The sequence below is a fragment of the Microcoleus sp. w2-18bC1 genome, assembly GCF_036700365.1.
Taxonomy (GTDB): Bacteria; Cyanobacteriota; Cyanobacteriia; order Cyanobacteriales; family Microcoleaceae; genus Microcoleus.
On sequence record NZ_JAUBOS010000009.1, the window covers coordinates 1 to 57,671 of the forward strand.

The window sequence follows — 57,671 nt, forward strand, 5'->3', positions numbered from 1 at the left end:
TTTAGCAGGCATTCACTTTGTCTGAATATCATTATGTTATATTATACCACTATGCGTTTTAAATGCACAACAGCTTATCAAACAAACCTTTGATGTCATTGCATATTTGAGCTAGGAGTCGGCGCATTGAAGGTCGATCGTGGTTTCGTTTTGTTGCCCTAAATCTTGAAGCTTGACGGGAATTTTCTTAGGTTAAGCCATTGCTTGAATAATGACGAGTGGGGAAGGAAACACAGACAAGAAAGCTGCATATTGGTAGAGGCTTATTCCGTGAAATATGCAGCTTTATTTATCACACTTTACCAATCGTTTCTCTCTAAAATTGATTGGGCAAAATCTCTCGTTGCTTCACCTGAGTGGTACCACCAAGATATATTTAAGGGAAAAGCTGGCAAATGCCCTTTAGGAGCATATTGTAAGTTAAAGTTTAAATCATCATAGGATTTCCAACCAAAAACGCCACCGAATAAACCTGCTTTTCCTCGCCAGCCCATCTTTTCTCCAAAATCGCCTACTTTTTTTGACACATCCCAATAAATTTGTTTTTGCGCCTTAAAACCAAAATGTCCATTACTATTCTGTGACCAAAGTTGATTGATAGTCCGTAAATCCTCAATGGGCAAGATTCTCAAATTTTGCTCAAAACCACGGCTAGCTATCTTTACTATGATCTCACAGGTTTCTTGGTCTGCTTTTTTCCATTCTCCCACTTGTAGTAAACTACTGAGTCTAGTATAGTCTATGGTCAAAGCCATATTGATTTCGCTAGAAATCAGAGCAACGATTCCTTCTTCGGAAGTAGCGTTATCTAAATAATGTTGACTTTGTTCCCTAATTTTATTTATAACTGTTGGCGAAGTTAAGGGATTAATATGTTGATTAAGTTTGGCTTCATAGAACTTACAAGCAGCATTTCCTACTGCATAAATCATTAGGGCTTTAGCAGAAGCACTTATTATTTTACTGGGAATCATGCCATATTCTAGCCAGTCTATACCTGCATCAATAGCTCTTTCTCCCAAAAAAGCTGCACCAAAGGCTGTTAAAGCTTCAATTTTTCGTTCGGGATCTTGTAAGTTAAATCCATAAATATCGGCAATCTGATAAACCATTTCTGCCGATAGTTTGGTGATTTCTGGTAAATCGTACTTAGCTATCCCCCTGATAACAGCTTCGGCTCTTGGAATTCCTCTAACTAAATCCACTCCAGCCGCTTGTAAGGATTTGTGAACAATAAGAACATGAGCAATTTCATAGGGAGATTTGTCTCGGTAGCTGTGCTTTAGCCTTTTAACAGACGATTCAGATGCAGCAAAATTAATTTCACAAATAGATTCACCAATCCAATTAACTAGACTATTCCAAGCATTTGAATTAGATTCTTGCTTTAGTTGTCGTAGTTGAGGATTAGCATTGACTTCAGTATTTATTTGAAGAATTTGTTCGCTGGTTTGTGGCGATGATGTTGTATTGGTCGGCGATGGTGCGGGTGTTGGTGCGGGTGCGGGTGCGGGTGCGGGTGTTGGTGCGGGTGTTGGTGCGGGTGTTGGCGATATTCCTTCAAATGGAGGTTCAATAACTTCATCAATAATCTCTGGGTATGTCAGTTCGTCTGACATCTCGAAAATTGCTCGCATTACTGGCTTCATCTGGTGGTCATCCATACTGTCAAAATCCTCATACCGACGGCGCTTGGCACGGTTAGCAACTTGAACAGTAATGCGGTAGCGATTGGAAGATGCCGCCACCAACTCTTCAGCACGTCGGATGAGTTGAGTGGAATCAAATTGAGGACGTTTCACCATAATTGAGTACCTTCTGGTGCAAATTTACCAGTAATAGGAGGGTTACTTATTAAGATTAAATAAGAGCTAGGCGAACTTCTCAACAGGGTAGGCAAGCGACGCTTTTTTTCCTACCCTTATCGCTTAAAACCAGCGCTTTTTGAGTTTCTTCAAGTGCGATCGCCTCAAATTTTCCACCAACCCCCGCAACTGGTTCAAATTACCCGCTTCGCCCCCGTACTTCCACCGCACGTAAGCCTGCGAAACCTCATCAATCACCTCAGCTTCATCAGTTGCATGATTCCCGCGCATAGCCTCAGCATACTCCAAAGGCGTTTGAGCGCGAGGTTTCACAAATCCCCTACTCGCCAAATCTTTCAGCATTTCCTGATAAACTCCCTCCACGGGCGGCAACTTCGCCAGCCAGCGGCGGTGGCGCCACTTGCGCCACAGTTGCCAAATTAACCAGCCAATAAAGCCAAAGGCGATCGCAGCAATCAAACCAGTAAATAACCCCACCCAACCCTTAGCAAACTGTCCCAGAAACCAGCCTACAATCAAAGTTATCCAGCCAATTACAAAACCTATGACTGAATCCAGCCCGCTTCTGAGAGGAGTCGGTAGCCAACCCGCGATCCAATTCCAAAACGATTCCAGCGCACTAAAAGTCTGGTTGTCTTCCACCGAAGCCGGAATCAGCGGATAACCGGGAATCGGATTAAAAGCAAACCAGCCATTATTGGGAAAATATACCTCCGTCATCAAAAAAGCGTCGGTATTTTTCACAACATAGTAACCAGTAAACGGGTTGAATTCCCCCGTATCGAAACCGCCCACCAGCCGCGCCGGAATCCCGATCGACCTCAGCATAATTGTCAGTACCGTCGAAAAGTGGTCTGGATATCCACCTGTAACTTTTTTGCCGTCCTGGGTGTTTTTGTAGCCAAACAGAAAAGCCTGGACTAAATCTTCACCTTCTTCTAAGTAAGGCAAAGCTTTTTCTATTTTGTAATTCGGATTTTGCTTTAAATATTGAGCCAAATACAAAGCTTTTTCGTAAGGAGAATCGATCGCTCTATCAGACTTAGCTACTCTCGTCCTTGCTAGCAATATTTCCTCAGTTTTTGCCCGCACCTTTGCGGCAATTTCCGGCGGCACATCCAAATAGAAATTGCGAATATTTTTCGGGTAATTAGTACCAGTTTTACCCAACAAAGCTCGATCGCGAAAAGGCACATTAGAAATCACCGTATAAGTCACACCTTCTCCCAATTCTGCAGGCGCTCGCAAACCCCCCTCCGCATCAATCGCCGCCTCTGGACTAGGAAAATAAAGCTCCTTCGGCTTGTTTAAAGCCGGAATCAAATTCGGCATTGGAGCAACAATAGTATAACTTTGAATCACCTCTTGAGTCCGAGGCGCATTGGGAAACGGATTCAAATAAAATTGATAAGACCAGCTAGGTCGAGTCAGCTTTTGAGCTTGTTCGTTGCGAGAAATTTCCCAACCCTGACCAGTGTATTTGTCAAAGCCTAATACCCGCCAAAAACCCGCAGCCTGCGATCGCACCCGCATCACCACTTGAGGTTTCATTTCCCCCCGCAAATTTTGATTAATGCGCTGGTTGAAACCGTAATAAAAAGTAGAGTCTACCTCTCCTGGCCCAGAGTCTGGATTTCTCCCCGTTCCTCCGCCAGTTCCTTTTTCATTTCCCCCTCTAACATACCCCGGATTCAGAATGCTGCGCGAGTCAAACTCCCCCTGATATTCAATAGGAGCACTCACCGGAAAAGTCCGCAACTGATAGCCAGGGAGGCGTGGCAAAAACGCAAAAATAGTCAGCCCCAACCCGACAGTTATCAGTAGCAGCCAACCAAAATACTTTGGGGATAAAGTAGCAGCAAATAGCGACAGGCTTTCATTTTTCCCTTTACCTTGTGCTTTTTCGCCAATGGCTTCTGGCTTCAAAAATCCCAAGCGCGATCGATAATCCAACACTAAAGTCGGAAGTGCTAAAGCCAAAAACACCAACAACAGCGGCCCAAAAGTCAAGGTTTGGCTGAGAGTCGCTGCTACCCCTAACAAAATTAGCCCGATTACCATCGAATAGCCCAAATCCTTGCGGCGGGGCAAATCGAAACTGTGCAGCACTTGAAGTTGGATTAACAGTTGCGCCAAAACTAACCGCGTATCGTTCAATTCTCCCACCAAGCGGCTAAAAAAAGCGAACAGCGCCACCAGCATTCCAATAGCTATGCAGAACTTAGCAGCTACATTGCGATCGCGGCGGCGGTACCAACTCCAAGTTGCTCCCACAATACTAACAGGCACAGCCCACAGGTTTAGAGCTTCTTCAGCAGCAACGTCAGTAGCTACAATTCCCACAATTACCAACAACTGAACTAGGATTCGCAGCAGTAAAGAATCCTCAATCACCGGCGGAGGCATGGCCTCAATCTGCTCCCACAGCTTACCCAACACAGGTATATTTCGCAGGTTATCAGTTGTCATGTGCACCCATCCAACTATTTTAGATTTTAGATTTTAGATTTTAGATTGAATCCACAGATAAATCTGGATTTTAACTAATATCTAAATCTTATTTCCCTGTCAAACGATTTTAGATTTTAGATTTTAGATTGAACCCACAGATAAATCTGGATTTTAACTAATATCTAAATCTTATTTCCCTGTCGTTAGATTTTAGATTGAACCCACAGATGAATCTGGTGGCTTTAACTAATATCTAAACTTTTTCGCTTTCCACGACCGAAGTCGAGGGATTCCATCTGTTTTTGTGTGAGGTCAAACCACAGAGTAAACACCTACATTATTTACTCTAAATAGACCTTTCTAGTTGCTATATTGTCCTGCCCAAATTGGACGAATAGCAAACATCAAAGGTCTGGTCTCGAAGTTTTGGAATCGAACTTCTAGGGCATAAGTCTTGTTAGGTTGCGGGTCAAACAACTCCACACTTAAATGCCCCGAATTCGGACGGTGTGCAGTTGCTTCGGCATCTCCTCCCTTGAGTTCCAAACTTCCTGCCCCCGGAAATTGGCACTCAACTCTTAAACACGGCATTGGCTGTTCTCTGTTGGGGTTCGAGAGGTATTGAGCCTCCAGAGTCAGCGCACCCAAACCAGTCAGCCACTCCCGGGAAACCGGCGGCTGATTCACAGGACAATCGAGAGTTAGAGACTCAATGATTTCCTTGGCGGCCAACAGCGATAGCACCATTTGTTGATCGGTACTGGCTGCTTCGTAATTCGGGAAATCTTCTAAATCTAGAAGTCCCCGCAAAGAACCTCGGAGCACTAAACCAGCTAACTCGTTGAGTTCCTGAGACTGGCCCGGAAATAAGCTATCTACAGCGCGAACTAACTTTGAGCCTTGCCGCAGCGACGACATTACCAGTTCCTGACAAGGTTCTAGCAGTTGAGCAAAAACCCCTTGGGCGATCGGAATTGGCAGGCGGCCCCACCTGATATTTTGTAGTTGGGGAGTCCAGATGTGTAGGGGGGGAACCCATTGCGGGGCTACATCGTCTGGGTAGTCGTGGTCGTAGCTTTTGAATTCTGTTTCCCAGGGGAACAGCGGCGGGTTAGATTCAATTTCGGCTCTAAGCCTTTCTTTTAACAAGGTCTGAAAACGGTCTTGCACGGTCGGTATTTCTCCAATTGTCAGCGGTTGTGCGGGTGCATTGTTGTGCGCCCCCACTTGATAGTCCAGCGGGTCTGGTTCGTCCCATTCCCAGTATTCCACCCCGGAATTGTCTTCTGTGTCGCCCCACTCTTCTGAGCGAGGGGATGGATTGAGGTTTTCCTCATTTTCGTTAGAGGTATTCGCGATCGGCACCTGCAATATCCAGTCTAAAAAATGGCGATCGAAAGCCTCTGCATCCCTGTTCGTTTCGTTATTCATCACTAGATGCCCCTTCTCCGGAATCTGAACGATTTCGCAATTCCCACGCAAGTTCCAGCAATTTAAACCACCGCTTCTGTACCTGGGCTACCGTGCTACCCAGGGTTTGGGCGATCGCTGATTCTGACAGACCCTGTTGTTTCAACTTTAGCAAACGCTGTCCCTCTGGACCAATTTGCTCGCCAAACGCCTGCCACTGAGAAGGCAGCAAACCCAAATTGCGGTCTAAGTCTGCTTCCAGCCACTGGTGAACAAGTTCCCAGCGGTGCGACATGGCGAACCTGAGCAAATGGTACTTGAAGCGCTGCTGTAAATAGTCTCTTTGGCGGGGAGTTATGCCCAGAAGCGACTCTATTTCATTAGTCGGCAAGTCTTGCAAGCGCAGCACGAAGTAATCGGCGCAGTCTTGTTGATTGCGCTCTTTCAAGTAAGCCACTAATTCGTCAATCACGTTTAGCCGCAGAGATTCTGACTCGTCGCCTTGCGGGCGAATTGCAGCGGAACCCTGTCCTGCCATCGCTTCCCGCACGGAGTGCACCGAGGTGTCGTTCCAAGTTTGGTCGGAATCGGAAGCCCCTCCGTCAGCGGCTTGTTCCATATCTACGGAGGTTTCTTTGGGCTGCTGCTGGGAAAAGGTTTGGGCCCGTAAAATAATTAGTTGCTGACTGCGGTTCCGAGGTAAAGGAATGCGCCGCTTGCCGAAGCGCTCTACAAAGGCCATGTACTCTGCTAGTTCTAAGCGAGTGCGGGGACTGTAGGTAGGTGGCAGTTGGGTTTCGCGCCGGAATGCCTTTAAAGCTTCCAGATAAAATCCTTGCAAAAAATCTTTGATCAGTTCTACTCGCGCCTGATAGCTAGACTGCACCTGCGGAGGGGTGATGTAGCGATAGACGATCGCGCTGAGGGTACTGTGCAATTCTACTCGCCCGGGCCCGGAGCCTAAATTGTAATAGTGGAGGCATTGTTGCAGGCGGTGCTGAGCTAGGCTCTGGGCTGAACCTTCTATATCTCCAGAGGCCTGAATCCGCTGGCTTTCAGTGCATATCCTGTTGACTTCTGCTGCGAGTCGCCCTGCTACATCTTGGCAGTTCTGCTCAGACGCGCGAGTGGACTTTTTGAGTTCGTCTAACAGCAGTTGAAATATGGTTTCCACGCTCTGGCAGATTTCCCGCATGATGGTTTACAGCTAACAATGAAAGTAGCACAGTTAGTCAAAGTATGGATAAATATTTCCTACCGCTACTTTACCCCGGATTCCCCAGATAGGACAAACTGCAATGCCCTCTTTCTCCTCCTTCGCGCAAACACAGAGGATTGCTTTTTTTATCTCTCCTGGAGACGCCATCCGCCAAGAACCAGGTTTAAACAGTTGCCATAACGATGGTTCATCAGAGTGTCGGGTTGGACAAAGCATTCATGGGGGCCCAAAACGCTACACGGCCGTTGATACCTTCGGCTGAGTGCTGTGGTGGTCACAGCAGCGCAAGTCCTTCCCAAGGTGAAGCGAGCAAACAGGCTCTCTCTTTCGGTCTACTAGATGGGGTCAAGGGTTATATTTAATTGCAAGTTCCTTATGCCATCATTTAAACCCGCCCGCACAATTAAGTGTGTGTGATGTTCGTTAACTTCGGCATAAATTCCTTGATTTTTACTAACAATCAGAGTGCAGCCTTTTTATATAGCGGGATTGAGCGGGGGTTCCCCTGCTGCCCAATCGATGCGATCGGCAAACAAAAGCGCTTCGGAACAATAAGTTTGATTGCATCTATCTAAGGGTATCAATATTGCAATTACTTTAACCTGAAAAGCAGATATTTTACTAAAATGCGATCGTCTTCGATCGTCCTCTGGGTTGATGTAAGTGGTTGGGTAAATTTGTTCTAATAAATGTAAAGTTAGATTTGAAGGAACAATTTCAATGCGTAAGTTAAACATAGGTCTATCTGACGAGCAGCGTGCAGGCGTTATCGAACTATTGAATCACGACCTGGCAGATGCTTATCTGCTGTTAATCAAAACCAAAAAGTATCACTGGGATGTAGTTGGCCCACAGTTTAGATCGCTCCATCAGTTGTGGGAAGAACACTATCAGGCGTTAACACTAAATATCGATGCTATGGCTGAACGGGTGAGAACTTTAGGTGGTTATCCAATTGGTACTGCTGAGGGCTTTCTGAAGTATGGTTCGATAAAAGAACATATCGGCGATTTGCCTTTGGCTACGGAAATGGTATCGCGTTTAGTTGACGACCACGAACTGATTATTCGCAATCTCCGCAAACACGTTGAACAGTGCGGTGAAGAGTTTAAGGATGACGGAACCGCAGACTTTTTGACTGGTTTGATGGAACAGCACGAACAAATGGCTTGGATGTTGCGATCGTTTATTGAAGGGGAATCTATTTCGCCCGATGGTAAGCAGCCCCAAGCTCAAACTGCTACAGCTTCTCACGCTTAGAGATATTAAGTAGAGGGAATAAGGAAGTTCGGCAACGGATTCGCTCCACGGATGTAATGGATGTAACGGATGTCAGGAAGCAGGAAGCAGGTTTTTTTTATTTAACCCTCTTTCCTGATTCTCGATCGACCAACCAGGCAGAATTAAACGCCCTCTAGCTTCCTCAAAAACCCGGTTTCTTCAAAAAACCGGGTTTTTCAACGTAGGGTTTATGTAGATTTTCGATTTCCTAAACTATTGAATCGCATTCTTTCGTATAGCTGCGATGGCAACATTCTGTGAGCCTTGGTTCGCGCCTCAATCCTAGCAAGTGTCGTCCCTTCACTCGATTCTGATGCTTGTTTTAACTCTAACCCTGATTCTGTTGGCGGTGGGAGTATTATTTTTAATATACTTTCAATTGACAGCAGATACAAATTGTGGCGCAAAAGTGCCATTAATAAATCTTCTTTGAAAGCTCGATACAGCCAAGATAATGTACTGCGGTGATTGCCGCTGCGGTTGCTTTTAACAGCTAAGTAAATGTAAAAATTGCTGCTAGACCAGTGATAAATTCTGCTGGGAATTTCGGGATGTTGCTGTCGGACATCTGCCATAATTAAAGAGTGAGCTTTGGCCATTGCTGCATAGTTGCTAGACATACTGCTGGCAATCTGCCGATAGCCAACTAAGTATTCTGGTACGACTTTAAATTGATAATGTTCGGCTATGCGGAGGTGCAGTTCCCAGTCTTCGCAGCCTTGAGCGTTTTCTAGTTTAAGTTGGCTGTTGTAACCGCCGACTTTTGCAAAACAAACGCGGCGGATTAGAGATGAGCTGGCATTGCCTATAAAATATTTATAAATTAATGCTGTGTAAACTTCTCCTTCGATGGTGGAGTTATAAAATCCACCTGTGAGCAAGTCTTTTTCATTTATATCAACTGACCAGGAATAGACAACTCCGACAGATGGTGCTGAGGAATTCAGGCAGTTAACTTGTTTTTCTAGGTTTTGCGGATACCAAATATCGTCGGCATCGATGGGGGCAATATATTCGCCTTTTGATTTTTCAATTGCTAGGTTGCGGGCGACGGCGACGCCGGAATTTGGCTGGTGGAATAAGCTGACTCGGCTATCTTTTTGAGCAAAAGATTGGACGATTTTGGCTGTTGTATCTGTAGAGCCGTCATCAACTACTAAAACTTCTATGTTTTGATAAGTTTGAGATAAAACAGACTCTAAGGTTTTAGCAATAAAATTGTCAGCGTTGAAAGCTGGTATGATGACTGAAACTAATGGCTGATTTAAAGTGTTTTGGGAGTTGTTCATGTAATATAAAAAAGGGTTTATGTAAAAGTTTTGGTTCAAAGGGAGCTAGCTAAGGGTATGTTAGCAAATTACGAAAGCTCGATCGTACAGCGTCAGAAATTTTAAGACGTATATTTGACGTATATTTAAAATATATTGCCAAAAATAATAAAATGTGCATTGACTCCGCAGTCGCGATCGACACTTGGTGCAGGAGTCATTCGGAGATGAGGTCTGTAAAATAAATTGTACCGCGCAAGTCCTGACAGTTCCCGGATACCCGTAGAAAGTATGTTTTATTTTATACGGTGTACTTACTTATAAAATCACAGTCTTGTGCGGTGCAACACAGCCGCACAAAAATCCTGCCGGTGCTTTTTCGCAAGTTTACACAAACAATCCTATATTTAAAGATTTTGTAAAGCTGTTGTCTGCATCAGGTCAGTCTCAGCAAGATATGGCGTAGAATACAGGTATGAATTGGGGAAAATCCAATCGAGAATGCCAGCAAAAAATCTAGTTGAATACAAACAGCAATCGAGTTATAAATAAAAAAGTAGAGCTAATTTTACCCTTAGTAAAGTAGCAACAATAAAATCCCAGCAAATTTTAGCCCCTGCAACTTAAACAATTTAGGTAATGATTTCTACCGCCGACCCCACTGTATCCGTTATTATCCCAGTCCACAACGGGGGCTCTTACTTCCGCACCTGTTTGTCAAAACTGGCTCAAGCTGTGCCCAAACCGATCGAAATTATTGTAGTAGCAGATGGCGAAAGCGACGGTTCCTGGCGTCTGGCCAAGGAATTCGGCGCCAAACTGATCAGGATTCCCGAATGCGGGGGGCCAGCGCGGGCAAGGAATTTGGGTGCCCAAGCTGCAAAGGGAGATATTCTGTTTTTTGTGGATGCTGATGTCGCTGTTTGTCCAGAAGCTGTGGGCTATGCGATATCGGTGTTCAAAAATAATCCCTACTTAGCTGCTTTCATTGGCTCTTACGACGATGATCCTGGAGATCCTGATTTTCTATCGCAGTACAGGAACTTGCTGCACCACTACGTGCACCAAACAGGTAACGAAGAAGCTTCGACTTTTTGGGGCGCTTGCGGAGTGATTCGCCGGGAAATTTTTTTGCAAATGGGTGGCTTTAATGAGAGTTATCGCCAAGCTTCGATCGAAGATATTGAGTTCGGCTACCGTTTGAAACAAGCAGGTTATAACATTCGGCTGTGCAAAACATTGCAGGTTAAGCATTTAAAGCAGTGGAAACCTATGGGGATGGTGAAAGCTGACTTTTTCTACCGAGCACTGCCTTGGACAGAACTGATTTGGCGTGATCGCCAATTGAATAACGACCTCAACTTGCAAGTTTCAAATCGCATTAGCGTGATTTTAACTTATGCAGTGCTGCTGGCAGTTTTGGGAACGTGCTGGTCGCTGAGCTTTCTGTTACTGGCTAGTTTGCTGGCCATACCACTGGTAGCAATTAATGCACCGCTTTACCGATTTTTTCACCGTAAACACGGTATCCTATTTGCCCTGAAAACTATTCCGTGGCACTGGCTTTTCTACTTTTACAGCGGACTGGCATTCGCGATCGGCACTGGTCGCTACTTATACCAAAAAAAGCCTGTGACTGGCAAAGTTAGCTTGCCGGTATCCGCTCAATAAATCAAGGTAATTTGTGCTTAAACATCAGGTAGATCGATAGTTTCTCAGGGTATTCACGGGTGCATCTATCCCTTTGACAAGTTATAAATAACTGTATAGTTTCGATAAAAAAGCTGGAGGTAGGCTGAGTGAAACATTATCCTGTTGCGATCGTGGGTGCAGGCCCTGCGGGCTTGACTGCTGCCTATGAGCTCGTCAAGCAAGGCATCATCCCTGTTGTACTAGAAAAAGGTGATAAAGTTGGGGGAATAGCTCGCACAGAAACCTACAAAGGCTATCGTTTCGATATTGGCGGCCACCGCTTTTATACTAAAGTTGAAGCCGTGCAGCAGTTGTGGCAAGAGGTTCTGGGAAATGAGTTTATTAAAGTGCCACGATTGTCGCGAATCTTTTATCGAGGTAAATTTTTTAACTATCCGATCAGTGCCTTCAATACTCTCTTTAATTTGGGCATAATTGAGAGTACGCTAATTATTTTGAGTTATCTGAAAGTGAGAGTTTGGCCACTTACCGAAGAAAAAACTTTTGAACAATGGGTGATCAATCGTTTTGGCGAACGCTTGTATAAAACATTTTTTAAGACTTACACTGAAAAAGTTTGGGGCATTCCTTGTTCGGAAATTCAAGCAGATTGGGCGGCCCAGCGGATTAAAGGATTGTCGCTGACGACAGCAATTATTAATGCTTTGTTTGGTAGCAACGACACTAAAACATTAATCAAAGAGTTTGATTATCCAGCTTTGGGGCCGGGGATGATGTGGGAAAAGTTCGCGGAAGCTGTGGAGAATAAAGATGGCAAAGTTTATCTCGATACTAAAGTGATTAGCTTTGAGCGTGAAGGGAATAAAATTAAAAGTATTACTGCTGAGCAAAACGGAGAATTAATTCAATATTCCGCGGATAATTTCATTACCAGTATGCCGATATCGGCGCTGGTAGCAAGAATGAAACCGCAGCCGCCCGAAGAGGTATTGCACGCCGCGCGATCGCTCAAATATCGAGATTTTTTGATTGTATCGCTGATTGTCGATCGCAAGGATTTGTTTCCTGACAACTGGATTTACATTCACTCTCCCGAAGTCAAAGTTGGACGAATTCAAAACTTTAAGAATTGGAGCGCAGCTTTAGTTCCCGATGTCAGCAAAAGTTGTTTAGGAATGGAATATTTCTGTAGCGTAGGCGACGAGATTTGGGAAATGTCGGACGCTGAACTGATCGAATTAGCAACTCGCGAATTGGTTGGTTTAGGGTTAGCAACAACGGCTGATGTGGAAGATGGAGTGGTCATACGGCAACTTAAAGCTTATCCAGTTTATGATGGAGAATATCGAGGACACTTGCAGGTACTTGAAGGTTTTTTGAAGGGATTTGAGAATTTGCAGACGATCGGGCGCAACGGTATGCACCGATACAACAACCAAGACCATTCCATGCTGACGGGGATGCTGGCTGTGAGAAATATTCTCGGCGAAAAGCACGATTTGTGGGATGTGAATACTGAGCGATCGTACTATGAAGACTTTAGTGTCGATCGCTCAAAAGAAAAGAAGGATTCGGATTTGATTTCGCAGTCAATATAGGCAGCCGAGATAGGGATTGCCATGAAAAAAGCGAACCTGCCAAACTTAATCGGCTTGACAGCAAGCACCTTCGTACTCCTGCTTTCTGTGCAGTGGTTTGTCCCTATCCAACTCGACTTAATGGAAGCGATAGCCGCGATCGCTTCTGCTTGGAGCGTTTGGCTGCTTGCTAAAAACAATCCCCTAGGCTGGTGGATCGGCTTAATCGGAGTTATCGCCTACGCTGCGGTGTTTTATCAAGTTAAACTTTACGGCGAAGTTGCGATTCAATTTTTCTATTTAATCACGAGCTTGCGAGCAATTTATATTTGGCTGCAGGGCGGCGAAAACAGCACAGAAAAACCTGTATCTCGCATGGATCAACGCTGGCTCATCCTCACCGCAGTCTTAGTTACAGTTGGCGTATTTGCCTTGCGAACAGTATTAGTATATTTGGGCGGTGCGGCACCATTTTGGGACGCCCTGACCACCATCTTAAGCTCGATCGCCCAGTTGTACCTGATGGAACGCTATCTCGAAAGCTGGTATTTGTGGATTGTTGCAGACACGATTTACGTTCCCTTGTACGCCTCGCGCGGGCTATATCTGACGAGTATTTTGTACGCGATATTTTGGTTGATGGCAATTTACGGACTGCAAAATTTTCAGCGGATTTACTCGGAACAAAAGTTAAAACAGCAGCAATCTTTATGATACTGGGTGTTACTGTAGGCAAATTTTATCCCTTCCACAAAGGACACGACTACTTAATTCGAGAAGCTAAAAAAAAGGTTGACCGTTTAATCGTTCTCGCCTGTTACAAAACAAATCAAGCAGTTGCAGGAAGCGTTAGAGCCGACTGGATTCGGTTTTTGCATCCCGACGCAGAAGTTATCGAAGTCCTCGACGATTTGCCGGAAGCCCCCGAACCTTGGGCTCAGAGGACTCTTGAGGTGCTTTCCGGGCGAAAACCAGATATCGCTTTTACTTCAGAAGATTACGGGGAACCTTGGGCAAAACTGATGGGAACTCAACACTTTGCAGTCGATCGCGAACGGCTCAAATTCCCGATTTCTGGAACCCAATTGCGATCGCACCTAGCCGAACACTGGCAAATGCTGACTCCCCCAGCCAAAGCCTACTTTGCCAAACGAGTCTGCGTGCTGGGTGTAGAATCGAGCGGCACAACTACCCTGGCACGATCGCTCGCACAGCACTACCAAACTGTTTGGGTTCCCGAATACGGCAGGTGTTACTGGGAAGGTAGGCAATATTCGCCCGAACCTGAAATTTGGGACAGCTATGAATTTGTAGAAATTGCCAAAAAACAAGCTGCTATAGAAGACGATATTGCTACTCGCGCTAACAAAGTCGTTATCTGCGATACAGATTCTTTAGCTACTTGTATTTGGCACAAACGTTACCTTGCTTCGGAACACCCGACACTCGAGCAAATTGCAGACAGCCGCCGCTACGATTTGTATATCTTGACTCAGCCGGATTTCGGGTTTGTTCAGGATGGAACGCGAGAAAGCGAACATTTACGGATGACTATGCACCAACAGTTTGTTGAGGTCCTTCTGCAGAAAGGAAAGCGGTATATTACTGTGGGAGGAACGCACGAGTTGCGAATGTCGGAGGCAATTGGGGCGATCGATTCAGTGTTGGTGTTTGAACGATTAAAGGAGCTAGAGAATTAGGAATAAGTGGAGTGCGATCGCGCACCTTGTATTTGCGGGCGATCGCTCTTTTGAAATATCTCTTTATTCTGTAGATATCTATTAGAATAGTCGCACTAGGCGGTTAAAATGATTGCAGGGAAACGATTTATGAAACTCATGGATTTGCCCCAAGATGTTCTCGATGATTTATGTCAGGATCAACAGTGGCGATTAGATATCGATCCAGGATTTGACAGCAAACACGAATTTTGGATGGCGTGGCACCATTTTCTCAAGTTACCGGAGGAATCCTACTTTGAGATCGCCGAAGATAGTCTCGCAGATTTTCTCACAGTTGAAGAGTATAACCTGCTGCTGCCAGTGCCGCGATCGCACCATGCCAGCATCGATCCCATTCGATTGATTTCGAGTGCTGACCAACAGACACTTACCCTGTTTCTTCAGGACTCTTACCATCGTGATTGGTTCACAAAGCCCAGCGATGCCCGTTATGGATTTCTGGCGATCTGCGATCGCTATCAGAAGTTTGGTTGCGATTTCTATCTTGCCAGCTATTATCATTTCGCTTACCTCCTCGGAAAGGATTATGAAGTGGCTGTAGCGATTCTTACTCAAAAATTAGGTCAGCTACCGTAGTTGATGTCCGATTGAATGATATCGATTCAGATGAGTTTGTATTGAGGACTTTAGTCCTTCGATCCTGCGGACTAAAGTCCAAGGGCAAAGATTCTCCCAAGGTGAGGCAACGCTCTGCAAAAATTGTTGTTTGAGAATGCACGCAGGATTTGGCATAATGGAGAGAGATATTTTGGTTGGTCAGGCAATTATCTATGTATATATTGCCTTACAGATTTTTTGGGGCTCACTTTTTCAGTGCCATTAGACTAAAGTCCTCACTACAAACCAATGTGAATGTGGTTGTTTGACCGGAGATAATAGGACTTTACGATTCTTTAAAGAAGCGGATGATTTCGCGGACATGGTTGAGAAATTGTCCGTCATCGGTGAGTTGGGCGATCGCACTTTCTGCATCTCTTCTCAGGTGAGTGTGCTCTGCTTGATTTGTCGCTTGCAAAGATTGTAGAGATGCGGATAAAGTAGTTAGTTCTATTCTGATAGCTTCCCGTTCCCGATTTTGGACAGCCACCCATGAATTCGGATTGTCTGAACTTAATTGATTGCTCAAATCTCTAACTGTAGATTCTAAGTTTGCAAAGCGGCTGCGGAGTTCGACAATATCTTCGCGGGGGTGCAAAAATTGGCGGCGGATACTTGTCAGCCTTTGGGCTAAATACTGATAACCTCGAATAGCTGGACGCAGTACAGTTAACAGCAGTGCAGCAGCGGAACTGAGATAGCCAATCGCACTAATTCCGGCGGCGGCTAGGGCGTAAAGTGCGATCGCGCTAAACAGGTGAAGTGCGATCGCCACAAAGAGCGATCGGCTAACTAATACAGTAACGTATTTGACTTGTTCCTGATCGACAGCAATGTTTTTTTTAGTCGATTCTGCGGCTTGGGCTAAAACTTCTTTAGCTTCAAAATGGATATTCCAGGGAACTGTAACTATCAGCAACAGCCATTCAAAAATAGCAATGGCAATTATCCAATCAATAAAACTGCCGGCGGAGACGTGCAGCCATTGCAGAATGGCAAAAACTAGCAGCAAAAATATGCCTGTGGCGGCACCAAAACCTGCAAAACTGTAATACATAGCGATGCCTTGGTGGAATGTTGTTTTGATTGTGGGTAGGTGTTTTAGGTCTGGAGTAATAAACTGTGACAGTTAAGTGAGCGTCCTATTAATCCCGGTTCATTAGTTATGAGTAAAAGTGCAGGCCAAGGGTTGCGATCAACCTGTTTTTTCCCACAAATGCTCGCTCTACCTCAATCGTGCAAGTTAGTTGAGAATTGGGGTAGGTTGTTTAGGTATGGATTCATAAGGTGTGACAGTTAAGAAATCGTCCTATTGAACCCAGTTTATTAGTGATTAGTAAGACTCCGGGAGACAAGGGTTTCCAGACGCCTGGTTTGTTCCATGAACATACACGGGCTTGAACCCATCAATAATAGTTAAAGGAAACGGTTTGTTTTTTTGGGAGTGCGTAAGTCCTCAATAATGAGTCATTGGCGATTAATTAGAGCGACACAAACAAACTTGACAATGTAACAAAATGTAAACTAATTACAACCTCGGCGATTGCTTCATTTCACTGGCAATGACATACTTATGTTTTTCGCAGTTCATCTAGTTAGTAATCAGGATGAAGTCAATCGATTTTAGATTTTAGATTTTAGATTAAAGAATTGAAGCATTGACCCCACGGATGAATCCGGGGGCTTGTATCCTGGATGCTTTGGGTCACATTCTCCCCTACTCATACCATTTGAGATTTGAGATTTGAGATGGGGAATGGCTGATTATGTATGGGTTTGCAGATTCTATACAGTTGCATTCATTTTTTGAACTGGTATCACTAACGGCGTTACGCGGTGCTAGTCCTAGAAAAGCAGGAATCTCAAAACGCTCCCCTCTATCTATTTTTATTTTCCAGAGCTGCTAAATCACCTGTGGCTGAGATAAACTGATTTGGAAGTAGAGCGCGCGTTTTGCAAGTTGCCTCTGTGTAACCGAGACACTGCTACTGCAACCTGCCCTCAGCCACAGCAAAATAGATGCCTAAATTAACTCTACATTCTCGGATTTCCATTAACAGGGCGTCTACAATCTAAAATCAAAAGTGAGCAGCAAGGACAAACCGATGGCGAACTCAACTCTTGGCCTAGAACATCAACTTTACGATTATCTGTTATCTATTTCTCTGCGGGAGCCCGATATTCTCGCTTCACTACGGGAAGAAACTGCTAAGCATCCTATGGGGATGATGCAGATTGCTCCTGAACAAGGTCAGTTTATGGAGCTCATGGTGCAGCTTATGGGAGCGACCAAAACCTTAGAAATTGGCGTTTTTACTGGTTATAGCGCGCTGTGCGTAGCTTTAGCACTGCCTCCTAACGGTCAAATTATTGCCTGCGATGTCAGCGAGGAATATACTGCGATCGCACGACGCTATTGGGAAGCTGCGGGCGTGGCTAATAAGATTTCTTTGCAGTTGGGCCCCGCAATAAATACTCTCGACAAACTAATAGCCGAGGGACAAGCTGGAACCTTTGATTTTGCCTTCATCGACGCCGATAAAGAAAATTATGAGGCTTATTTTGAGCGATCGCTACAACTTGTACGCAATGGCGGTTTAATTGTAATTGACAATGTTCTGTGGTCTGGACGAGTTGCTGACCCTCAAGTACAAGACGAAAGTACCACCGCTATTCGTAGTTTCAACGACAAATTGCGTAACGATCCCAGAGTTACTCTCAGTGTTGTCCCCATTGCTGACGGACTGACTTTGGCATTGAAACGCCGTTGGGCTACTCTGATGGAACCTGAACAGCATAATTAAAGAGTTATTTGCGGTTTGTGGTGGATTTCTAAGGGACTCATACCACAGCTATGAAGAAACCGGATTGCTGAGTCAGTCGATTTTAGATTTTAGATTTTAGATTTTAGATTTACCCCACAGATAAATCTGGGATCTTGAACTTTGGTCTAAAATTTTTATCTTTCCACGACAGGAGTACGTGGCACGGTATCCGTTTTTGGGCTGGGTCAAGCTTCTGGGATAAAAGGGATAATTTTTTTTCATACACCCCGTTTATAGGTTCAGTACTGTTTTTAATTGTTGCAAACCGCGAAGAAATAACAATTTAAGAATATTATATATAAACAACGTAATTAATTGATTTGAGGCGTAACTTCGGGTGTCTAATTTACAACTAAAATTACCAATTCACGAAACTTTTCAGTGTACTGTTCAAGGCGAAGGTTACTGGACGGGGACTTTAGTTGATTTTATCAGATTGGCCGGTTGCCCTGTGCGGTGTCCTTGGTGTGACACAGGCTACGCAAATGGGGGCAAAGGTTTGCCGTCTGTGCCGCAGTCGATCGCACAATTGCTCGCTCAATTGCAGTCTCCGAGGGTAGTCATTACTGGCGGCGAACCTTTCATTCACCGCGATTTGCCTGAGTTAGTTGAAGCTTTGTTACAAGCTGACAAGCAGGTGAGTATTGAAACTTCGGGTGCTTGCTGGCAGGATGTTTCCCCCCAGGCTTGGATTACTCTTTCCCCGAAGGAACACGTCAATCCTAAATATCCGGTTCAAGAGCTTTTCTGGACTAGAGCTAATGAAATTAAGTTGGTGATTAGCACTGGCGAAGAAGTTAAATTTTATCACAAGCATTTAGAAAGTAATGTGAATATTCCGGTTTTTTTGCAACCAGAATGGAACTCAAAAAGTTCAGCAATTCCCATTATATTGGAGTTGCTAAAACAGAATCCTAGTTACAGGTTATCTTTGCAAACTCACAAGTTGATTGGCGTGCAATAATTTGATGATTTAGCCCTGGCTATTCGTCAGGTGGGCGGTGCAGAATGGGGAGTGCATTGCCTTAGAATCTGTGGAAATATGTGCGCTATAATTAAAGTAGCAATTTATGATAATTTGAACGTAATGGAAACAACTACGGAAACTCCACTGGGAAAAGTTATCACAACCCTAGTAATTACGAATCGGATTGATGAAGCTAAAGCAGAAGATGGTCTGATTCCAATGGAGCAAGTCAGGTCTGTTACTCTAGAAAATGTTTTGGTGGATACGGGCGCGACAACTTTGTGTTTGCCTAAAGATGTCATCGCCAGACTGGGTTTGAAAATTCTCAAGCAAGTAGTTGTGGAAACAGCCACGGGCATTAGTGAGGCGAGGATTTTTCGGGATGCTTCGATTTCTCTGTGCGGGCGCGAAGGGACTTTTGAGTGTTTGGAATTGCCAGAGGGGAAAACTTCACTTTTAGGGGTGATTCCGATGGAAGCGCTGGGAATTGAAGTCGATTTGAAAAATCAAAGATTGAAAGTTTTGCCCGACGGGCCGACGGAAACTTATTTGACAATTCTTTGATATTCTTGAGTTTGGATGCCAGCTATTCGATCTGCAGCGCTAAGATGGTTAAGCACTGTTTTGCACTACTCTCATGTCCCAACGCGCCGAAACCTCAAACAGCCAGCCAAGTGCATCCCGCAACGGGCATAATGTGACGAATTCTCACTCTAACAACCAAAATACGATTCGGGTTCGCGGTGCGAGACAGCACAACCTGAAAAATATCGATCTGGAACTGCCGCGCGATCGCCTGATCGTTTTTACGGGTGTCTCCGGTTCTGGTAAGTCTTCCCTCGCTTTCGATACAATTTTTGCCGAGGGCCAGCGCCGCTACGTGGAGTCTCTCAGCGCTTACGCGCGCCAGTTTTTGGGACAGTTGGACAAACCGGATGTGGACGCGATTGAGGGGTTGAGTCCGGCTATTTCGATCGACCAAAAGTCAACTTCTCATAACCCGCGATCGACTGTTGGCACTGTTACAGAAATTTACGATTATCTCAGATTACTCTACGGCAGAGCCGGTGAACCGCACTGTCCGATTTGCGATCGCTGCATTGCGCCGCAGACTATTGATGAAATGTGCGATCGAGTCATGGCACTTCCCGACGGCACTCGCTTTCACCTTCTGGCACCAGTTGTGCGCGGAAAAAAAGGCACTCACCGCAAATTATTGTCGAGTTTAGCTTCCGAAGGATTTATTCGTGTCAAAGTTAACGGAGAAATTTTAGAACTTTCGGAAAATATCGAATTAGATAAAAATCATACGCACAATATCGAGATAGTTGTCGATCGGTTAATTAAAAAACCCGGTTTAGAAGAACGTTTAGTTGATTCTCTGGCAACTTGTTTGCGCCATTCTGAGGGAATTGCGATTATTGAAGAGTTACCGACTGAAGAAAATTCCCAACCACAGGGGCCGATGGTATTTTCCGAAAACTTTGCTTGTCCCGAACACGGCGCGGTAATGGAAGAACTTTCACCCAGGTTATTTTCGTTTAATTCGCCCTACGGCGCGTGCCAAAACTGCCACGGTTTGGGGAGTTTGCGGACTTTTGCGCCGGAGTTGGTAATTCCCGACGAGAAAGCGCCTCTTTATTGTGCGATCGCGCCTTGGTCAGACAAAGACAATTCCTATTATCTCTCTTTGCTTTGCAGTATTGCTGATAGTTGTGGGTTTGATATCGACACTCCTTGGTATCGATTAAAGCCCGAACACCAGCGGGCGATTTTGTACGGCAATGAGCAAAAGCGCAGCGCAGAAGGTAAAAAGCGCGAGGGCAGCACTGATTTTAGGAGAGATTTTAATGGCGTGATTGCCATGTTGCAGCGCCAGTACGACGATACTGGTTCTGATTTGATCAAGCAGAAGTTGGAACAGTATCGGGTCGATCGCTCTTGCGAGGTTTGTCACGGCAAACGCTTGAAACCCGAAGCGCTTTCGGTGCGGTTGGGACAGTACGGAATTGTGGATTTAACCAGTATTTCGATTCGCGAATGCCGCGAACGAGTAAATAATTTGGGATTGAGCGATCGGCAATTCCAAATATCCGATTTAGCCCTGAGAGAAATCAAAGCAAGGCTGCAATTTTTGCTCGATGTCGGGTTAGATTACCTGACTTTAGACCGCGCCGCAATGACACTTTCTGGCGGAGAAGCCCAGCGAATTCGGCTAGCGACTCAAATCGGTTCTGGTTTGACTGGTGTGCTCTATGTTTTGGACGAACCCAGTATTGGACTGCATCAAAGAGATAACTTTCGCCTGCTGCAAACCTTAACAAAATTGCGCGACTTAGGCAATACTTTGATTGTCGTAGAACACGATGAAGAAACCATGCGGGCGGCCGACCACATTGTTGATATCGGGCCCGGTGCTGGCGTGCACGGTGGCAAAATTATCTCGCAAGGAAGCTTAGAAAATTTGCTGGCGGCCGAGGAATCTTTGACCGGGGCTTATTTGTCGGGAAAGCGAGTAATTGAAACGCCTAATGAAAGGAGAAAAGGCAACGGCAAAGCTCTCTCAATCATAAATGCGACTCGCAACAATTTAAAAAATATCGATGTGGAAATTCCCCTCGGAAAACTCGTCTGCGTGACGGGGGTTTCCGGTTCGGGGAAATCAACTTTAATCAATGAATTGCTGTACCCGTCGCTGCAACACTATATCACCAAAAAAGTGCCTTTACCCCCCGATATGGACGCGCTCAAAACGAAGGGCGAACGCTCTCTAGAGGATGTGATTGATAAGGTAATTGTCATCGATCAATCTCCCATCGGTCGCACTCCGCGTTCTAATCCCGCTACTTACACGGGAGTCTTTGATGTGATTCGCGATTTGTTTGCCGAAAGCATTGAAGCGAAGGCCAGAGGTTACAAAGCGGGGCAGTTTTCTTTTAACGTGAAAGGGGGAAGGTGCGAAGCTTGCGGCGGCCAAGGCGTGAACGTGATTTCGATGAATTTTCTGCCGGATGTTTACGTGCAGTGCGAGGTTTGCAAGGGTGCGCGCTACAACCGTGAAACGCTGCAAGTGAAGTACAAAGGCAAGTCAATTTCTGATGTGTTGAACATGACTGTCGAGGAATCTTTGGAAATGTTTAAAAATATTCCCAGGGCGGGCGTCAGACTGCAAACTTTGGTCGATGTTGGTTTGGGTTACATTCAGTTAGGACAGCCGGCGCCGACGCTTTCTGGAGGGGAAGCGCAGCGGGTAAAATTGGCAACGGAACTGTCGCGCCGTGCTACTGGGAAGACGCTTTATTTAATCGATGAACCGACGACGGGTTTGTCGTTTTATGATGTTCACCATTTGTTAAATGTGCTGCAAAGGTTGGTGGATAAGGGTAATTCAATTTTGGTAATCGAACACAATTTAGATGTGATTCGGTGCTGCGATTGGGCGATCGATTTAGGGCCTGAAGGGGGAGATAAGGGCGGCGAAATTATTGTGGCGGGGACGCCGGAGGATGTGGCGGCAAATCAGAGGTCTTATACTGGGAAGTATTTGCAAGCGGTTTTGCAGCAGCATCCTTTGGGGGAGGCTGTAGCTGTTAGTTAATAGTAACAGTAATTACGCAATTGGCATACTAAAATCAAATTGTAGGGTGCGTCAGGTGAGCTTTTATAACGATTATTGAGAGTTTAAATATTTGACGCACCTTACAACTGAAATTCGTACTACTCTAATGGGCGATCGGTTACACTTATTGGTGCGTAACATTCGGGTATAATATGTACTAATATTGTCCGATGTAAATCCTTGGGTAAAAGCTACAAATGGCAAAGGATCTCTTCCACAACACGGTCAAAATCGCCCTACAAAAAGATGGCTGGAAAATTACCCACGATCCCTACCAGTTACGCTATGGTGTTGCTGATGTCTACATCGATCTTGCAGCCGAAGAAGCGATCGCCGCTGAAAAAGAAGGACGTAAAATAGCTGTAGAAGTCAAAAGTTTCGCAGGTGGCTCCACCATTTCTGAATTCCACACCGCCCTCGGTCAATTCCTCAACTATCGCATTGCCATCGAAGTCTCTAGCGAACCAGAACGTATGCTGTATCTGGCAGTTCCCACCGATACCTACCAAATGTTTCTCAGATTTGAACCCGCAAAAACAGTCATCGAACGTTATGAAATTCGACTAATTATTTACAATCCAACTCGTGAGGCGATCGACCAATGGATAGACTAAACGAATACCGCAAAATTGTGTGTAACTTTCTCGAAGACTTTTCTACAAATGACGCAAATGCTCAGTTAATATTCGATTTCGCCCGCGATCGATATCTCGTTATGCACAACGAATGGCGCGACGAATATCGCATCTATGGGTGTGCCATGCAGCTCGATATCATCGAAAATAAAATCTGGATTCAACACAACAGTACCGAAATCTACATCGATCGAGAACTGATTCAACGTGGCGTGTCTCCTCAAGATATCATTCTTGGGTTTCGCTCCCCCAGCATCCGAAAACTCCTTGCCGCCAACTCTTGCTAGAGACAAAGGTTGGGAACAGTTAGATAGATATTTGGCTAGGTTGGGACAAGATTCCGGTTGGTTGGTCATTTTCGATCGCCGAGTGAATGCACCCAAACTCGAAAACGGTTGAACACTGAGATTCATACTACTCCAAGGGGGCGATCTGTTACATTATTCGAGGGTGAAATCCTGGTATATTATGTACTAATAGTAGACGCGATATTAACTATCTTGAATTGTGGGAGACATTGCCATATTTTGTGCTTGTGTCTGCATGAATTCAATATCCGATCGCAACCAAGTGCGGGGCCCGCTGCACTGATGAGCAATTAACAGCCCCCACAGTCCTTTGTTCGTTAAAATTGGCACAACTAAATTGGCGCGAACTTTCAGGCTACGCAGAAAATCTCGGTGGCATGGGTTAATTGGTTCTACTTCAATATCTGCAATTGCTTTAACTCTGCCGGCTTCGTACAAAGCAGCGTATTCGTCGTTAAAACACTCATCTGGCCCCGTTGAACCCAAGATTGAGAGTTCGATCGCGCTCAACATCTCGTAAGTCACTCGACCTTGCCACTGTCTGTAAAAATAGTACAGTAAGGCGCGATCGCTCTGCAAAATTTCTCGAATGTCGTAGAGGGATTGTTCAACTAATACATCGCGCTTTAGACGATCTGTCAAGCGGTTAACAATGTTTTGCAGGCGATCGCCCGACATAGTATTAACTCCTTTAATTCCTAGTACACTCGCCAGTTCTTAATTCTTGAACTTGCACAATTACCACACCTCAAATTGTTGCGCTTCGGCATTTTCGCGCGCTCGAAAATGAGTAATTTTTGGCTTAACAGTTGTCTGGATGCCAGCGACATTATACTATTATTTTGACAGAGATAGCAATTTTTTTGGGAAACGGGCGATCGCGTCGGACCCCCCAAGCTACGGCTTTTTTGCGCGAAGAAGCACTGGCGGGACGCCTGTTCCACAAAGGAAGAGAAAAGGAACAGTTTACAAGTGCTGGGAGAATTGCTACATATGCCTAAAGTTGGTTCCTCTTAAACAGAGGAACTGCTAGGATATCTCGAAAGCTAGAGGAAGCATCAAATATGTCTGTGCTAGAAGCTGCTTGGAAACACGAATTTATCCCTACTAACGGCATTAAACTGCACTATGTCACTCAAGGTTCGGGGCCGCTGATGCTGATGCTGCACGGATTTCCTGAATTTTGGTATTCTTGGCGGCATCAAATCCCGGAATTTGCATCAGATTATAAAGTTGTCGCTGTAGATCTCAGAGGTTACAACGACAGCGACAAACCTCACGATCAATCTGCTTACGTGATGGCAGAGTTTGTGCAAGATGTCAAGGGCATTATTCAGGGTTTGGGATACGAAAGTTGCGTCTTAGTTGGTCACGACTGGGGAGGCGCGATCGCCTGGAATTTTGCTTATGCTTATCCCCAAATGGTGGATAAATTAATTGTGATGAATCTACCACATCCTGCCAAGTTTGCTGAAGGGTTACGCACTCCCCAACAATTGTTGAAAAGTTGGTACATCTTTTTGTTTCAGTTGCCAGTTTTGCCGGAGTTGTTAATTCAGTTGGGCGACTATCAGGCAATTTCGGCTGCTTTGGAAGGTATGGCAATTAACAAAAGCACCTTTACCCCCTCAGATATCGAAGCTTACAAAGATGCTGCTGCCAAACGGGGTGCTCTGACTGCTACTATCAATTATTACCGCAATATTGCTCGCGGATTTCTCGATCGCCAGAATTGGAGCGTGCTGCAAGTTCCGACGCTGATGATTTGGGGAGAAAATGATGCCGCCCTCGGCAAAGAGTTAACTTATGGAACAGCAGATTACGTCCGCGATTTTCAGATTCATTACATTCCTAATTGCAGCCACTGGGTGCAGCAGGAACAGCCGCAGTTAGTGAATCGGTACATGAGAGATTTTTTGGCAAGTAAGTTCATTTAATATTATATTCAGTTTGATCGGAATGCTACTGAGTCTGCGAGTAGGACGATCGCGATCCACTGAGAAAATTATTATTCCCATTCGAGCAGAGATATTCACCGACTGCTGATTCCTTCCGTCGTGCGCCCGCTCATTTCCCAGGGCTGAATGCGGTAAATTGCAATTACCTCCGCAAGTCCCAGCGAGTCAATCCAGGTGCGATTGATGGCGGGTGAAAGTGTGGGGTTGTGTTCTTTGACCAATTGCATCGCGCGATCGATGTCTGGCTGTTCCGTGAGCCGTTCTGCTCGTCCGTTCACCACAACGCTGCGCCAGTGGGGGAATTTCGGTCTAATTATTGCGTTTGTGAGGCGCCTGTTTTGTGATCCTAAACAAGTAGAGAATTTCCGTAAAGATAATTTGGGTTAGTCTCAAATATAATCTATGATATTTTTTGTTAGAAAATTTGTATGATTCTGGAAATAAACCCTCGGCAATTGCTGAGGGTTTATTGTTTTTATTAAATGGGGAGTGTCTAATTAATTAATAAAAAAATATTTGTTCTTAAAGTAATTTAAACAAACTTTCAGCCCAGATAAAGCCCAAACTAGCTTTATCTGCAACTTGGGCGTCCATGTTTTATTGTTACCAGCGAACAAAAGGCGATCGTCCCCTGGAATTCTCTGACACTAGATATAATCCGTCCTCAAAAAACATCGCCGCATAACCGCAGCGCGCAATTTAGGGATGGTTCACGCTGCAGTTATGTGGCAAATGCGATCGGCTTGACGCTGATGACCCGCCCCGCCCGGTCTGGGGTGACTGCTAAGCCGGGTCTATAATTCCCTCAAACGCTGGAAATCTTCTAGCTCGTGAGTGCAAACTGCCCTCATAGCGTAATTGGTGCGATCGATCGGCTTTCCCTCATCCTACCGGCTGGCGATCGGCAATAAACCTAGTGTATGCTTAATCACCTGTTAAAAGAATCAGATTTAACGATCGCAGCTTTCGATATTTCAAGGGTTTGAGAGTCTTCTTTACCACCTTGACAGGGCTGGCACTTATAACATAGAGTAGAATTTTTGCTGCAGCATCCTAAGAGCGATCGAGTACATCCTAGGCTTACCATCCTAACTGTCCTCACTGTTGCTATAAGTTTGAATTAAACGGAGATTTTTATTGATGAAGTATAATCGATTTCAAGAATTAGATATGATGAGAGGTTTTGCTGCCTGCTGGGTAGTGGCGGTTCATTTTTGGTACTTCAATTTCTTACCTCCATTTTTTGGATACAGCAACTTTTTGGAGTATGCAAAAGTAGTAGGTCCAGCCTCGACAATTGCCAAGTTTTTTCCCCTGCCATTTAATAGTGCAGGCAATACAGTTTTTGATGTGCTGAATATATTTTTCTTGCTGGGATATCAGGGAGTTCATATTTTTTTCATTCTCAGTGGTTTTGGACTGGCTTATTCAAGAATTTTAAAACCTGATGAAAGCTGGAGCATTTTTATGAGAAAAAAATTTTTCCGGCTCTACCCTACCTACTGGATACTTTTAGCTGTCTCTGTGATAATTCCTAGGTTAAGAGCGGATTTATTTTATGGCTATTTTGATTGGTGGTCATTTTGGAGAAGTTGGATAATTCTCGATAAAGCCATACCATTTTCTTGGTTTATGTTTCCACTAATTCAATTTTATTTGTGCTTTTATTTGCTCTTTAAATATTTAAAAAAAAATACTATTAGACAGTTTCTCTTCACTTGTTTTGTTATTAAAGTTATCTATACATTTTTAGTTTTAATATTAGGCTTTAACTTTAAGGTATTTTCGCCAATATTGGGCGATCTCAGTTATCCAGGCTATTTAGCAATTTCAAGGTTATTTGAGTTTTGTTTAGGAATGGCAATGGCCAAGGTTTATGCAAGTAATCCTACTCTATTAATTAATTACCTAACTAAGCCCGTCACAATAGCCATAGCAATAATTTTTGAAATGTTGGGTATTATGGGTTCCTTTGAATTTTCAAATCCAAAATTTCTAGGTATATATTTCCCTTTTGGACTGTGTTTTTATGATGCTTTCCTGGGATTGGGCATATTTGTAATTGTCTTTAATCTTTGTAGGAGTTTAATAAAACTTTCAGACTTAACAACGAGATTTTTAACATGGATTTCTAAAATTTCCTATGAACTATATTTAACGCAGTTTATAGGGTTAATTGTTATACCCAAATTTTTGACTGTGGTAGTGCGAGGTGAACCTTCACTTTTGACTGCTAGCCGTGCTATTTTACTTTATATATTAATTCTCCAACTTTGTATAGTTAATGCTTGTTTATTACAACAGCTAACAAACTCGATCGCAAGTCGATTTAGATTAGCGATGGGTTCCTTTACCTCTGAAATAAAATAACCTAAATTAGTAGTTAATAGTCAAGTGTTATCAAAAACTAGAATTCTGAATTTGTTTCTCGGTCTTTTAATTGCCCTCAGCCTAGAGTTGTTCAGCGGAACGACAACTTTTGCTCAAAACATTGAAACAATTAAAATTTCCGGTACTGCTGCGGGTGTCAGCACTCGCTACATCGGTGCAGTCGAGGGCAATATCAATTTCGACATCAAAGATTTGCAAGATTTGGGAATTAATACCTACCGCATTTACGGCGGGATGTCCCGGTGGGAACCCGAAGACGACGACGGTAAATACGGTTGGCCATCTATTGACGAAATTAAGACAAATCCAAATATAATTAATTGGGCGCATTGGGATCAGATTATGAGTAATCCGCCCCAGGGTAGCGATTATTGGTGGTCGGGACAACCCGGTACGGTTTGGCAAGGCAATGCCAGGACTATTTTTAATACTCTCAAACAAGCAAATATTCGCCCGGTTGTGAGTATTCGGAATGTGGATAATAACTGGAATCCGAGTTGGGCGCTGCAACTGAATCCGCCGCGCACAGGAGAAGATTGGAACGAGTGGTGGGAACACGTTTTTGCTACGGTTTATTGGCTGAATGTTCGCAATGATTACCGCGTTGATGATTGGGAAATTCACAACGAACCGGACAATCGCGATCAGGGTTGGGGCGGGACTAGGGCTGACTATTTTGAATTGGTTAAGGTGGCAAAAGATGCGATCGACTTTGTTTACCAAACTTATTTGCCCGATCGCACTTACCACATCCATGGCCCGAAAACCGTAGGGGGCAGCAATTGGCCGGCTAGTGCTTTGCAGGAAATACCGAATTATTTCGATACAGTCAATGTCCACAACTACGATGCAGATATTTCTAACTACACCCGCAAAGTGCGCGGCTGGATGAACGGTACTGTCCGCGCTAACTCGCAGCTTTGGGTAGGAGAATGGGGAACTTACGAAATTAGCTACGGCGATTTATCTTTAGCTTTAAATTTGATTAAGAATTTGATTCGAGGTTCTCAACCTGGGGATAATTATATTTACGGAAGTCACATATTCTGTTTGTACGACTGGGGCAAGCCCGCAGGGGCGGAAGGTTTGCTAGGTGACGGGGGAAAACGGCGCGCGGGCTACTATGCTTTGCGGATGGGAATTAGGGCTTTGCAGGGCGGGAAAGCTACCTTTTTTCCTATCACTAACAGTTCCGATTTAATGGCAGTTGCAACTCTTGATGCTAGCAAGAATGTTTACTTGCTGGTTGTCAATGACCGAGCAACATCTTACACTGTTAATGCTGATATTTCGGAGCTGATAAAAACTGGTAATGGCACGGTGCGGGAGTTCAGTTCTCAAACAATGGATGAGGTTGTTGGTAGCTTAAGGCTGAAGGGCGGCAATGCGAGTTTTGCACTGGCGGGGAACAGCGCTATTCTCATCAAGTTCGATCGCCAGAAGTGAAGCTCAAATCCTCTGGGCCATAATTGGGATAAGATAGAATTAGTTATGCTCAGAATTATTTATTTTCTGCCTGTTTGGCCCTCGAACCCTCGAACCCTCGAACCCTCGAACCCCTAATTGTACAGTTGCCATACCTAAGTCGTCCTGTTGTGATTCCCCTCCTGTCGCTGGTAAATTGGTAGGGTGCAGGTATCTTGCCTCAAACAGAATGCGAGCGAGAGTTCCGTTGAGGGGCAGAAAGTAGGGTGCAGTCCAGACAATCGCAGAAATTCTTGCTCGTAAACCTGCAGCAGTTATGCTAAGCGAGGAATTGCCCGCCAGCCTTCATGTCCGCCCTCTGTCAGATAGTATTGGTTCTGAAAGTCAGAAGCCGTTAATTATCAGGATATGGCACGGAATTAATTTTAAATGCCAAGATGCTGGAAGTATGGGTGAGTTGAATCGTACAGAAACTTTGAGCGCGCTTGGAAATCTCGCGGGTAAAGCCTCTCAATCAACCTGCTGCTCGCGATCGGCTTTTTCCAACAAATATCACTTTTATGCCCCCTGATGTTTATTCCCTCCCTCAGTCAGGTCATCAACCGCAATCCCCTCACCGTCACCCCTGAGACGCCCGTAGAAAAGGCGATCGAGCTGATGAGTAGCACAGGAGCCAGTTACGTCCTCGTGGTAGAACCGCGCGGGCATTCTCAACTCGGAAATCCCACCAACGGGACTTCCCCACAATCGCGGGAACAGTCGGGTTTCTACAACGGCAAACGGCCTGCGATACACGCAGGAGGCAATGGGCTGCGTCTCAACAGCTCAAAAGCTCCCTATCCGAACAGCCAGACAGTGCTGGGGATTTTTACCACTCGAGATATCGTACAGCTAAATTCCATCGGCGCTGCTTTGAGGGGATTTGCGATCGAGCAAATCATGATCAGAACCGTAACTGTAGCCAGAGAATCGGAAATTCCCGACTTTTTTGCCTTAGCAAATCTGCTGGAGAAAAATCAGATCAGCCATTTGCCGGTCGTTAGCGAGGCTGAAGAACTTGTTGGTTTAATTAGCTCTCAAAGCTTGGTGCAAATGTTGCAGGGAATTGGGGAATCGACACCAAAAGCAACTAGCAGCACTTCCCCACCTGCGGCTTTCGCCTTCCCTCCGCCGCTGCCAATTGTGCATCAGAAATTAGAGCTGCCCGCAAGTTTAATTAAACTTTATCAAATCCCTCAAATAGCAGCTTCAAGAATAATTCACGCTCCTTCTAATTCTTCAGTTCGCTACTTGGCGCAACTGATGTTTAGACACCATGTTAGTTATGTATTAATCACTGAAACCCCCGATCAACACTCGACTGGTGCGGCTCACAATTCCAAATTTACAAATCCCAACATTCACAAACTGGTTGGGGTGGTAAGTTCGCGGGATATTGTGCAGTTGCAGGCGCTGGGAAGAGACTCTAACAAAATTAAAGCGGGAGCAATTTGCAGCAGTTCGCCGCCGCTGGTGCGATCGCACTCTACCCTCGAAGCAGCCGTCGCGCTGCTGCAAAAACACTACTGCCAGTTGCCTTTATTAGTCATCAACGAAACAAATCACCCGATCGGGATTATTAATCCTAAAACTATCCTTTTACAAGCGCTGGATTCAAAATCTCTGCATTCTGGCTTAATTGCTTTGCAGCGCCAGCTAGAATCTAGCAACGCTCAATACAAAAAACTCTCAGCAGAAATACAGCGGACAGCAGCAAATAGCCACGAGATAGCTGAAATTTCTCACCACACTTTCGTAGAGCGGCCAAATCTCCCCCCTGCCGTCAACAATCAGGGGATTTGGGACTGGAATCTCGAAACAGATGAGTTTTTTTATTCGGCGCGGTGGCAAGAAATGCTGGGCTACCAAGAAGGGGAAATCTCGAATCGCCGATCGGAATGGTGGAGTCGCATCCACCGAGATGATATTGACTCGGTAAAGGCAGCTTTAGAAGAACACTTCGCCCAAAAGACACCGGATTTTGCAGCAAAATATCGGATGTACTGTAAAGACGGCAGCACTGTCTGGGTGCTGAACCGGGGTCAAGTTTTACGCAGCGCTACTGGCAAACCGCTGCGGGTAGTAGGAACTCATACAGATATTACTCTAAACAAGGAGTTTGAAGTCAAAAACCGCGAGCATGATCAAGAACAATTCCATCTATTTGACTCTTTAAAAGCAACAGTAATTTTCCACATAGATGTGGCGGGGGTTTGGAAATTTCTCAACCGCGCTTGGACGGAAATTACGAATTTTCCGGTTTCCGAAAGTTTACAAACTAATTTTTTAGATTGGGTGCATCCAGATGAGCGCGAGCAATGTGCAAATTTATTGGAGTCTTTGCTGTCTGGAAAGTCGGAATTTGAACGGCGAGAACTGCGATTCAAGTCCAAGTCGTTTGCTGGGAAAAACTCCTTGGGAATTCACAGTGATTCCGGCTTTGTTTCCGTTGAAATATTTGCCCAAGTCCGGCAGAATTCCCAAGGCGAAATAGCGGGAATTTTTGGGACTTTGCACGATGTCTGCAACCGCCTCGAAGGAGTTGAGGAACTGCGGGAAAGTGAGCGGGCAATTCGATCGCTCTATGAGGTAATGGTGAGCTCGGAAGGCTCTTTTGACGATCGAACGATCCGGTTGCTGGCAATGGGCTGTAGTCAGTTTGGGATGGATATCGGGCTGTTGGGCAGGGTTTTGGGCGATCGCTACGAAGTGATTGCGGCTTATGTACCGGAAGATTTTCCCTTTGGATTTGCTAAAGGAGACGGTTTTGCTTTGAGCAGAACCTTTGAGCGAGAGGTTTTGCGATCGAGCGAACCTATTTCTGTCGAATCAGCCGGCACTACTCAGTGGCGCAACCACCCCGCTTACAGCGTCCGCAAGTTGGAGGCTTTTGTGGGGACGAGGGTAATGGTGCAAGGGCGAATTTTTGGCACTTTGAGCTTTACTTCCCGCACCACTAAATCTCCTTTTAAACCGCTGAATTTTGAAATTTTAAAGTTGATGGGCAATTACATCGGCGCAGAAATTGCCCGCGAAGAGCGAGAGCGAACTTTGCAACGTCAGTACCAGCGCGTTTTACTACTCAAACAAATTACTCAAAAAGTGCGATCGACCTTAGATACTCAAGAAATTTTCCAAACTACCGCCACCCAAATCGGCCGCGTATTTGGTGTCAATCGCTGTACAATTCATACCTATCTTTCCGAACCTTATCCCCACCTTCCTTGCGTCGCGGAATACTTAGAGCCCGGTCACGAATCGGCTTTAGATTTAGAACTTTCTGTCACTTATAACCCCTACACAGAAAAACTTCTCGCTGAAGATATAGCCCTGGCATCTCCCGATGTGTTTGCCGATCCTTTGCTGGAATCTTCGGGGCCGATGTGCCGTCGCATCGGATTAAAATCTATGTTGGCTGTTCGCACTTCCTATCAAGGAGAACCAAATGGAATTATTACTTTGCACCAGTGCGATGCAACTCGCCAGTGGAATCCCGACGAAATTGAACTGTTAGAAGATGTTGCTGCTCAAGTTGGCATTACCTTAGCTCAAGCACAACTTTTAGAAACGGAAGTTCAGCGACAGCGACAGTTAGCAGAGCAAAATGAAGCTTTGGATCAAGCACGACAAGCGGCGGAAGTTGCTAATAGAGCTAAGAGCGAATTTTTAGCGACTATGAGTCACGAAATCCGCACTCCGATGAATGCGGTAATCGGGATGACGGGCTTGCTGCTGGATATGGAACTAACTCCTGAACAGCGGGATTTTGTGGAGACAATTCGTACCAGTGGCGATGCTTTGCTGACTATTATTAATGATATTCTCGACTTTTCCAAGATTGAATCGGGAAAATTGGATTTGGAGCGCAGCCCCTTCGAGCTGCAAAACTGTATAGAAGAATCTCTAGAATTACTGGCTCCGAGAGCCTCAGAAAAAGGTTTAGAGCTGGCTTACTTTATTGATGATTCTGTGCCAAAAAATATTTTAGGAGATGTCACGAGACTGCGCCAAATTTTGGTAAATTTGCTGGGCAATGCAGTAAAGTTTACAGAATCGGGAGAAATTGTAGTGTGCTGTACGGCTAGGCAAATTGAACAGGTAGCTGCTAATAGTTCACCAGATAAAATTAATATTCTAGCGCCACAACCGCTATTAATTAACCAGGGAGAGTTGGCACGTAGCAAACAATACGAGATTCAATTTGCTGTCCAAGATACGGGAATTGGCATTCCGCCAGACCGGATGGATCGCCTGTTTAAAGCTTTTTCGCAGGTGGATGCTTCGACAACGCGACATTACGGCGGGACGGGTTTGGGACTGGCTATCAGCCAGCGTTTGAGCGATATGATGGGCGGTACAATGTGGGTTGTCAGCCAGGTTACTCCGGGAAGTTCTAAGTCTCAACCGGGAGTTTCTGCGATCGGACAAAGTATCGCTGGAAGGTCGCCTGCAGAATTTACTCCGCCGTCGATATCGGGTTCGGGTTCGATTTTTTATTTCACGGTGACTGCTGAAGCGAATGACCTCCGGGCTGAGGAAAAAAGACCGGAATTTGCCGCTGGTAAGCACTTGTTAATTGTTGAGCATCATGCCATTAATCGGCAAGTTTTGATCCGTCAGGCAGAGTCTTGGGGAATGATACCCGTGGCTGTAACTTCGGGTGCTGAGGCTTTGGAAATCATCAAAGGAAACTCGCCGCTCGATTTAGCTATTTTGGCGATGAATCTACCAGATATGGACGGTGTGGCGTTGGCTGTGGAGATTCGGAAATTTGAGCTGAGCAATTTGTCCGGCGGCGACGGCCTAAATCCGAATGTCATCGTTAAAAACCCTCGCAAAATTGCCCTACCTTTGGTGCTGTTTACTTATTTAAGTAAGGCCGAAGTTTGGAAAAAACTTGAAACTACAGAGGTACATTTTTCTGCTTTTTTAACTAAGCCTTTAAAACAGTCACAGTTTTATAATGTGTTGCTGCAAGTTTTTGGATATGTTACTGGCAGAAGCGGCAGGGGAGAAGTTTCAAATGTGGTGACTGTGACTTCGGGATTGAAGTATTTTGAAAATTCTCAAGAACAGCACCGCGTGCAGCGGACGCCTGCTGTTTTGAGGCAGGTTGCGGCGAATTCTGGCGGACAGGATGCAACTAATTCTAGTCAGATTCGGATTTTGCTGGCTGAGGACAATGTGGTGAATCAAAAAGTCGCTACGCATTTACTCGACAGGATAGGATATCGGGCTGATATTGCGGCTAATGGGTTGGAGGTTTTGGAGGCGCTGAAGCGGCAATCTTACGATGTTGTGCTGATGGATGTGCAGATGCCGAACATGGATGGGTTGGAAGCGACGCGCCGCATTTGTCAGGAATGGCCTGCTAACAAGAAGCCGAGAATTATTGCGATGACTGCTAATGCGATGCAGGGCGATCGCGAAAAGTGTCTGGAAGCAGGTATGGATGATTATATTACTAAGCCGGTGCGCCGGGAAGAGTTGGCGATCGCCTTGAGCAAGTGTTCACCTCTGATTCGGGATGAATTGGATGCGGTTAATGAGGAAAAAAATCAAGATATTTCTGATCAAGTTGACAGTGAAAGGGCGGGATCTTCGAGCGTTCAACCGGGAGCAGATTCGCCGATAGATTTTCATATTTTGCAAAATCTCCGCGAGCTAGATGATGATGAAGACCCAGATTTTTTGGGGGAGCTGATTAAGATATATTTGGTAGACGCACCGCAACATTTAGAAACTATTAAGGAGGCTATTTTTCTCGGCGATGCTGATAGTTTGAAGCTGGCTTCTCACACGCTGAAGTCGAGCAGCGCCAATTTAGGAGCCGTGTCTTTTTCTGCTGTTTGCAAGGAGTTGGAGTATATGGGTCGCGTGGCGGTTGAGTCTGGAGGGGAACAGGTTTTTGATGTGAGTACGGCGCGCGATCGCCTGTTGGAAGCTCAAGCGGAGTGGGAAAAGGTGCGGGCGGCTTTTGAGACGGAATTGGAAACGGGGAAGTTGCGATCGCAAATAGGGTAATTTGTTATATCAATTCCGGTTGCACTCCTCCGGGATTGTTGACTGTTGACTGTTGACTGTTGACTGTTTGAACAATACCGATGCAACCGAAAACGATATTATTTATTATTTGTTGGTTTTTGGTTGTTAGTTGTCAGTTTCAATGCCCAATGCCCAATGCCCAATGCCCAATGCCCAATGCCCATATTTAACTTTCACCTAAATATGCTTTGCGAACAGTTTCATTTGACTGCAAATCACTAGCAGTACCAGCGACTACAACCTGACCAGTTTGGATGACATAGCCGCGATGGGCTACACTTAAAGCCATGCGGGCGTTTTGTTCCACCAGTAAAATAGTTGTTCCTTCAGCATTAATATCGCGGACGATCGCAAAAATTTGACTGACTAACATCGGTGCCAATCCCATACTCGGCTCGTCCAATAATAACAAGCGGGGGCGCGACATCAAAGCCCGGGCGATCGCCAACATTTGCTGTTCGCCGCCGCTGAGAGTTCCCCCTTTTTGACTAATTCTTTCTCGCAAACGAGGAAATAAATTTAATGCTTTTTCCATATCGGACTTGATGCCGAGAGTATCGTTGCGGAGATAAGCACCCATTTCCAGGTTTTCTTGCACCGTCATGCGCGGAAAAATCAACCGCCCTTCGGGACTTTGAGAAATCCCCAAACGGACGATCGCCTCTGTAGATAGTGCTTCTAAAGGCTTTCCCTCAAATAATACAGTGCCTTGGCGCGGGCGCAGCAGTCCTTGAATCGTGCGGAGAGTTGTAGTTTTCCCCGCCCCGTTGCTGCCGATTAATGTCACAACTTCTCCCTGCGAGACTGTTAGCGATACTCCTTTGAGAGCGTGGATATTTCCGTAGTAGGTGTGAATGTCTTTAATTTCCAACATAATTACTCTTTCTGCTTTGTGCCTTATTATATTATCCCGACTTATTATAAAATTTTATTGCATTTATTTAAAATCAAGCTTTTTTATAGTAAGCAGTAATTTTACTTAGATCAACACCAGCCCTAGCTCCCATACAATGTATTTTTTGTAGCTGTGGCGACCAACTTTACATAATTTTTACTTAAACATAAGATTTCTTGACAGTAGCTTTACAAAAATCTCTAAGTAAATAGGTAGTATTGATACGTAAGCGAAACCCACTGCTACAACTTACCAATAACAACACTTAAAATGTTTCAAATTTAAGGAAATTCACCATGAAATTCAATCACATTAGTGGAGCGATCGCATTTTTATTAGCAACTCCTTTAGTAACCAGCTTGAGTGTAGGTGTAGCGCCCAGCCGTGCTGCCACAATAGCAGGTTCTGCAGCAGCAGTAATGATTGACAACATCAGTCACACACCGACTGACACAGGTACATTTACTAACATTAACACTTACACTCAGGCCATAGCTAACAGCGGTTCAGTTATTAGCGAGGCAACTGCTGATGCAGTTTTTATATCTAACTGTCACGAATTGCTGGCAGAAAATCTCTCGCAAAGTGCAGTCATAGGCAGCGGGAATAACTATTCCGGTTTCGCCCAAAGTCAAGCAGCAGTGATCGGCGACTTCTTCATTGATGCCGAAGAAACTTTTTCCTTCACTTTTCAGACATTTTTAGCTCTTTTAACATCAGTTGACAACCCCCAATCCGAACGCGCCAGGGCGGGTGGCAGTATATCTTTCTGGGTGATTAACACTGTTACTAACATTTTGTTAGACTCTTTTCAATTTGCCATCGGTTTAGACTCTTCTAGTGGCTTTTCTGCAAATGCCTTCGTTAGCAACAGCTTTAAACCCACACAAATTAACTTTAATTTTCTGGCTGAAGGAAGTACAGCAGCTACCCTCCTGTATACTTCTGGGGTATATTCGCGGACATTCAACAGCGCCACTAACTTAACATTGGTAGAAGTTAAAAACAATATCGCAAAGGCAGAAGCAGAAGCAGAAGCAGTTCCAGAACCGAGCACAGTATTAGGTACTGCAATCTTTTTAGGATTGTTTGTCAGGCAGAGAAAACACAAGAAACAAATGTCGGAAGTCAAATCAAAAGTTTAGGAAAAACCCCGGATGTTAATCCGTAGGCTGTGCGAGGCGCACCTCCTATCGTTTCCGTTGAATTGCTCGTTATAAAATGCTGTCGCCGTGGGTGGGTTGATAAATATTATCGGTTTGAATGACAGATTGTTGGTGAAACCCGCCCTAATTTTATTGGGTTAATTGGCTGAACATTATCTCGCTTCTTCCGAGGATAAACACTGCCCACGTCACTTATCTGTCGGCACACAATACCCATTAACCATGTCCATCTTCTTCTTTTCCCAAATATGCCTCAATCACGCGAGGATCGGCGCGAACTTGATCTGGAGTTCCCTCAGCAATTTTAGTACCGTACTCCATAACACTCACGCGATCGCTAATTCCCATCACCACTTTCATATCATGTTCAATCAGCAAAATACTCAAATTCAACTCATCGCGAATCCGATAAATAAAGCGAGTTAAATCAGCCGTTTCGTTAGGGTTCATCCCGGCAGTCGGTTCGTCCAAAAGCAACACTTTCGGATCGGAAGCCAAAGCCCGCGCAATTTCCAATCTGCGCTGGTCTCCGTAGGAAAGGTTTTTTGCCAACTCCGGCGCTTTAGCAGCACCTAAACCGACAAAATCAAGCATAGTGAGCGCTTTTATTTTAGCTTCCCGCTCCTCCAGATTTGCAGCGGGAGGGCGGAGGATTGCACCCAACAAACCTGTTTTCAATCGGCAGTGCCTACCTACTAAAACATTATCCAGCACAGTCATGTTGTTAAACAAGCGGATATTTTGAAAAGTTCTAGCAATGCCGAAAGTTGTCAGGCGATCGGGAGGCAAACCCGTGATATTTTTCTGTTCCAAAAGCAACTGACCGCCACTCGGTTTGTAGATACCTGTCAGCATATTAAAAAAAGTAGTTTTGCCCGCACCGTTGGGGCCGATCAAACTGGCGATCGAGCCTTTTTCCAAGGTTAAACTAACCTGGTTGACCGCAGTCAAACCGCCGAATCGCATTGTAAGTTGCTGTGCTTCTAATAATGACATTTTGGTTGTGATTCCTAATATTACTTAAGCGGTTATAGCTGGGATTCTATATAATACCAAATCGGCTCTGTTAAAGTGCGTCAGCTTGGCTGTGGTGGGATGCTCGTTACCACAGGGAAAGATTTGGGGATCGGAATGCGTTACAGAAAGTCTTGGGCTAAGCTTCATGACTGCGTTTCGGTTTAAGGTTTCCCCTTGGGTAGTGCCCTGAAGGAAAGGATTAAGAGAATTAAACTGAATTCAAAGAAAGTAGGCGTTTAGAGTTGTAAATTAGCATTGTAATGATGCACAAAGCGCCAAATGGCAGCAATATGATTTTCTAATTTTTTAGAGAAGGCTAAGCTCTTTCTTACCAATCGAGACACTCGTTGTCGAATAGTACAGTTGAAGCGCTCGATATAGCTAGTAAAACCACTATCTTTGTCTACACTCCGATGACGTTTGCTGGGCAATACAGAATCATAAGCACTCCAATGGTCGGTATAAATTACTGCACACTGACGCTACACTGGTGGCATTGAATTCCATAAAGCTTGAGCCGATACTGCGCTACGCTCTCCAATATGTACACCAACAATTTCCCTAGTCTGGGCATCCAATGCCAGCCAGACCCACTGCTGATTTCCTTTACTATCAACGAATGACCATAACTCATCCATCTGAACACTCAAGCGCTTTTTTTGCTTGGGAGTCACCTCCACTTGCTTCTTAACAGCAGCGGCTTGGCTATTAACGTATCGCTGCACTGTATCTTCTGACACTTGTAGTACCCGAGCAATCCCCGCCTGAGAAATACGTTCAAGTAGCATCCGTGATATCAACTCTTTTTGTTGTTTTGTAATAGGTTTCCATGCCGGATTTAAAACAAATTGACGACCACATTCTCGGCATTTATAATGTTGTTTATGATGCCGAGTTTGACCGTTTCGACTAACTTCTTCAGAACCACAATTAGGGCAACAATTAATTTCTAATGTCATATCACGCTATGGCAAACACTTCTCTAATCATAACGTACTCTGATCCTTTCCTTCAGGGCACTACCAGTGTAAGGACAAAAAGGGTGGAAAATTAAATTACACTGCTAGTTTTTCATGGGTATGGGCTACTCTAGTAAGAGGGAATGTAGAGGCCGGAACTATGATAAAGCTTGGTTTGCTGGTGCGATCGCGAAGCGTCTCCGCAGAAAAATCGCCAAACAACGACTTCGGAATCGGAAAAGTTACCGAGATATCTTACTCTACAGCAACAGTTGAATACTTCTGCTCAATTGGGCAACGCCTTGAAAAAACCTTACCCTTAACTTCGCTTTATAGAGTTCAACTCCCGCCTCAGACACGATGCTACATCCAGCCAGAAAGCCAGGATACATGGATAATTGGCCGAATTTTTGACTGGGACGAAGACAAAGGTCAGTATCGAATAGATCTACCCGATAAAAAGATAGCATTAGTTGCTGAACAGGAAATTTACGTTCGTTGCAACCTACCCATCGATGACCCAATCGAAACTCTAGCGATGAAAGGTCAAGAAACGCCCTACTTTCACGATCGACGTTTAGCTTTTGTCCAGTGTCTCATCGAACAACGCGCTGTCAGTCGCGGGATGACAGGGCTGATTTCTGCCAATATTGACCTTTATCCCCATCAAGTTGAAGTTGTCCGCCGCGTACTCGAAGACCCCATTCAACGTTACCTCTTAGCTGATGAAGTTGGACTGGGAAAGACGATCGAAGCAGGTGCTATTCTTCGCCAGTATCTCCTCGATGAACCGCAGGGACGTGCAGTGGTGCTTGTACCGCAATACCTGCGGGAACAGTGGCTTCAAGAATTAGAACATAAATTCTATGTCTCTGACTTGGACAATAGTGTCCAGGTACTTGCAGTAGAGGATGTCGATCGAGTCAGCCCTCATGCCGATTTGGGCTTCCTGATTTTAGATGAAGCACATCATATTGCAGCAATGGCGACCTCTTCAGATTCGATAAAGCGCAGGCGTTTCGAGACTTGCAAACACCTCGCTCATAAAAGCGATCGCCTACTTCTATTATCTGCAACTCCAGTTCTCAATCACGAGCAAGATTTCCTGGCGATGCTGCACCTACTCGATCCGATCACCTATCAACTTGATGATTTAGAAGGTTTTCGTGCGAGGGTGAAAAACCGCCAACAAATTGGTCGAGTTTTACTCTCATTTAAAGAGAAAGCAAATCCGTTTGTGCTTAAAACTAACCTCAACCAACTGCGAAACCTTTTTGCTGAAGATAAATATCTGCTAAATCTCGTAGACGAATTACAAAATTGTTTGCTTTCTAAAGAAACACTCCCGGCCGATCGAGATGGAATTGTGCGATCGATTCGCACCCACATCAGCGACACCTATCGGTTACACCGTAGAATGCTCCGCAACCGTCGCGCTGCGGTGGAAGATGTAATTTTTGCCCGAAATGTGACACCAAAAGTAGAGTATGACTTAGATGAGCGATCGCCCGAAATTCACGAACTAATTGATGAATGGCGCACAGTCGCTCCTAACCAACAACAATATCAGCAAATTTTTCTCCTTTTATTCCGTGCTAGCGGGACTTGGTTAGGGATTTTAGCGCAAGTGCTCGAAACCCGTTTAAGCGGCATCTCCCATTCTGCCTTGATTCAAGAATTTGGTGCTGATAATATCCGCATTCTGACAGAAACCCCTAAATTTTATGGGGAAGACCAGATTTTGCAATCTTTACTAAGGATTATTCAGCAACCTTCAGAAGAAGGATCTCGCCTCGACTTACTCAAAATAGTCATACTTTATCATCTTTCAGAAACTTTTAAACTTCAATCTTATCGCAGCAACCTTCATAAATTGCTCGAACAGGTGCAACAGCAAATTCGCCGACCGGTATCGGGAAATCCCCTACCTAAAATTGTCATTTTCACCAGTTTTGCCCAAACAGGCGCTGAAATTTTCCGGTGCTTATCAGATACCTTTGGTCAGGCATCTGTAGCTAGCCATCAATTAGGACTGTCTCGTTCTCATGTTGAGAAAAGCCTCAACCAGTTCAAAACTGACCGAAATTGTTTTATCCTTGTTTGCGATTCCTCTGCAGAAGAAGGTCGGAACTTTCAATTTGTTGATTGGATGATTCATTTCGATCTTCCCTGGTCGCCAAATAGTTTAGAACAAAGGATTGGTAGGATCGATCGCATTGGTCGCCCTTTAAATGTTCAATTTACAGTATTCGCCGGCTCAGACTTAGAGGATAGCCCTCACGATGCTTGGTATCAATTATTAAAAGACGGTTTCGGCATCTTGCATCAATCAATTGCCAGTATCCAGTTTTATGTAGATGAAAAATTACCAGGACTGCTAACCACTATGTTTCAATCTGGTGCTAGTGGACTATTAGAAATGATAGGGACTATCCAACAAGAAATTGCTGAAGAACAGGTAAAAATTAGCGAACAAAACGCTTTAGATGAAATAGATGCCCAGGATGAAAACGCTACCCAATATTTTCAAACTTTAGATGATTATGATGCTCGCCATCAGGAAATTAAACGAGCAACAGAAGACTGGATATGTCAAGCACTGCACTTCAAACAAATTGACGATCCGAATTTAGAAAAAGTAGGGCGTTATCAACCTACTAAGCGCACTCTAATTCCCATCCACGATCTGCAAACTCGCTTTGCTGCTTATGCACAACCCTCTGGTACTTATAACCGGAGAATATCAACTCAATATCCTGGTGTCAACCTCTACCGTATTGGGGAAGGATTTGTAGAAGCACTAGCATCTTATATTCATTGGGATGACAGGGGTCAAGCATTTGCAATGTGGCGATGCGATGAATCTTGGGATGCTGGGGAAGGGATGGAATGGTTCGGTTTTCGCTTTAATTATGTAGTCGAAGCCAATTTAGAGATAGCCCAAAAAGTTTTAACAGATTTTGGGATAGATAATAACAAATATAAAGCTCTAAAGCGACGTACAGATGCGCTACTTCCCCCAATTATAGAGACAATTTTCATGGATGCTCGCTCTGAACCAATAAGCATTGTTGAAGATGAAGCACTTGTGAAGATCCTGCAACGTCCCTATAAAGGTAAAAGCAGTCATCCATGCCGAGATTACAACTTGGCGAAAAGTCGATTGCCGATTCTGAATGAGTTTATTGATGCTAGTAATTGGCAAGAATTATGTCATCAGGCACGTCGGACTTCTGAAACATTGTTGGGCGATCGCACTTCTTTCATCGAACTCTGTGAACAACAGGCCCAAATTGCCGAACAGAAACTAGGAAAAAGGCTTGCTCAACTGCGCCTGCGTCTTAACCGCTTAGCTCAAAGCCAACAAACTTCGCATTCATTATTAGCGCAAGAAGTCAACACAGAAACTGCTTTAAGTCAAGCTATTTTAGAAGGAATTCGCCATCCCCGAATCAAGCTTGATTCTGTAGGATTCATCATTGTTTCTGGGCGAGTTCCCGTTCAATTTTTGGAAGAGGGGGATGAGTGATGGCTGATTCATTCCAAGAGTTCAGAGACATTCTACAAACAGGTAATCTACCTGCTGATACAAGTCAGTTTTCAGAAGCTTGTCAAAGGCGCTTGCTTGATGCTTTGGCTGCTGCGGGAACTCCTGACGCGCCGGGAAAAGGGGATATTGCTGCTTTAGTTCGTCACGTATTGCGGCGAGAAGATGAGCTACAGGGCGGAATGCCCCAAATTATAGAAGTACGTCGGACTTCTTCTTTCCCGAATCGCGAAATTTGGTTGCAAAGCGGTATCAATATTTTGCGTGAAGGTTCGGATTACTATTTAATTAGCGCTGATCCTTGGCAACCAAATTGGCTGGATTTTTCCGAACAATATCATCCAGACCAACCCGTATTTAAAGAGGAAATTCGCCGTAACTACGAGCCTGTAGCGGGAGATCCGTTTCTGGAATTGGTGAATTTGAAGGAATATCGGAGTGTAGGGCAACGCGAAGCAATTCGTGCTGTTTTGACTGCGCCTGAGAGTTCGACACTTGTGATTAATCTGCCTACGGGTTCGGGAAAAAGTCTCTGCGCTCAATTGCCAGCGCTTTTGCGATCGCAAATTGGTGGTGTCAGTGTCATTGTTGTGCCGACTACAGCACTAGCGATCGACCAAGAACGAGCTTTGAAACCTTTTGTTAACCATGCGACTGCTTATTATGGCGATGAGTCTGAGGCAGGACAACAGAGACGGAAGGAAATTCGCGATCGCATTCGCAACGGCACCCAGCGCATCGTTTTCACCTCACCCGAAAGCTTGATGAGTTCCCTTGCACCCTCTCTTTATGAAGCCGCAATGTCAAAAAAGTTGAGGTATTTCGTAATAGATGAAGCTCATATCGTCGAGCAGTGGGGCGATGAATTTCGCCCAGCCTTTCAAGAACTTCCCGGCTTGCGAAGAGACTTGTTGCGTTTAACTTCTTTTACAACTTTATTGCTGACTGCAACCTTAACAGAATCCTGTTTGGATACCCTGGAAACTTTATTCGGCAAACCCGGCCCGTTTCAAGTGATATCTGCCGTGCAGTTGCGACCAGAACCCTCTTACTGGTTTGCTTGGTGTCAAAGTGAAGAAATCAGAAAAGAGCGACTAATTGAAGCTGTTTATCATCTCCCTCGCCCTCTGATTGTTTACGCCACAAAACGCCAAGATGTGAGGCGATGGGAACAGGATTTGTTGCGTGCTGGATTCAAGCGGTGTGCCATTATGACCGGAGATTCTAGTGCAGCAGAACGCTCTCAATTGATTCAAGACTTGCGCGAGAGACGAGTTGATATAGTCGTTGCTACTTCGGCTTTCGGATTGGGCGTGGATCAGTCCGATGTTCGAGCCGTAATTCATGCCTGCATCCCAGAAACTATCGATCGTTTCTATCAAGAAGTCGGTCGAGGAGGTCGAGATGGCAAGGCAGCAATCTCGCTCACATTGCATACCACGGAAGACCTAAAAATTGCCAAGTATCTTAATGAAAATTCTGCAATTACGATCGAACGGGGTTTGCAGCGGTGGGAAAGTATGTTTTTAAGGAAAAAAATTCTTGCCGATGGGCGGTTTCGCGTTCCCGTCAATATTCCTCCATCTTTCCAACTAGCAGATATTGACATGAACAGCGAACAAAATCAGGCTTGGAACATCCGCACTTTAACGCTGATGAGTCGGGCTGGTTTAATCGAAATTGATTCAGAGCGACCACCGCTAATCCAAAATTTTGAATCGAAAGACGCTTATCAAAAAGCGTGGAAACTGCACCGAGAATCCCGATTTATTCGTATTTTAGATGAATCGCATCTGAAAGCCGAAACCTGGGAACGTAAAGTAGAACCAATTCGCCAACACCGCCAAAACTGGAGCTATAAAAATTTGGAATTGATGCGCGAGGCTTTACGACCAAAACGCTGTATTTCGGAAATATTAGCTGAAGCTTACACAATACGCGATCGTGCAATACCAGAACCGAGAAAAATGGTTAGGATTTCTCCTGCTTGTGGTGGATGTCCTGTGTGCAGAAAAAAGGGGGAATCACGATTTTCGGGAATTATGCCCGCCCCATCACCTGTATGGCAAAAGCCTAATTTTTGGGTAGGTGAAGAACTAGAACGATTGCTAGCCGGAGATAAATTAATGCTGATTTTCTATGAATCTATGGAGGAGAAAAATTGGAAAGTCAAAACCCCTAAATTTTTTCAATGGTTGAGGGATCAGGGAATTAGGAATTTAGTTGTTACTCACGAATTTCATAGTACATTTATTAAAGAACCAAATCTAATCTCAGATCCTTTTCTCTTTGTGTTTGAAAAATACCAACCCATTCTGATGCCGCGCATTCCTACCCTCATCTTTCATCCGCCCGGAAAGAGGCTCCATGACAACTATCTGTCACCAAACAGAAATTCTGAGGCGCCGCTGATTATCGTGCTTCCCTTAGATACACGAGATCCCAGTCGCAATGATCGCAAGCTGATCGATATTTTTTCAGGTAAATACTTTATGTTTAACCACTTTTGCACGGAGGTTAATTTATGAGCGTATTAAAAACTGCTTTGGCTACTCCTAGCCGAATGCGAGGCATATTTAGATATTTACTTCAAGCCCCCAAGCAGCGTGAAAACAGGGAAAAACTCACTCGCCTGCTTTCTCCAGAGAAATTATCAGAAGGGAGAAACAAAAGTGCGGAACATCCGATGTTTGATGCTGCACTGCGAGAAAGTATCAAGTGCGACTTATTAATCGAAGAAAACGAGGAGATTGCTATAAATGGTCATCTTCCCGAAGCATCCAGACATCCTCAAACTGGCGATAAGTTGTTACCGGATACGCTGGTACAGCTATTTTTCGCTTCTGATAACGAAGATGAAGAAGATTTAGGTCGCTTAATAGCATGGTATTTAGCCCAAGATATTTATGATGCTCCCGGTACGTGGGAAGAAGTAGAACAGCGTGTCGCAGAACAGAGAGTTGCTGAGTCTTTAGATTTGAAAATATCCAGCAATACTCTGTTCGGTCAAGTCGCGGACTGGATGTGTTATTTAGGGTTTGCTTGGGGCCATGCTTTAGGAGGGAACAAAATAATAGTTCCTGAGCCAACTGCTTATCTCAGACGAAATTTAAAAGAGTTATTTCAAGGAGAAGTACAAGCTAAAGTTTCGCTCGCAGAGTTTGTCGATCGTTTAGCTAAAAAATGCCCGGTGTTTGAAAGTGGCAAATTTCGAGAACAGGTTGAGGAAAAAATCGGTTTTCGCTTACCCAATCATTTATCCACTAGCACGGCTTTTGCTTTATTGCGCCTTGAGGATGATGGTTACATCCAGCTTAAAAAAGAGTCGGATGCCGATTTATTCATCTTTCCAAGTGCCGACAATGAAGCAGGATTTTCTCATATTATTTTGAGGGGAGTAGAACTATGACTTTTACAAAATTTGTTTGCTGGGATGTGGAGCGCGTTCGCCGTGTGATGGGTGTGGAAGCTACCCAAACTGCAGATAGTATATTTCTGGCAACTCACCATCCGATCGCAATGTACCGCCAGGAACTTATCGAAGTACCGTCGCGATTTCCCTACAGTGAGGAACAATTTCTCAAAGATTTTCTTGCCGAACAAGATTTCGCTTTCGTACCAGTTTTAGGAAGTTCGGGCACGGGAAAATCTCACCTGATTCGCTGGCTGGCCGCCAATATTGAATCGACCGACAAGCGCCGAGTTTTGCTCATTCCCAAAATTGGAACGAATCTCAAAGATATTATCAGTTTAATATTAGAAGGGATGGCAGGAGCAACTTTTGATGAATACCGGCAGCGTTTAAATCGAGCCACTAGCAGCTTGACAGAAGCACAAGCGCGGGAACAACTTCTGAATCAGCTTGCTGCTGCGGTTGGCCCAAATGGTCGGGGCGATCGCACTCAACTTTCTGATGAACAATATTACCTGGTTGATGTAATTGACTCTTTTTTATACGATCCATTTTTCCGAGAACACTGGCTAAAAGATGGAGGTATTATTCATAAATTAGTTGTCCACATTCTCGGACATCGAGATACGGTTGAAATTGTTGAAGAACGGCGGCAATTTTCGCTTGAGGACTTGCCTCTAAATGTTTTAAACTTGCAAAAAGCTGGGGAGCGATCGCGGGAATTTTATAGCTTGTTAATCGGCGATGAGGATATCCAAAAGGCAACTGTAGATTGGTTGAACCGACATTTAGATGAAGCGATCGCTCAAGTTTTGAGCCTCGGACGGGAAGATTTGCAAAGATTAATGCGAGAGGTTCGCGAAGCTTTAGCCGAAGAAGGAGTAGAATTAGTTTTACTGATTGAAGATTTTGCCAAATTTCAAGGAATTGACCGCGAAGTTTTAGAAGCAGTTTTAGCGAGGCCGCAACAAGCCGGAGGCAAATCTTTGTGCGCGATCCGAACGGCGCTAGCTTGTACTACGGGCTATTTTGACGGTTTGAGGTTAGATACTGTAAAACAACGGATTACTTTTAGCGTTAATCTCGATGTCGGTACAGTTGGAAAACAACAATCTTTAGTGAATTATGCAGATATCAAACAATTTGTGGCTCGATACCTCAACGCGGTGCGTTTGGAGGATAAAATAATTCAAGATTGGGCTAAGTCTCGCAATTATGAAGATTCAGATAAAACAGCACTAAGTAGTGCTTGCAATGAATGCGAACACAAACTAGCTTGTCATGCAGGTTTTGGAGAAGCGGACGGTTTTGGTTTGTATCCCTTCACGCCTGAAGCCTTAGAGCAGATGCTTGCCAGGGTAAACCCCGAAACTTTTAAACCTCGATTTTTGATTAGAGATGTTCTCAAGTGGACTCTAGAAAATTCTATTTCTGATATTAAGCATGGAGACTTTCCTGCTAATTCTCTGCGAGAACACTTTGGCAAGATGCGGCTGAGTGCAATGGTTCAGGCCGATATTAAAGCCAAAGATTCACAAAATTACGATCGCCGCCAAACTCTCCTCGATTTGTGGACGGATAGTAACGAGCTTTGTGATTTTCGCCCAGAAATTCACTCCGCATTTGATATTCCTGCACTTGGCGTGAAGGTGCAGCAGACCAAAGTTCGACCCTCAGCTTCGCAGGCTAAAGACTCTAGGACTTCGGTTAGTAATTATCGAGTTGAGCCACAATCTCAAACTGAAAAAATTCCCGATAAGTTGGCGAATCAACTGCAAATTCTCGATCGCTGGAATAACCGAGAAATTCTCCCGCAGGATATCGGTGGAGAACTGCGCCCGTTGATTTACTCAGCTATTGTTGAGCGGATAGAATGGGATACAGAAATGCTACTTCAGGGGAGTTTTGCTGCTAGCGATAGTAAATACTTTAAGCGCCGAAACTTAATTTTTTACAGCCCAAAAGTTACGAGGGAGACGATTTCTGGAGTTAAACTATCTCTTCCTCTTACTCCTGACGATCCTGATGAGTTTCGAGAAAGCGCGATCGCCTTCCAAGGCATTTTACAATACAACCATTACAAGCATTGGAAGTTCCCCAAGGGATCTAGCTACTTTCGCGCTTATGCCACACAACTGGAAAAATGGAGTCAATATGTTTTAGAGCAAATTCGCCTGTATCCCCGCGAGTCTGGGGAACCCTGGAACCCTGTCCCTGCGGCTGTTGAGCTACTGGCGATCGCAGCAACAATGGCCGGACATCCTACAAATTCGATGGAAGATTTGATTAATAGTTTGTTTCTCGATTTAGAAGCAAAAGATTTAGAAAATCGTTCAGCTAACTGGAAAAAGCTATTTAATAGCTTACAAAACCACCGCCAGGCTTTACTAGAAATTGTTAAAAGTCGCACGGCTTGCACAAAAGGAAGTTCTAAACAATTTCAGATTATTGATGTTGTACAAATCCTCGACCCATTGAAACAGGTTAGCAAATCTTGGCAACCTCAATGTGAAATTCCGGCTGATGTTCGAGAGAAGTTTCCCGAAATCGATAAAGCGCGTCAAGCTGCGGATGAACTGCTAGAAAAAGCGATTCAGGAAGAGTGCGATCGCCAACTTGCTGTTTACAATTCTCTAGTAGCTGAATTAGGGGAAGACATCAAGAAAAAAGATGTTACCGATTTAGTAAAGCGGGCGATCGATAGCTCGCAAGAAGCTGGTGTACTTGGAGGCAGAAAGAGTGTCTATGAGCTAAAATCAGTATTGGAACAGTTTAAACGAGTTGGGATTTCTAGCTATTTAGAAACAATGAAGCGCGTGCAAGCTGAGAAAGATAATCCCGATAGTAAACCGAGCAAGCTGCTTAAGTATCTCAGCGAAAATCATCAAAAAGCAATGACAGAGGCTTCCGAATTTGTCGGCAGCACTAACAATTTTCTTGATGCTTCTCTAACCGAGGTGAATAACCGCATTGAAGATTTAGAAGTGTCTGGTGGTGCAACAGTAGAATCTTGCCATAGGGCTATTGAAGATGGATTGGCTAAACTGCGAAATCTAATTACTGAAATTAAAGGAGAGATCGTATGATTTTACAAAAATCCACTCAACTGATTGAGTTATCTCAATATAAAAGTAATCTTCAGAAAGATGCAAAAAATTTGCAAGGTTTTCAATCTAGACAACAACAGATTGAGCAAGCTGTCGCTGAAACTATACCTCTTGTTCAATCTTTGAGAGCTTTTCGCCAAAAAGGAATTACCAATTTTCATTTAACTCAAAAGGCTGAGATTTTGCTCACATTTATTGCTAATGTTGAGGCAGAATTTAAAAAAAATTCTGAATGGATTATACCCAATGAAAATTTTAACAACAAAAAGAATTTCACTTCTAGGATAGAGCAATTACAAAATTCTCTGAGAGAGCAATTGAGTCAAGCTTGGTGGCTGTACCGAATTCAAAAGATGCCGATCACGAATAATGAAATCCTGAATGTGCTGGATAAAGTTTCGGCCTTTAAGCCAACTATCCAACGAATTAGAAATTTAGATGGGCAAATTCGGGAGTCTAACTCAATTCCCCAAAGCAGTGAGGATTTTGATAAAGTCGATCGGCTAATTGAGGAATTAAAGCAGTGCTGGGATGGCTTAAATGCTGATGAGGTTCCTGAAGCAGTGCTTCGTTTTCTGAGAGTGGCTGCTAATGAGGGTGCTAGCCTGGGACTTTTAACGCCAGAGGTAAAAGATTGGTTGACTAAACATGGTCTTATTGATTCTTTACGAATTCACTTGACAAAATAAATGGTTTGCGATTGTCCAAGAAACCACTGACGCACCCTCCTGCATTTTCTAGCGTACAGACAAAGTGCGATCGTCTTTGATCTGGTAAAATGCGTCAGCAGCAAATTGTTTGAGTTTAGTCACTCTCTTGACTGACGCCCCCTACTGCATTTTCTAACGTACAGACAAAATAAAAATTAAAAAGATTAGATTCTAGCGAACGGCCAGGGCGATATTGTGCGTGTAAATCGGCAGTCGAAAAGTTTTCAATAAGTTTGAGATTGAGTTCGTCAGCCAAAGTTGCAATCTTTTCAAACCCAGTAATCCACGGTGCATACATACTTTCGTATTTATCTATGTAATCATTGATATCTTGGTAGCCCGTCGTTCTCAAAATCACCTTTTCCGACATATAATCAAAGGACAATCGGAAATTAGGAACATTGTCGCGAATTTGTTCTAACACAAATATTACATCTTTTTTGTCAAGCAAGGTTGTGTTGCCTTCCCACAAAAAATATGTCGGTAGAGCGAAATCAAATTCACTCTGTTTGAGCAAGGAAATTAAACCGTCTTTTACGTAATCGCCGGGAATATAGCGAACATTAGCAGTAACTTTGTTAGCTTTGAGAGTTTCTTCTTTTAATTGAAGAGTCGCGCTGTCGTCTATTTCAAAATAAATCACTCCTTCTCCATTAATTCTAGCAGCGCGAGTATCCAAACCCGAACCTAAAATAACTACTTGCTTGCAACCTCCTAAAATTTGGTTTGACAAAACATCATCAAAATATTTAGTCCGCAACTTAACCATTTCTTTAGCGGCGGGAGAGTTGTGAGCTATTTGGTTAGCTATTTTTTTTGTTTCCTCATTCAACCAGATTTTTACTACATTATCAGTGTAGAGAGGAATTGCCTCTTCGTTCTCTTCTGCTCTAAATTCCGCAACGATAAAAGCAGTACCAGTTACATTTTTCATGGCTAATCTTTCACCCTTACTAAGTAGTTGGTTACAAGTAAACATTAGATGAGGACGGGGTTTTTACACCCCTAAACTCCCTTGCATCCTAGATTCTTAGCTAAACCCGCCTACAAAATACTATGGTTTTTGCCCTTACCTATTTACTTACTTCTCGCATCTGCTAAAGACTCATTGCTCGCTTCAGCATCAGAATGCAGTTCAGCTTGGTGTATCTTATCAGGAATCAGCCCCTCCGGCCGCACGATCATCATGACAACCAGAGTTAGACCGAATAGAAATAAGCGCATTTGAATCGGGTCTAAACTGGTTGCCAGAAAGTCTCGCAACTGGGGAATTGCAATCCTGGGGAGTACAAAAGTATTCAGAAAACCCTTGAGGACTTGCGCTAATTGTGGCAGATAAAGTCGATCGGCAGACATGATAATGATAGCCCCCAAAATCACCCCGGTCATGTTGCCCAAACCGCCTAAAATCACCATACAGAGGATGATTACCGACACCGAGAAATCGAAAACGCTGGGAAAAATCGCGCTGATATAGGCGGCGTAAAACGCGCCTGCAAAGCCCGAAAACGTCGCTCCCATCGCAAAAGCCGAAAGTTTGGTTTTGACTAGGTTAATTCCCATCGCACTCGCGGCTAATTCATCTTCGCGCATGGCATTCCACGCCCTGCCCAAGCGGGAATCTCGCAGCCGCGAAATCATGAAGTAAGCAAAGACAACTAGCAGCAAAATTAGGTAGTACCAGGGAAAGTAGTTGCCGGTGCTGAAAGTGCCGATAATGGGGAGAGATGGACGCCCGATCGGGTTTATTCCCGCTTCGCCGCCGGTGAGGTTAAAAGGTCGATCGCACCCAACCAGACACAGCACCAACTCAGGTTTACCCAAAACAGCCGCAACAATCTTCGAGACTGGTTCGTCGATCCGAATCGCGGTTAAATTCCTAAAGACAACCGGGATAATTTCGCCAAAACCGAGGGTAACGATCGCCAAATAATCGCCCTTGAGTCGCAGTGTCGGAATACCGAGGATTACGCCCGCGATCGCAGCTACACCGGCGGCGATCGGCAACACCACCCAAAAGTTCCAAGCAATATTTAATTGCCCAGAAGATAGCAAAGCCGTCGTGTAAGCGCCGATCGCAAAAAACGCCGCATATCCCAAATCCAACAAACCCGCAAAACCCACAGTAATATTCAAACCCAGCGCCAACATAATAAAGATTTGAATCTGTACTACAGTAGCAATCCAGCCAGTCTGAGCCTGAATGTCGATAAACGGAAACAGAATTAGAATAAAAGCTAATGTCACCAGAGTTGCCAGCCGCTGGCGTTCTCCCTGCAAGCCCTGCAAAGCACCCATTAACGTAGCGGTCAAAATTGCGATCGTCAAACTGCAAATCCCGTACAGCAGCGTAGTCGGCAAAGCCACAGCAGATTGACCAGAAAAAGGTCTAATCAAAACCCCTTCTACCACACTCGCAATTAACAGCCAAACTCCCAACCCCATTCCCGCGAAACTGCCGATAGTCGCACCCATTTTTGGGCTGTAAATTTTCTGATTCTGACAGCTCATAAACCCTGCAGCCGTACCCATCAGCCAGCCGATCACGGTGCCGCTCCAACCGCCGAATAACAAAACCGTCAAAGAGGCGATCGCCCCTAAAATACCGCTCGATTTAATTGCTTGGATTATTTGATTTGTCATTAGTCATTAGTTATTAGTCATTAGTTATTAGTCACTGTCAACTGTCAACTCTCAACTGCTATATACTGGAACTGTTACCCCAACACACTTCAAACGGGCGATCACTATATGGTACAAGCACCTCAAAAAACTATCACCCTGGACGAGTTTTTGCAACTCCCAGAAACCAAACCCGCTAGCGAATACATCAAAGGTGCGATCGTACAAAAACCTATGCCACAAGGAAAACACAGCAAACTACAAGGCAGACTCGTAACAGTCACCAACGACATCGCAGAGAAACCGCAAATTGCCCTAGCCCTACCAGAACTTCGCTGCACCTTTGGCGGACGTTCTATTGTTCCCGATGTCGCCATTTTTGTTTGGAATCGCATTCCCCTAGACGCTGACGGCGAAATTGCCAATACATTTAATGCTTACCCAGACTGGACAATAGAAATTTTGTCCCCAGCCCAAAGCCAAACCAAAGTCACAAACAATATTTTGCACTGTTTGAATGCCGGTTGTCAGATGGGTTGGTTGCTCGATCCGGATGAAAAAAACATTTTAGCCTATCCCGCAAGGCAGCAGCCTATTTCCTTGCAAGAACCAACAGATATACTTCCGATGCCCAATTTTATGCCGGAAATGCAGTTGACTTTAGGCGAAGTTTTTGGCTGGCTCAAACCAGGGAATATTTAAAACGTAAAATAACCTAAAATGTAAAATGCGATCGCTTTTAGTTCCCCAATTTCTTAAAGAAGTCGGGGGTCTGGGTGCGATGTTTTTTTAGATATACTTAAATGTCTCTTGCCCTTATTTTAACCCTGCAACTTCAAACCTTCTCCTGAACATTCTCGCCCAACAAACCGCCCGGTCGAAAAGCCAAAATCACCACCAAAACCCCAAATACCCAAGCATTAGTCCAGCGACTCGACAAATACTGATCGCTCAAAGACGAAAGCAACCCAATCAAAACACCTCCCAACATCGCCCCGACAATATTGCCAATCCCCCCCAAAACCGCCGCCGTAAAAGCCCTCAAACCCGCCGTAAACCCCATCGTAAAAACAATAGTATTGTTGTACAAACCAACCAGAATCCCAGCCGAACCCGCCAAAGCTCCCCCAATCAAAAAAGTCAAAGCAATAATCTGATCTACATTAATCCCCATAATTTTAGCAGCATCGCGGCTTTGAGCCGTTGCCCGCATCGCCTTTCCCAGACGAGTGTACTGGACAAAAACATGAAGCAAAACCATCAATACCACAGCCACTACCAACACAATTAAATCTTTCGTAGTAAATACAATACTCGTTTGAATTCCCAAAAACTTTAGAATATCAACTCGCGGCAACAAATCGGGAAAGCTTTTCGGAGCCGCCGAATTAGAACCCATCACTGGAATAAAAGCTTTCAATCCTCCCCAAAACAGACCCATATTTTGGAAAATAAAAGAAACTCCAATTGCTGAAATTAAAGGAGCCAAACGGGGAGCATTTCGCAAAGGTCGATAAGCATACTTTTCGACAACAACATTCAGTCCAGCACAAAACACCGAACATACAATTAAAGCGACTAACATCACTGGTATAGCAATACCTAAAGGTGCGCCATCTTGAATCCCAAAAGCCCCGAATACGGTTAGGGAAGCAAAAGCACCCAACATATACAAATCGCCGTGAGCAAAATTGATTAACTCAATAATGCCATAAACCATAGTGTAACCCAAGGCAATAATTGCAATCAGCGCCCCGTTCACCAAACCCACTAACAATTGTTGAATCAAAACTTCAGGACTGCTGGCTATTTCTCCTAAAATTTTTGGCAAATCAAATCCTGCGATCGGGCCTAATAGCAAAACTATATAAACTACACCTAGATATAAGAGAATACTTTTCCAGTTCTTCATGTTTTTGAGTAATTGGGAATTGGGCATTGGGCATTAGGAACATTCACTCTACTCGTTTCTAGGCAGATATTAGAAACGCGGATTCGGAGGCTCTACCTCCAATTTTTCGGATCGGAAAGCCCAGCAGACCAAGAGTTACATTGGTTCCTAAGCAGAGCCTAGGAACCAGTTAAAATCACTACTGACAACAGTCAACTGACAACTGACAACTGACTAATTATTCCGTCTTGAGCGCATTCACGAACTCCCACTTGCCACCTTTAACAACATTTCCTGACATTGTAGTCAAGCTCGTGTCGCCGTTGGTGTCAAAACTCCAAGTGCCGAGTACCCCGTTAAAGTCTTTAGTTGCCAAGACAGCTTCGCGGATAGCAGCACGGTCATTTTTGCAAACTTTATTAATTGCGCCGATCGCAACTTTAGCAGCTTCATAGGCGTAAGCTGCATAAGCTTCCGGTTCAGCATTATATTTTGCCTTGTAACTTGTGTACCACTTCGCACCCGCACCAGTCAATTCTTGAGGAGGCAAGCCACCAAAAGTAGCGTAAACTCCTTCGGCATCTTTGCCTGCCGCGTCAATTAAAGCTTGCTCTTTAATGCCGTCGGGCCCCATGAACTTAACCGCATCAGGCGTCATTCCGACATTTCTCATGTCTTTAATTATTTGTCCCGCATTGCTTTGAGTAGTGCCTCCAAGGTAAATCATGTCGGGATTTAAAGCTTTGATTTTATTCATTAACGCCTTATAGTCGCTAGCTTTAATATCAATTCCCTCTCTTCCGAGGACTTGAATTCGCAACTTTTTAGAAGTTGCTTCAAAAACGTCAGCGATGCCTTTGCCGTAGAGTTCTTGGTCGTCTAGAATGTAGACTTTTTGCACGCCTAAAGATTTCGCCCAGTTGCCAGCTACAGCACCTTGAAGGTCGTCAGCGGGGACAACGCGGGTGAAATTACGAGTGCCAGCGGGATAATAAACGTTGGGTTCTTTGGCTTCGCCTTTTCCTGGTTTAGTCAGTCCCGGATAAGTGTTGGCCGGACTGATCATGACGATGTTAGCTTGGTTGAGCACGGGAATGGAAAGTTTGGCTGCACCGGAGTTATAGTGACCGATGACGGCAACTACCGAACCGTCAGCCACGGCTTTGTTGGAGTTGGACGTTACTTGGGCAGGGTCCCATTTGCCGGCGGCGGCGGTGGCGTCATCGTAAACTTCGTATTGGATTTGGATTTTGCCGTCGCAAGCTTTCGAGTTGGTTTCGGCGAGGGCTTGTTGGATACCGTTGACCATTGTTTGAGCTTGACCCAAGGCGCTGCCTGTCATCGGCAGCATGGAGACAATTTTGACAGTATTTGGGTCTCCGGGGTTGCTGACTGCGACGGGAGTGGCTGCGGGACTGGTTCCGGGACTGCCTCCGGGAGTTGTGGCGGTGGGTGCTTGAGGATTTTGACAGCTAGCGCACACAGAGGCTATTCCGGCGGCGAGCAGTAATTTCCGCAATCCTCCGACGCCGAGATTCTTTGTTGGGTTGGTTTTTGTGGATGTGGGACTTTTGCCCCCTGATTTTTCTGAAAAGTTCATAGGTTGGTTGGTTTGTTGCGGGCGTTTTTGCATATTTTTCACTCTAGTCAGTATGTAGTCAAGAGTTAGCACAAGTTTAAAAAATTTGTGTCAACTCTCAAAGATACACTGCTGCCGCCAGAAGGTCGGGACTTGGGCCATATGTGATATCAATGTCGGCGATATCCAAAGTTTAGACTTGAAAAAAGTCTTATTAGCCTGGTTCTGCGTGGTATTGTGCGATCGCAGTTTGGATTTCCTCGGCCGAGACGTTTGCTTGTTCTGATTTCGAGTAAATCAGGTGTAAAACAACCTGGTCGGTGATTCAACTTGATAAATCAAACGATAGCCACCGCTCTTACCAACTTGGGCATCACTGTTTTTAGCCCGGACTTTGTAAACGGTGTATGGGATGCCTGTAATCTGGTCTCCGATGAAGTTTCCTTGGATAATCTGATCGAGGACGGGCTTAACATCGGTTTGAATTTGGCGCTACTTTTTAGCGAGTCCTTTGAGGCGACGTTTGAAGAGTGCCGTGAATTTGAGTTGGACTGGCATATCAGACATTGATGCCGTCCCAGAGCTCATCGATGGGGAAGGTTTGTCCCGCTTTGGCTTGGTGGAGGGAGGCTTTCAGGTCAGCGAGGATTGTGTCGTTGGAGTCGGTGTCTGAGTCAAAATCCCAGTCGAAGTCTGGGGCGAGTGCGGTCTGTGTCCGACTGGTCAAAAATTCCAGGAATGTCAGGGTTTGCTCTAAAAGCGATTCAGGAGTCCGTTCGATCGCTTCTAGAAGGCGTTGTTTTATCGGCGACATAAGATGACCTCTCAATCTAGCTCCTCTCATCTTATCAGTAAGTCTAGTAAATTTTGTTTGCATCGAAAACTTAAATGTGTCTGGGATGCTCAAGTGTGGTAAATTAGCGCCTGCTATAGCAATGCTTGGATTCTCTGAATTTTGTAGTCTGAGGTTGACTCGCCCATGATTGAGTTGCAATCGGATTTAGAATATGTAGTGAGCGATCGCCTAAAAGTTTCTTTAGATGCGATCGCGCAATTTTGCCAGCGCTGGAACATTGTCGAGTTTGCCCTGTTCGGCTCGGTGCTGCGGGATGATTTTCGCCCTGATAGCGATGTGGATGTATTAGTTACTTACGAGCGCTCGCACCACCTCACGCTGTCTCATTTATTGAGTATGCAGGAAGAGATAGAGGATTTATTTCACAGTTCTGTAGATTTGGTGGAAAAAAAACAGTTAAAAAATCCCTATCGGCGATCGAACATTTTGAAAACGCATCGAGTGATTTATGCCAGCGAACGATCGGGATAGTGCTTCACTTTGGGGCATGGAGCAAGCAATCCGTCGGATTCAACAGTTTACTACTGATGCTTCTTACGACACTTACCTGGAAAGTGTTTTTATGCAAAGTGCCGTAGAGCGGCAGTTGGGGATTTTGGGCGAAGCAGCTCGCAGAGTTTTGATCGAGTTTCAGCAGTTTCATCCCGAAATTGATTGGCGAAATGCGATTAACT

At 44.6% G+C, this 57,671-nt stretch carries 43 protein-coding genes and 2 pseudogenes (1 of these 45 running past the window's edge); 27 read left to right on the forward strand and 18 right to left on the reverse strand.

The features are described 5' to 3' along the window. Window positions 1-299 precede the first annotated feature (299 nt). The 6 genes and pseudogenes from QT979_RS07995 to QT979_RS08020 all read right to left on the reverse strand — a co-directional run bounded on the left by QT979_RS07995 (window position 300) and on the right by QT979_RS08020 (window position 7,643). Window positions 300-1,112, reverse strand: coding sequence for a GUN4 domain-containing protein (locus QT979_RS07995; protein ID WP_333309254.1), 813 nt, complete (start codon window positions 1,110-1,112; stop codon window positions 300-302). 468 nt (window positions 1,113-1,580) lie between these two features. Further along, window positions 1,581-1,805: pseudogene (locus QT979_RS08000) on the reverse strand (DNA-directed RNA polymerase subunit omega); the annotation flags it as partial. Between the two features lie 123 nt (window positions 1,806-1,928). After that, complete coding sequence (locus QT979_RS08005) at window positions 1,929-4,295, reverse strand: transglutaminaseTgpA domain-containing protein (protein WP_333229515.1); 2,367 nt, start codon at window positions 4,293-4,295, stop codon at window positions 1,929-1,931. 342 nt (window positions 4,296-4,637) lie between these two features. Beyond that, a complete protein-coding gene (locus QT979_RS08010; protein WP_333309116.1) occupies window positions 4,638-5,708 on the reverse strand; it encodes a hypothetical protein in 1,071 nt (356 codons plus the stop codon). Then, the gene (gene hetZ, locus QT979_RS08015) at window positions 5,701-6,882 is read right to left on the reverse strand and encodes a heterocyst differentiation protein HetZ (protein ID WP_333214106.1); all 1,182 of its coding nucleotides are present in this window, start codon (window positions 6,880-6,882) and stop codon (window positions 5,701-5,703) included. Before hetZ ends, QT979_RS08010 begins: the two co-directional genes overlap by 8 nt. A gap of 500 nt (window positions 6,883-7,382) precedes the next feature. Then, window positions 7,383-7,643 (reverse strand): hypothetical protein, encoded by a 261-nt coding sequence (locus QT979_RS08020; protein WP_333214104.1) that lies wholly within the window; start codon window positions 7,641-7,643, stop codon window positions 7,383-7,385. On the opposite strand from QT979_RS08020, the gene QT979_RS08025 reads away from it, so the two are divergent. Beyond that, entirely contained in the window at window positions 7,627-8,166 is a 540-nt protein-coding gene (locus tag QT979_RS08025) for a Dps family protein (RefSeq protein WP_333080946.1), read from the forward strand. The genes QT979_RS08020 and QT979_RS08025 overlap by 17 nt on opposite strands. A gap of 209 nt (window positions 8,167-8,375) precedes the next feature. On the opposite strand, the gene QT979_RS08030 is transcribed toward QT979_RS08025, so the two are convergent. Continuing rightward, window positions 8,376-9,476: a glycosyltransferase family 2 protein gene (locus QT979_RS08030; protein ID WP_333214102.1), complete on the reverse strand. Its 1,101-nt coding sequence runs from the start codon at window positions 9,474-9,476 to the stop codon at window positions 8,376-8,378. Window positions 9,477-10,094: 618 nt separating this feature from the next. Here QT979_RS08030 and QT979_RS08035 point away from each other — a divergent pair. From QT979_RS08035 to QT979_RS08055, 5 genes are all read left to right on the forward strand, one after another. Continuing rightward, window positions 10,095-11,126: a glycosyltransferase family 2 protein gene (locus QT979_RS08035; protein WP_333214100.1), complete on the forward strand. Its 1,032-nt coding sequence runs from the start codon at window positions 10,095-10,097 to the stop codon at window positions 11,124-11,126. 128 nt (window positions 11,127-11,254) lie between these two features. Further along, complete coding sequence (locus tag QT979_RS08040; protein WP_333214098.1) at window positions 11,255-12,706, forward strand: NAD(P)/FAD-dependent oxidoreductase; 1,452 nt, start codon at window positions 11,255-11,257, stop codon at window positions 12,704-12,706. Window positions 12,707-12,727: 21 nt separating this feature from the next. Then, on the forward strand, window positions 12,728-13,399 hold the full coding sequence (gene pnuC / locus QT979_RS08045; RefSeq protein WP_333214096.1) for a nicotinamide riboside transporter PnuC: 672 nt from the start codon (window positions 12,728-12,730) through the stop codon (window positions 13,397-13,399). Beyond that, window positions 13,396-14,385 carry an AAA family ATPase gene (locus QT979_RS08050; protein ID WP_333309119.1) on the forward strand — a complete coding sequence of 330 codons (990 nt, stop codon included), beginning with the start codon at window positions 13,396-13,398 and terminating at the stop codon, window positions 14,383-14,385. The genes pnuC and QT979_RS08050 overlap by 4 nt, the downstream gene beginning before the upstream one ends. 129 nt (window positions 14,386-14,514) lie before the next feature. After that, complete coding sequence (locus QT979_RS08055) at window positions 14,515-15,003, forward strand: hypothetical protein (protein ID WP_333214092.1); 489 nt, start codon at window positions 14,515-14,517, stop codon at window positions 15,001-15,003. A 307-nt stretch (window positions 15,004-15,310) separates the two neighbouring features. Here QT979_RS08055 and QT979_RS08060 read toward each other — a convergent pair whose 3' ends face one another. Continuing rightward, window positions 15,311-16,081: a hypothetical protein gene (locus QT979_RS08060; RefSeq protein WP_333309121.1), complete on the reverse strand. Its 771-nt coding sequence runs from the start codon at window positions 16,079-16,081 to the stop codon at window positions 15,311-15,313. Window positions 16,082-17,129: 1,048 nt separating this feature from the next. On the opposite strand from QT979_RS08060, the gene QT979_RS08065 reads away from it, so the two are divergent. From QT979_RS08065 to QT979_RS08095, 7 genes are all read left to right on the forward strand, one after another. After that, complete coding sequence (locus tag QT979_RS08065; RefSeq protein ID WP_333309122.1) at window positions 17,130-17,828, forward strand: class I SAM-dependent methyltransferase; 699 nt, start codon at window positions 17,130-17,132, stop codon at window positions 17,826-17,828. Between the two features lie 358 nt (window positions 17,829-18,186). Next, window positions 18,187-18,813 carry a 7-carboxy-7-deazaguanine synthase QueE gene (locus QT979_RS08070; RefSeq protein WP_333309124.1) on the forward strand — a complete coding sequence of 209 codons (627 nt, stop codon included), beginning with the start codon at window positions 18,187-18,189 and terminating at the stop codon, window positions 18,811-18,813. A gap of 123 nt (window positions 18,814-18,936) precedes the next feature. After that, the gene (locus QT979_RS08075; protein WP_333309256.1) at window positions 18,937-19,380 is read left to right on the forward strand and encodes a retroviral-like aspartic protease family protein; all 444 of its coding nucleotides are present in this window, start codon (window positions 18,937-18,939) and stop codon (window positions 19,378-19,380) included. A 73-nt stretch (window positions 19,381-19,453) separates the two neighbouring features. Beyond that, window positions 19,454-22,414 (forward strand): excinuclease ABC subunit UvrA, encoded by a 2,961-nt coding sequence (gene uvrA, locus QT979_RS08080; RefSeq protein WP_333309126.1) that lies wholly within the window; start codon window positions 19,454-19,456, stop codon window positions 22,412-22,414. Between the two features lie 218 nt (window positions 22,415-22,632). Beyond that, the gene (locus QT979_RS08085; protein WP_333214083.1) at window positions 22,633-23,049 is read left to right on the forward strand and encodes a XisH family protein; all 417 of its coding nucleotides are present in this window, start codon (window positions 22,633-22,635) and stop codon (window positions 23,047-23,049) included. After that, complete coding sequence (locus QT979_RS08090) at window positions 23,037-23,357, forward strand: XisI protein (RefSeq protein ID WP_333214080.1); 321 nt, start codon at window positions 23,037-23,039, stop codon at window positions 23,355-23,357. The genes QT979_RS08085 and QT979_RS08090 overlap by 13 nt, the downstream gene beginning before the upstream one ends. After that, the gene (locus QT979_RS08095; RefSeq protein ID WP_333214078.1) at window positions 23,338-23,469 is read left to right on the forward strand and encodes a hypothetical protein; all 132 of its coding nucleotides are present in this window, start codon (window positions 23,338-23,340) and stop codon (window positions 23,467-23,469) included. The genes QT979_RS08090 and QT979_RS08095 overlap by 20 nt, the downstream gene beginning before the upstream one ends. A gap of 92 nt (window positions 23,470-23,561) precedes the next feature. Here the strand turns inward: QT979_RS08095 and QT979_RS08100 are convergent, their stop codons facing one another. Then, the gene (locus QT979_RS08100; RefSeq protein WP_333214076.1) at window positions 23,562-24,056 is read right to left on the reverse strand and encodes a GAF domain-containing protein; all 495 of its coding nucleotides are present in this window, start codon (window positions 24,054-24,056) and stop codon (window positions 23,562-23,564) included. Window positions 24,057-24,442: 386 nt separating this feature from the next. Between QT979_RS08100 and QT979_RS08105 the strand changes: the two genes are divergently transcribed. Further along, window positions 24,443-25,315 (forward strand): alpha/beta hydrolase, encoded by an 873-nt coding sequence (locus QT979_RS08105; protein WP_333214072.1) that lies wholly within the window; start codon window positions 24,443-24,445, stop codon window positions 25,313-25,315. A 95-nt stretch (window positions 25,316-25,410) separates the two neighbouring features. Here QT979_RS08105 and QT979_RS08110 read toward each other — a convergent pair whose 3' ends face one another. Then, entirely contained in the window at window positions 25,411-25,617 is a 207-nt protein-coding gene (locus tag QT979_RS08110) for a hypothetical protein (RefSeq protein WP_333309129.1), read from the reverse strand. Window positions 25,618-26,476: 859 nt separating this feature from the next. On the opposite strand from QT979_RS08110, the gene QT979_RS08115 reads away from it, so the two are divergent. The 4 genes from QT979_RS08115 to QT979_RS08130 all read left to right on the forward strand — a co-directional run bounded on the left by QT979_RS08115 (window position 26,477) and on the right by QT979_RS08130 (window position 35,215). After that, a complete protein-coding gene (locus QT979_RS08115; RefSeq protein WP_333309131.1) occupies window positions 26,477-27,706 on the forward strand; it encodes an acyltransferase family protein in 1,230 nt (409 codons plus the stop codon). 24 nt (window positions 27,707-27,730) lie between these two features. Beyond that, a complete protein-coding gene (locus QT979_RS08120) occupies window positions 27,731-29,173 on the forward strand; it encodes a hypothetical protein (protein ID WP_333214066.1) in 1,443 nt (480 codons plus the stop codon). A gap of 295 nt (window positions 29,174-29,468) precedes the next feature. Then, on the forward strand, window positions 29,469-29,723 hold the full coding sequence (locus QT979_RS08125) for a hypothetical protein (protein WP_333214064.1): 255 nt from the start codon (window positions 29,469-29,471) through the stop codon (window positions 29,721-29,723). Further along, window positions 29,723-35,215 carry a response regulator gene (locus QT979_RS08130; RefSeq protein WP_333309133.1) on the forward strand — a complete coding sequence of 1,831 codons (5,493 nt, stop codon included), beginning with the start codon at window positions 29,723-29,725 and terminating at the stop codon, window positions 35,213-35,215. Before QT979_RS08125 ends, QT979_RS08130 begins: the two co-directional genes overlap by 1 nt. 187 nt (window positions 35,216-35,402) lie before the next feature. On the opposite strand, the gene QT979_RS08135 is transcribed toward QT979_RS08130, so the two are convergent. Continuing rightward, window positions 35,403-36,110 (reverse strand): ABC transporter ATP-binding protein, encoded by a 708-nt coding sequence (locus tag QT979_RS08135; RefSeq protein ID WP_006631855.1) that lies wholly within the window; start codon window positions 36,108-36,110, stop codon window positions 35,403-35,405. Between the two features lie 317 nt (window positions 36,111-36,427). Between QT979_RS08135 and QT979_RS08140 the strand changes: the two genes are divergently transcribed. Further along, complete coding sequence (locus QT979_RS08140) at window positions 36,428-37,276, forward strand: PEP-CTERM sorting domain-containing protein (RefSeq protein WP_333309136.1); 849 nt, start codon at window positions 36,428-36,430, stop codon at window positions 37,274-37,276. 237 nt (window positions 37,277-37,513) lie between these two features. On the opposite strand, the gene QT979_RS08145 is transcribed toward QT979_RS08140, so the two are convergent. Next, window positions 37,514-38,293: an ABC transporter ATP-binding protein gene (locus QT979_RS08145; RefSeq protein WP_333214059.1), complete on the reverse strand. Its 780-nt coding sequence runs from the start codon at window positions 38,291-38,293 to the stop codon at window positions 37,514-37,516. 257 nt (window positions 38,294-38,550) lie between these two features. Continuing rightward, window positions 38,551-39,273, reverse strand: a pseudogene (locus tag QT979_RS08150) (IS1 family transposase). Window positions 39,274-39,433: 160 nt separating this feature from the next. Between QT979_RS08150 and dpdE the strand changes: the two are divergent. Genes dpdE through QT979_RS08175 form a run of 5 tightly spaced genes read left to right on the forward strand, consistent with a single transcriptional unit; the run spans window position 39,434 to window position 50,028 of the window. Further along, window positions 39,434-42,802: a protein DpdE gene (dpdE, locus tag QT979_RS08155; protein WP_333309138.1), complete on the forward strand. Its 3,369-nt coding sequence runs from the start codon at window positions 39,434-39,436 to the stop codon at window positions 42,800-42,802. Next, window positions 42,802-45,348, forward strand: coding sequence for a protein DpdF (gene dpdF, locus QT979_RS08160; protein WP_333309140.1), 2,547 nt, complete (start codon window positions 42,802-42,804; stop codon window positions 45,346-45,348). Before dpdE ends, dpdF begins: the two co-directional genes overlap by 1 nt. Next, the gene (gene dpdG / locus QT979_RS08165; RefSeq protein ID WP_333309142.1) at window positions 45,345-46,229 is read left to right on the forward strand and encodes a protein DpdG; all 885 of its coding nucleotides are present in this window, start codon (window positions 45,345-45,347) and stop codon (window positions 46,227-46,229) included. The genes dpdF and dpdG overlap by 4 nt, the downstream gene beginning before the upstream one ends. Further along, the gene (gene dpdH, locus QT979_RS08170) at window positions 46,226-49,318 is read left to right on the forward strand and encodes a protein DpdH (RefSeq protein ID WP_333309143.1); all 3,093 of its coding nucleotides are present in this window, start codon (window positions 46,226-46,228) and stop codon (window positions 49,316-49,318) included. The genes dpdG and dpdH overlap by 4 nt, the downstream gene beginning before the upstream one ends. Next, the gene (locus QT979_RS08175; protein ID WP_333309145.1) at window positions 49,315-50,028 is read left to right on the forward strand and encodes a hypothetical protein; all 714 of its coding nucleotides are present in this window, start codon (window positions 49,315-49,317) and stop codon (window positions 50,026-50,028) included. Before dpdH ends, QT979_RS08175 begins: the two co-directional genes overlap by 4 nt. 115 nt (window positions 50,029-50,143) lie before the next feature. Here QT979_RS08175 and QT979_RS08180 read toward each other — a convergent pair whose 3' ends face one another. Together QT979_RS08180 and QT979_RS08185 are read right to left on the reverse strand one after the other, a co-directional pair. Then, the gene (locus QT979_RS08180; protein ID WP_333309147.1) at window positions 50,144-50,983 is read right to left on the reverse strand and encodes a class I SAM-dependent methyltransferase; all 840 of its coding nucleotides are present in this window, start codon (window positions 50,981-50,983) and stop codon (window positions 50,144-50,146) included. Window positions 50,984-51,126: 143 nt separating this feature from the next. After that, window positions 51,127-52,692 carry an ABC transporter permease subunit gene (locus QT979_RS08185; protein WP_333309148.1) on the reverse strand — a complete coding sequence of 522 codons (1,566 nt, stop codon included), beginning with the start codon at window positions 52,690-52,692 and terminating at the stop codon, window positions 51,127-51,129. A 108-nt stretch (window positions 52,693-52,800) separates the two neighbouring features. Between QT979_RS08185 and QT979_RS08190 the strand changes: the two genes are divergently transcribed. Further along, window positions 52,801-53,373 carry a Uma2 family endonuclease gene (locus QT979_RS08190; protein ID WP_333210680.1) on the forward strand — a complete coding sequence of 191 codons (573 nt, stop codon included), beginning with the start codon at window positions 52,801-52,803 and terminating at the stop codon, window positions 53,371-53,373. Between the two features lie 133 nt (window positions 53,374-53,506). Here QT979_RS08190 and QT979_RS08195 read toward each other — a convergent pair whose 3' ends face one another. The 3 genes from QT979_RS08195 to QT979_RS08205 all read right to left on the reverse strand — a co-directional run bounded on the left by QT979_RS08195 (window position 53,507) and on the right by QT979_RS08205 (window position 56,955). Further along, a complete protein-coding gene (locus tag QT979_RS08195; protein ID WP_333309150.1) occupies window positions 53,507-54,583 on the reverse strand; it encodes a branched-chain amino acid ABC transporter permease in 1,077 nt (358 codons plus the stop codon). Window positions 54,584-54,800: 217 nt separating this feature from the next. Further along, the gene (locus tag QT979_RS08200) at window positions 54,801-56,195 is read right to left on the reverse strand and encodes a branched-chain amino acid ABC transporter substrate-binding protein (RefSeq protein WP_333309152.1); all 1,395 of its coding nucleotides are present in this window, start codon (window positions 56,193-56,195) and stop codon (window positions 54,801-54,803) included. Between the two features lie 505 nt (window positions 56,196-56,700). After that, window positions 56,701-56,955 carry a hypothetical protein gene (locus QT979_RS08205; protein WP_333309154.1) on the reverse strand — a complete coding sequence of 85 codons (255 nt, stop codon included), beginning with the start codon at window positions 56,953-56,955 and terminating at the stop codon, window positions 56,701-56,703. Between the two features lie 165 nt (window positions 56,956-57,120). On the opposite strand from QT979_RS08205, the gene QT979_RS08210 reads away from it, so the two are divergent. Both QT979_RS08210 and QT979_RS08215 read left to right on the forward strand, forming a co-directional pair. Continuing rightward, the gene (locus QT979_RS08210; protein WP_333309155.1) at window positions 57,121-57,468 is read left to right on the forward strand and encodes a nucleotidyltransferase domain-containing protein; all 348 of its coding nucleotides are present in this window, start codon (window positions 57,121-57,123) and stop codon (window positions 57,466-57,468) included. Then, on the forward strand, window positions 57,446-57,671 hold the 5' portion of the coding sequence (locus QT979_RS08215; RefSeq protein WP_333210672.1) for a HepT-like ribonuclease domain-containing protein. It continues 131 nt past the right edge of the window; only the first 226 of its 357 coding nucleotides appear in the window; its start codon is at window positions 57,446-57,448; the stop codon falls past the right edge of the window. Before QT979_RS08210 ends, QT979_RS08215 begins: the two co-directional genes overlap by 23 nt.

Bases quoted from the DNA above. Each gene is read 5' to 3' on its own strand.
- QT979_RS07995 (WP_333309254.1), bottom strand. From the start codon at position 1,112: ATGGTTTATCAGATTGCCGATATTTATGGATTTAACTTACAAGATCCC.
- QT979_RS08005 (WP_333229515.1), bottom strand. From the start codon at position 4,295: ATGACAACTGATAACCTGCGAAATATACCTGTGTTGGGTAAGCTGTGG.
- QT979_RS08010 (WP_333309116.1), bottom strand. From the start codon at position 5,708: ATGAATAACGAAACGAACAGGGATGCAGAGGCTTTCGATCGCCATTTT.
- hetZ (WP_333214106.1), bottom strand. From the start codon at position 6,882: ATGCGGGAAATCTGCCAGAGCGTGGAAACCATATTTCAACTGCTGTTA.
- QT979_RS08025 (WP_333080946.1), top strand. From the start codon at position 7,627: ATGCGTAAGTTAAACATAGGTCTATCTGACGAGCAGCGTGCAGGCGTT.
- QT979_RS08020 (WP_333214104.1), bottom strand. From the start codon at position 7,643: ATGTTTAACTTACGCATTGAAATTGTTCCTTCAAATCTAACTTTACAT.
- QT979_RS08030 (WP_333214102.1), bottom strand. From the start codon at position 9,476: ATGAACAACTCCCAAAACACTTTAAATCAGCCATTAGTTTCAGTCATC.
- QT979_RS08035 (WP_333214100.1), top strand. From the start codon at position 10,095: ATGATTTCTACCGCCGACCCCACTGTATCCGTTATTATCCCAGTCCAC.
- pnuC (WP_333214096.1), top strand. From the start codon at position 12,728: ATGAAAAAAGCGAACCTGCCAAACTTAATCGGCTTGACAGCAAGCACC.
- QT979_RS08050 (WP_333309119.1), top strand. From the start codon at position 13,396: ATGATACTGGGTGTTACTGTAGGCAAATTTTATCCCTTCCACAAAGGA.
- QT979_RS08055 (WP_333214092.1), top strand. From the start codon at position 14,515: ATGAAACTCATGGATTTGCCCCAAGATGTTCTCGATGATTTATGTCAG.
- QT979_RS08060 (WP_333309121.1), bottom strand. From the start codon at position 16,081: ATGTATTACAGTTTTGCAGGTTTTGGTGCCGCCACAGGCATATTTTTG.
- QT979_RS08065 (WP_333309122.1), top strand. From the start codon at position 17,130: ATGGCGAACTCAACTCTTGGCCTAGAACATCAACTTTACGATTATCTG.
- QT979_RS08075 (WP_333309256.1), top strand. From the start codon at position 18,937: ATGGAAACAACTACGGAAACTCCACTGGGAAAAGTTATCACAACCCTA.
- uvrA (WP_333309126.1), top strand. From the start codon at position 19,454: ATGTCCCAACGCGCCGAAACCTCAAACAGCCAGCCAAGTGCATCCCGC.
- QT979_RS08085 (WP_333214083.1), top strand. From the start codon at position 22,633: ATGGCAAAGGATCTCTTCCACAACACGGTCAAAATCGCCCTACAAAAA.
- QT979_RS08090 (WP_333214080.1), top strand. From the start codon at position 23,037: ATGGATAGACTAAACGAATACCGCAAAATTGTGTGTAACTTTCTCGAA.
- QT979_RS08100 (WP_333214076.1), bottom strand. From the start codon at position 24,056: ATGTCGGGCGATCGCCTGCAAAACATTGTTAACCGCTTGACAGATCGT.
- QT979_RS08105 (WP_333214072.1), top strand. From the start codon at position 24,443: ATGTCTGTGCTAGAAGCTGCTTGGAAACACGAATTTATCCCTACTAAC.
- QT979_RS08115 (WP_333309131.1), top strand. From the start codon at position 26,477: ATGAAGTATAATCGATTTCAAGAATTAGATATGATGAGAGGTTTTGCT.
- QT979_RS08125 (WP_333214064.1), top strand. From the start codon at position 29,469: ATGCTAAGCGAGGAATTGCCCGCCAGCCTTCATGTCCGCCCTCTGTCA.
- QT979_RS08130 (WP_333309133.1), top strand. From the start codon at position 29,723: ATGTTTATTCCCTCCCTCAGTCAGGTCATCAACCGCAATCCCCTCACC.
- QT979_RS08135 (WP_006631855.1), bottom strand. From the start codon at position 36,110: ATGTTGGAAATTAAAGACATTCACACCTACTACGGAAATATCCACGCT.
- QT979_RS08140 (WP_333309136.1), top strand. From the start codon at position 36,428: ATGAAATTCAATCACATTAGTGGAGCGATCGCATTTTTATTAGCAACT.
- QT979_RS08145 (WP_333214059.1), bottom strand. From the start codon at position 38,293: ATGTCATTATTAGAAGCACAGCAACTTACAATGCGATTCGGCGGTTTG.
- dpdE (WP_333309138.1), top strand. From the start codon at position 39,434: ATGATAAAGCTTGGTTTGCTGGTGCGATCGCGAAGCGTCTCCGCAGAA.
- dpdF (WP_333309140.1), top strand. From the start codon at position 42,802: ATGGCTGATTCATTCCAAGAGTTCAGAGACATTCTACAAACAGGTAAT.
- dpdG (WP_333309142.1), top strand. From the start codon at position 45,345: ATGAGCGTATTAAAAACTGCTTTGGCTACTCCTAGCCGAATGCGAGGC.
- dpdH (WP_333309143.1), top strand. From the start codon at position 46,226: ATGACTTTTACAAAATTTGTTTGCTGGGATGTGGAGCGCGTTCGCCGT.
- QT979_RS08175 (WP_333309145.1), top strand. From the start codon at position 49,315: ATGATTTTACAAAAATCCACTCAACTGATTGAGTTATCTCAATATAAA.
- QT979_RS08180 (WP_333309147.1), bottom strand. From the start codon at position 50,983: ATGAAAAATGTAACTGGTACTGCTTTTATCGTTGCGGAATTTAGAGCA.
- QT979_RS08185 (WP_333309148.1), bottom strand. From the start codon at position 52,692: ATGACAAATCAAATAATCCAAGCAATTAAATCGAGCGGTATTTTAGGG.
- QT979_RS08190 (WP_333210680.1), top strand. From the start codon at position 52,801: ATGGTACAAGCACCTCAAAAAACTATCACCCTGGACGAGTTTTTGCAA.
- QT979_RS08195 (WP_333309150.1), bottom strand. From the start codon at position 54,583: ATGAAGAACTGGAAAAGTATTCTCTTATATCTAGGTGTAGTTTATATA.
- QT979_RS08200 (WP_333309152.1), bottom strand. From the start codon at position 56,195: ATGCAAAAACGCCCGCAACAAACCAACCAACCTATGAACTTTTCAGAA.
- QT979_RS08205 (WP_333309154.1), bottom strand. From the start codon at position 56,955: ATGTCGCCGATAAAACAACGCCTTCTAGAAGCGATCGAACGGACTCCT.
- QT979_RS08210 (WP_333309155.1), top strand. From the start codon at position 57,121: ATGATTGAGTTGCAATCGGATTTAGAATATGTAGTGAGCGATCGCCTA.